Source organism: Stenotrophomonas maltophilia (assembly GCF_006974125.1).
Taxonomy (GTDB): Bacteria; Pseudomonadota; Gammaproteobacteria; order Xanthomonadales; family Xanthomonadaceae; genus Stenotrophomonas; species Stenotrophomonas maltophilia_O.
Window position 1 is genome coordinate 1,139,096 of the sequence record NZ_CP037858.1, and the last position, 57,671, is coordinate 1,196,766.

The window sequence follows — 57,671 nt, forward strand, 5'->3', positions numbered from 1 at the left end:
CAACGCAGGCTGGCTGAAGGCCAACCCGGTGCCGCAGACCGGTGCCACCACCGCGCTGGGCCAGCTGGTCGACCGCAGCCGCCAGCAGCAGCGTGAACTGCTCGACGCAGCGATGAAGGCGCCGCAGGGCAACGTGCAGAAACTGCTGGGCGACTTCTGGGCCAGCGGCCTGGACGAAGCTGCCGTGGAAGCCGACGGCTCCAATCCGATCGCCCCGCTGCTGACCCGCATCAACGCCATCAAGAAGGCCAAGGATGTGCCGGCCTCGATCGCCGCGCTGCACCAGGTTGGCATTCCCGTAGCCTTCAACTTCGGCCCCGACGTCGATCTGAAGGCGCTGGACCGCCACATCGGCTACTTCATGCAGGGCGGCATGGGCCTGCCGGACCCGGCGTTCTACACCCGCACCGACGCCGATACCGTGGCCCTGATGGGCCGCTACCGCAACTACGTCAAGCAGATCCTGGCACTGACCGGTACCCCGGCCGCCAAGCTGGATGCCGAGTCGCAATCGGTGATCGCGCTGGAAACCGAGCTGGCGCGCAATGCACAGTCGCTGGCCGGCATCAACAACCCGTTCAACAACTACGCGCCGATCTCCACCAAGGAGCTCAACAGCCGCTACCGCAACCTGCAGCTGGATGCTTTCCTGAAGGCACAGGGCGTGGACGACGACCTGGTCTCGCTGGCCGACCCGGGCCTGTTCAAGCAGCTCGACGGCATGGTCACCAAGCTCAAGCCGGACCAGTGGAAGGCCTACCTGCGCTGGCGCGTGGGCGACTCGATGGCGCCGTACCTGTCCAAGGCCTACCGCGACGCCGAGTTCGAATTCCGCGGCCGCGTGCTGCGTGGCGAAACCCTGCCGCCGCAGCGCTGGGAAGACGTGCTGGATGCGATCAACGTGGCCGCCGGCCCGATGGTCGGCCGCGAGTACGCCGCCCGCTACCTGTCGGCCGAGGACCGTCGCCAGGCGGCGTGGATCGTCGACAAGGTGCGCGAAGTGCAGATCGAAGCGGTCAAGAACAGCAGCTGGATGAGCGCCGAAGCCAAGACCGAAGCGCAGGCCAAGCTGGCCGCGCTGAAGATCGAGATCGGCACCCCGCTGCGTGACCTCGACTACAGCGTGCAGCCGATGGGCCGCGGTTCGTTCGGCGGCAACATGCTGATCGCTTCGACCTGGCGCCATCGCGAGGAAATGAAGCGCATCGGCAAGGGCAACGCCGACCGTCGCTGGGACGTGCTGCCGCAGCAGCCGTCGCTGGCCTACGACCTGGCGCAGAACCGGCTGATCGTCACCGCCGCGATCCTGCAGGGCCCGGTGTTCAACGCCAAGGCCGACGCCGCCGACAAGTTCGGCAGCTTCGGTGGCCTGGTCGGCCATGAGCTGACCCGCGCGATCGATGCCAAGGGTGCGCTGGTCGATGCCAAGGGCGAGCTGCGCAGCTGGTGGACCCCGGCCGACAAGACCGCCTGGACCCTGCTCGGCAACCGCGTGGCCGCGCAGTACAGCGCCTACGACTTCCCGGGCGTGAAGGGGGCCAAGGTCAACGGCACGCTCACCCAGGAAGAAAACCTGGCCGACATCGCCGGCCTGGAACTGGCCTGGGCCGCGTACACCGCGCAGGAGCCGAAGGCCAAGCAGGCTCAGCAGCAGGGCTTCTTCCGCGCCTGGTCGGCGCTGTGGGCGCAGCAGCTGGCACCGAACGAGGCCGTGCGCCGCCTGACTGCTGACATCCGCGCACCGGGCCTGTGGCGCAGCAACGGCACGCTGGCCAACCTGCCGGCGTTCGGCGCTACTTTCAGCTGCAAGGCCGGCCAGCCGATGCAGCGCAGCGAAGCCGAGCAGATCAAGGTCTGGCGCTGAGCCAGCTGCCACACGGGTAATGCAGAGGGCGCCTTCGGGCGCCCTTTTTTTTGCGGGTGCAGCACGATCCCGGGTTAACACCCGGCGTGCTATCGCTGCGGCTTCGTCCATCGCGGAGACCCGACATGGCACACAAGAACACGATCTGCATCTGGTATGACAACGGCGCACTCGAGGCCGCCACCTTCTATGCCAGCTTCCTGCCCGACAGCACGGTGACCGCCGTGCATCACGCACCTGGCGACTACCCCGACGGCAAGGAAGGCAATGTGCTGACCGTCGAATTCACCGTCTGCGGCATTCCCTGCGTCGGCCTCAACGGCGGCACCGCGTTCAAGCACAGCGAAGCCTTCTCCTTCCAGATCCAGACCGAAGACCAGGCCGAGACCGACCGCCTGTGGAACGCGATCGTCGGCAACGGTGGCCAGGAGAGCCAGTGCGGCTGGTGCAAGGACCGCTGGGGCATTTCCTGGCAGATCAGCCCGCGCATGCTGATCGAAGCGGTGACCAGCAAAGACAAGGCACTGGCCAAGCGCGCGTTCAACGCGATGATGCCGATGAAGAAGATCGACATCGCCACCATCCAGGCCGCAATCCAAAAAGGGGACGGAGGGGATTAAGTCGTTTCTCCCCATCGCCGCTGGCCCCGTGCCAATTGCGACTTAATCCCCTCCGTCCCCTTTTCCCGAGGTGTTGATGTCCTGGGATGTGATCATCATCGGTGGTGGCCACAACGGCCTGGTCTGCGCGGCTTATCTGGCGCGCGCTGGCAAGCAGGTACTGGTACTGGAACGTCGCGGCGTCCTTGGCGGCGCTGCAGTCACCGAGGAATTCCATCCCGGCTTCCGCAACTCGGTGGCGTCCTACACGGTGTCATTGCTGCAGCCGAAGGTGATCGACGACCTGCAGCTGCATGCGCATGGGCTGCGCATCGTCGCGCGTCCGGCCAACAACTTCCTGCCATTGCCCGACGACCGCTACCTGTTGTCGGCACCTGGCCGTACCCGGGCTGAAGTCGCGAAATTTTCCGAACGCGATGCGCAGGTGCTGCCAGCGTATGAAGCGCGTCTGGAGATCTTCGCCGACGTACTGCGTGCGTGGGCCCTGCGCGCGCCGCCAGACATCGGCATTGCAGGTGGCTGGCGTGCCCTGCCCGCGCTGTGGCAGATGGGCCGTCTCGGCCGCGAACTGTCAGCGCTGGATGCTTCGCTACGCCAGGAACTGCTGGACCTGTTCACGCTTTCGGCAGCGGAGTACCTGGACCGCTGGTTCGAGAGCGCCCCCATCAAGGCGCTGTTCGGCTTCGACGGCATCGTCGGCAACTACGCCAGTCCGTACACTCCGGGCAGCGCTTACGTGTTGCTGCACCACGTGTTCGGCCAGTGCAATGGCGTGAAGGGTGCATGGGGCCATGCAATTGGTGGCATGGGCGCGATAAGCCAGGCCATCGCCAGCGCGGCGCGCGAGGCCGGTGCCGAACTGCGGGTGGACGCCGGCGTGCAGCGCGTACTGACCGAACAGGGCCGCGCAGCAGGAGTGGAACTGGCCAGCGGCGAAACCCTGCGCGCCCGCGCGGTGGTCGCCAACGTCAATCCGAAGCTGCTGTACGAGCAGCTGCTGGAACCGGCGCAGGTGCCCGCCCCCACACGCGAACGCATGGCGCAGTGGCGCTGCGGCTCGGGTACCTTCCGGATGAACGTGGCACTGTCGCGGCTGCCGGAGTTCAGCGCCCTGCCCGGCCCCGGCGATCACCTCAGTGCCGGCATCATCATGGCGCCCAGCCTGGACTACATGGATCGCGCCTGGCTGGATGCCCGCCGCGATGGCTGGTCACGCGAACCGATCGTGGAAATGCTGATTCCCAGCACGCTGGACGATTCGCTGGCGCCGCCTGGCCAGCATGTGGCCAGCCTGTTCTGCCAGCACGTGGCGCCGGTGCTGCCTGATGGGCGTCACTGGGATGACCACCGCGAGACCGTGGCCGACCTGATGATCGCCACCGTTGAACGCTATGCGCCAGGTTTCGCTGACAGCGTACTGGGCCGCCAAGTGCTGTCGCCGCTGGATCTGGAGCGTACCTTCGGCCTGATCGGTGGCGACATCTTCCACGGTGCGCTCAGTGCCAACCAGTTGTTCTCGGCACGGCCGATGGTCGGCCAGGCCGGCTATCGCGGTGCCCTGCCCGGGTTGTACCTGTGTGGGTCGGGCACCCATCCCGGCGGCGGCGTCACCGGCGCACCGGGGCACAACGCTGCGCAGGTGGTGTTGCAGGATCTGTAGAGCCGCGCCATGCATGGAGGCGCGTGCACCCCGTCGCCTGCGTTACCTGCTGTTGGTAGGTGCCAACCTTGGTTGGCACAAGGCAGCAGAAGCGATTGCCCACAGGCCTTGGCATCAACCGGGTCATATGATCCGAGACGAAGCGTGCCAACCAAGGTTGGCACCTACCCGCGTGGGAGAAGGTGTGCCGACCAACGGTCGGCACCTACAGCGTCAAATGATCCTTCGGATCATTTGACGCTGCGCAGATGGTTCGGGCGCTTCGGCGGGCCCGGCGGGCGGCGCTTGTTGAACGGCGATTGCCCGCGCCAGTAGCGGATCAGCAGCCAGCCGAACAGCATGCCGCCCAGATGCGCGAAGTGGGCCACGCCCGGCTGCCAGCCGGTCATGCCCAGCACCAGCTCACCCACGCCGAACAGGATCACGAAGGTCCGCGCCTTCATCGGGATCGGCGGGAACAGCAGCATCACCCGCTGGTTCGGGAACAGCATGCCGTAGGCCAGCAGCAGGCCGAACACGCCGCCGGAGGCGCCCAGCACCGTCGCCGGGTTTTCCAGCAGCGTACCCACCAGCAGCTGGCAGACACCGGCACCGGCCACGCACACCAGGTAATACAGCAGGAAGCGCTTCTCGCCCCAGGTCTGCTCCAGTGGTGCGCCGAACATGAAGACCGCCAGCATGTTGAAGAACAGATGCCCGAAGCTGCCATGCAGGAAGCCATAGGTCAGCAGCTGCCACGGCTGGAAATTACCGCCCGGCGAGAACGCGTCGAAGCCCTGCTGCAGCGGTTGCAGCATGAACGGCTCGAAGGTCTGCATGCCGAGCAGGAACGGCTGCTGCAGCAGGAACAGGATCGCGTTGGCGATCAGCAGGGCCTTGGTGACGGTAGGCAGTCGCGGGAACATGGGAGCACCGGCATGGAACAGCCTCCATCATAGCCGCAGCACCGTGTCTTGTTGGCGACCCGCAGGCGTGGCCCGTTCAGTCGCCAGCGGCGCTCAGCCGGGTCCCCACACGGCCGCATCCAGCGCCGCGGCCGGATCGGTGGGCGGCATACGCACCCGGCCCTTCTCCACCACCACGCCCTCGGCGCGTAGCCGCTGTGACTGCTCTCGCCAACCGGCCGACCCTTCTTCCATGGCAATGCGCCCGTCCGAGCGCAGCACGCGATGCCAGGGCAGGTCGGGATCGTCGTTCTGGCCCAGGATGCGAGCGGTCAAGCGCGCACGCCCCGGCAGGCCGGCACGCATCGCCACCTGGCCATAGCCCATCACCTGCCCCGGCGGGATCGCGCGGATCACCGCCAGGATGCGCGCACGCGCCTGCTCCGGCGTCAGCGCCGCAGGCGGGTCACCAGCAATACGCCGATCAGCACCAGCACGGTGCCGGCGATCTGCGCCGGCCCCATCGGTTCGTCGAGCAGCCATAGGCTCATCACGATGGTGGAAACAGGGCCCAGCATACCGACCTGCGCGGCCAGCGACGAACCCACGCGCTGCACCGCCAGCATGATCGCCAGCACCGGCAGCACCGTGCACACGGTGGCATTGACCAGCGACAGCCACTGCACCGGTGGCGGCGCCTGCCACAGCAGCGGCAGCGGATGGGTCACCGCAAAGTGCAGCAGCACCAGCACGCTGGCCACGCAGCTGGCGTAGGCGGTCAGCCGTACCGCGCCGATGCGCGCCACCACCTGGCCGCTGCCGAACAGGTACAGCGCGTAGCTGAGCGCACTGCCCAGTACCAGCAGGCTGCCGACGATGATCTGCCCACCCTCGCGCTGCAGGTCATGGCCGAAGGCCAGCAGCACGCCCAGATAGCTCAGCACCAGCGCGCCGATCTGCCAGCGGCCGGGGCGCTGCCGCGCCAGCAACACGTTGATCAGCAGCACCAGGGTCGGATTCAAGTACAGGATCAACCGCTCCAGCGTGACGCTGATGTACTGCAGGCCCTGGAAGTCGAGCAGGCTCGACAGGTAGTAGCCGGTGAAACCCAGCCACAGCACGCGGGCGCGGTCGGCCCAGGACAGCGGCTCGGCCCGGCGCGCGGCCCACAACGCCATCAGCGCGAACAAGGGCAGCGCCATCAGCATGCGCAGCGCCAGCAGCGTGGTGGCATCGACGCCATGACGCAGGCCGAGCTTGACGATGATGGCCTTGCCGGAGGCGGCGATGGCGCCGATCGCGGCCAGGCCGCTGCCCCCCAGCGCGATGCGTGGGGAAGCGGTAGCGATACGGGAGGCGGGGCTGGACATCAGGACGACGGCGGGCCGCATAGGGCGGCCCGGAAACGCATGGGGGCACCCATTATCGCATGGGGGCGCCAGGTGACCTGTAGAGCCGAGCCTGCGCTCAGCTGCACCATGTCTGCACGGAACGCAGCCGAGCATAGGCTCGGCTCTACAACCGCCCAGCTCAGCGCATCAACACCACTTCTTCGGCAGACGTCGGATGGATCGCCACGGTATCGTCGAACTGGGCCTTGGTCGCGCCCATCTTCACCGCCACCGCGAAACCCTGCAGGATCTCGTCGGCCGCTTCACCCAGCAGATGGATGCCCACCACCCGCTCTTCCGGGCCCGCGCAGACCATCTTGAACAGGCTGCGCTGGGTGCCGTTGGCCAGCGCTTGCAGCATCGGGCGGAAACGGCTGTGGTACACGCTCACCTGATCGAAACGGGCGCGCGCCTCTTCTTCGCTCATGCCCACCGCGCCCAGCGGAGGATGCGAGAACACCACGCTGGCTACGTTTTCATAGTCCATCTTCGACTGCGGGCGGCCGCCGAAAAGGCGATCCATCAGGCGCCGCGATGCAGCCACCGCCACCGGCGTCAGGCCGACCTTGCCGGCGATGTCACCGACTGCATGCACGCTCGGCACGCTCGTGGTCTGCCATTCATCCACCTCCACCTGTTGATGCTCTCCGATCCCGATGCCCAGCGCTTCCAGGCCCAGGTCACGACTGTTGCCGCGACGACCGGTGGCGAAGAACACTGCGTCGAACACGCTGTCGATCGGGCCGTCATGGCCGAACGCACGCACGCGTTCGCCATCGCGCTGCAGTTCGCGCAGGCGGTAGTCGAAATGGATGCGCACGCCCTGCTGCTTCAGGTTCTCGGCCAGCTGGTCGGTCAGCTCGTAGTCGAAGCGTTCCAGCAAGCGCTTTCCGCGCACAAGCAGGCTCACCCTGCTGCCCAGCGCCTGCAGCAGGCCGGCCAGTTCCACTGCAATGTAGCCACCGCCGATGATCGCGACCTCGGCCGGTGCCGCGCGCAGATCGAAGAAGTCATCGGAAACCAGGCCCAGTTCGGCACCGGGAATATCCGGGCGCAGCGGGTGCGCGCCGGTGGCGATCAGGATGTGTTCGGCGCTGTAACGCACGCCATCGCTGCAGGCCACCGTATGCGCATCGAGCAGATGGCCACGCGCCGGAATGCGCACCACGCCGGTTTCATCCAGGCGCTTGTGGTAGCTGACGTGGATATTGCTGATGTAGGCCTGGCGATGGATCACCAGTTCCTTCCACGACAACGCCGGGCGTGCCTCGACATCGAAACCCATCGCACTGGCCAGGCCGATGCGCTCGTGCAGGTCGGCCGCCAGCCACATCGCCTTCTTCGGCACGCAGCCAACATTGACACAGGTACCGCCCAGTTCACCGGGCTCCAGCATCGCCACGCGCTTGCCATGCTGCGCCGCGCGGATCGCACCGGCCAGGCCGGCGGAGCCACCGCCAAGGACAATCAGGTCGTAATCATAGGGTGCAGTGCTCATCGGAATCGCTCGGGTCGGTAAGGGGCAGGATCGATCGCTGGGGTGCGGCCGCAGACGAGATCGGCGATCAGCTGGCCGGTGCCGGCGCTCATGCTGATGCCGAGCATGCCATGCCCCGCTGCAAGCCAGACGTGAGGATGCGCGGGTGCACGGCCGATCAATGGCACGTCGTCCACGCTCATGGGGCGCCACCCGCACCACTGCTCCTGCAGCTGCGCACCGCGTGGCGCGCGCAGGTAGTGGTCGGCGGCCTGCTGCAAAGCCTGCAGGCGGGCCGTGCGCAGCTGCGGATCGGCACCGGCGAATTCCATGGTGCCGCCCAGCCGCAGTGCGTCGCGCCAGGCGATCACGAACACGGAATGGTCTTTCAGCACCACCGGGCGCTGTGGCACCTGCGCCGGTCGCGACCAGGTCAGCGAGTAGCCCTTGCCGGGCTGGATCGGCACGCGCAGATCCAGTTGCCGTGCCCAGTCGCGCGACCACGGCCCGGTGGCCAGCACCAGCTCACGTGCCCGCAGGGTCTGCCCGCCAACCTGCACGCGTACCCCCTGTGCATCGTCGCTGAAGCCCTGCACGTCCTTCTGCTCGTCGATCATCACGCCCTGCGCGCGCAGTACACGCGCCAGCTCCGCGGTGTAGCGGTCCGGCCGCAGCTGCGCATCACCGGGAAAGTGGATCGCGCCGGCCAGACGGTCGTGGAAGGCCGGATTGGCGCGTGCATAGCCGGCCCCGTCGATGCAGGCCGTGGCGATACCCTGCCTGTTCAGTGCTTCGCACTCGGCCGCGTAGTGGTCGAAGTTGCGCGCATCGCCGAACACATAGTCCAGCCCGCGCGTATCGAATTCGCATTCCAGTGCATGCGCCTGCACCCAATCGGCCAAGCGCAACCGCGAGTCGTTCAGCAATGCACCCCGTGCCCGCGTGGATTGCAGCCAGTCACGCGCGTTGCAGCGCGCACCGAACTGAAGCAACCAGCGCCACAACGCCGGATCCAGCCGGGTGCGCACATACAGCGGCGCGCGCGGATCGAGCATCCAGCGCAATGCGCGCAGTGGCACGCCAGGCGCAGCCAGTGGAGGTGCATGGCTGGGGGTAACGGTGCCGCAGTTGCCGTGCGAGGTTGCCGCACCAATGCGGCCACGCTCGATCACACGCACCTGCCGGCCCTGCGCGCACAGTGCGAGCGCGGCGGCCAGACCGATGGCACCGGCGCCCACCACGATCACATCCTCGCGCGCGCCCAGCATCGATCAGCCCTGCCCGGCTCCGCGCCGCATCGGCGGCCACTGCCGGTAGGTCATCGCGCGCCACAGCCATTCCATCGGCCCAAAGCGGAAGTGGCGCAGCCAGACGTGCGAGATGCCCACCTGCACGGCGAACAGCAGCAGCGCGAACAGCAGCTGCACGCTGCGTGGCATCATTTCGAACGCGCCCAGGCCGTAGTGGTAGAACAACCAGGTGCACAGCAGGGACTGGCCGAGGTAATGGGTCAACGCCATGCGCCCGACCGGCGCCAGCCAGCCCAGCCGCGCGCGCCAGTGCACGATCCAGGCCAGGTAGCCCAGGCACATCGGCAGGCCGCCGATCGTCAGCAGCGCCATCGCCGCCGTCACCGGCAGATCGTAGGCACCCGGCGCCAGATACGGCTTCCAGGCAACACTCAGCAGCGTGATCAGCAGGCCGAGGGGCAGCGCCACCCAACGCAACACCGCATACAGCCGCGGGAAGCGCTCTGGCGCCGACAGTGCACCGCTACCGGCAAACCAGCTGCCGATCAGGAACATGCCCAGCACTTCCGGGCCGGTGATCAGCAGCGCCCCCATCGACGTGCCAAACTCATGCAGTCGCTGCACGGTGGCCTGCATCCAGCTGCCGTGCCCGTACACCTGGCGCTGCAGATCGATGCTCTGCTGCGCCTCGGTGAGCATTCCGCGCACCTCGTCCGCCGAGGCCATCGACACCATCGCGCCGACCAGCAGCATCATCGCCACGCCGCCGAGGTAGAGCGTCGCGCCCATCCACGGCAGCCAGCTGCGCGGCGCCTCGCGGCAGGCCAGCAGCGGCAACGAGACCAGTGCGTACAGCACCAGGATGTCGCCGGACCAGACCAGCAGCGCGTGGCACAGGCCGATCAGCAGCAGACCGGCACTGCGACGCAGGTAGAACGGGGTGAAATCACGCCCTGCCAGCTCGGCGCGTTGCGCCATCACCGCAAAGCCGGCGCCGAACAACAGCGAGAACAGGGTGAAGAACTTGCCCTGCACGAACACATAGACAAAGGCATCGGCCCAGTAGTCGATGCCATGCCAATGCACGTCGATGGCAGTGAACGCCAGGTCCAGCGGCCCGCTGAAGGCCTCGATGTTCATCAGCAGGATGCCCAGCAGCGCGGCACCGCGCAGCACGTCCAGCACGGCGATGCGTTCGCCGGAGGCCATCGGCTGCAGGGAAGGAGAAGCGGCGTTCACGGGGCATCCGTCGGTCAGGTCCACCATTATGCCGCCGGCCCGCGCGCCGTGGATGGGCGCGCCGTATTCCAGAAACGCAACGGCCCGCCGAAGCGGGCCGTTGCTGACATCACGATCGCGCTGCGATCAGTGGTGGTGACCACCGTCGCCGTGGACGTGGCCGTGATCGATCTCTTCCTGGCCGGCTTCGCGCACATCGACGATTTCCACGTCGAAGTGCAGATCCTTGCCAGCCATCGGGTGGTTCAGGTCCACGTCGACGACGCTCATGCCGACCTTCTGCACGGTCACCGCACGCGGGCCGAAGTTGGTCTGCAGCACGACCTGCTGGCCCGGGGCCAGCTTGGTGTTGCCGAAGTGCTTCTTCGGCACGCGCTGGGACAGGCCCTCACGGCGCTCGCCGTAGGCGTCGGCAGCATTGACATCGACGCTGAAGGTCGCGCCGGCTTCCTTGTCCATCATGGCGTTTTCCAGGCCCGGGATGATGTTGCCGTGGCCGATCAGGATCGCCAGCGGCTCGCCGCGGTCCTTGGACGATTCGATCGGCTCCTGGCCGACTTCGGAAACGGTGTAGTGGAAGCGGACAACGCGGTCTTTTTCGATCTTCATGCGCAACTCTGTCTGGATCTGCCGGAGGCAGGCGGGTTGGGGCGGGTTGTCGCCCGGCGGGGACGCCGCCATCATGACGGCCAATCCAAGGTGGCGCATTATCCGGAGATCATGCACATCACGCCAGTTTCGTCCGGCCTGCGCCGGCTTCTCGCCCCGGCCCTGCTGCTGGCCCTGCCCCTGCTGATGACCGCCTGCGGCGGTGGCAAGGCCACCCGCCCTGCACCGCCCCCGCCAACGGCGAACTGGCCGAAGACCGTGCCGGACAACCCGGAGGCGGCCAACTCGGTGCTGATGCGCGCCATCAGCCTGGTCGGCACCCCCTACCGCTATGGCGGCAACACCCCCGATTCGGGCTTCGACTGCAGCGGCCTGGTCGCCTATGTCTACCGCGAGATGCTGGACCTGAAGCTGCCACGTACTTCGCGTGACCTGGCGGCGGTACAGGGTCCGAAGATCGATCCGCAACGCCTGGCCACCGGCGACCTGGTGTTCTTCGGCAGCCGCGGCAGCGTCACCCACGTTGGTATTTATGTAGGTGAAGGGCGTTTCGTGCACGCGCCAAGCACCGGTGGCACCGTGCGGCTGGACTCGCTCAGCGGCCCCTACTGGAAAGACCACTACACCGGCGCGAAACGTGTCCTTCGCTAAAATGAACAGGCGATATGTTCAAAACTGTGACGCTGATCACCTTGAAACTAACGGATTACTAACGGAATTTTTAACTTATCCGCGCTTTTACAGGGCATGATGCCCCATCGTTTTTTTCCTGTGACCGACGCGTGACGACTGACGACCTGAAAAGCGAAGGCCAGACTTCCGTATCTTCACGCAGTGCCCGCCCGTTGTTGCTTGGCCTGGCACTGTGTCTGACCAGCCTCCCGGCCTGGTCGCAGACTGCTCCGAACCGTTCCGATGCAACCCCGGCCCCGGTGGCCGAGAGTACCGCCCGACCGGCCGCCAAGGCCGAGGCTGCCGCTCCGCAGCGCAGCCGCGTCGACGCCGCCGCCAGCGCTACCCTGGCCGCCCTGCTGCCGCACCTGGCCGCCAACGACACCATTCCGCTGATGGACCGCTCGGCCGTGGTGGCCGGTGACCTCAGCCGCCTCCTCGCCAACTACGACACCAGCAGCGCTGCCAATGGCAGTGTTGTCGGCACCGCGGCCGACAACGGCAAGGTGCAGTCGCTGCTGCGTCGCGCGATGACCCTGCTGGGCACCCCGTACCGTTGGGGCGGCAGCAACCCGGACAGCGGCTTCGACTGCAGTGGCCTGGTCGGCTACGTGTTCCGCTCGGCCCTGGGTATCGAGCTGCCGCGCGTCTCCCGCGAGATGGCGCACGACGACAACGCCGAACTGATCAACGACCGCACTGCGCTGGCGGCGGGTGACCTGGTCTTCTTCGGCCGCAAGGGCCGCGTCGACCATGTCGGCATCTATGTCGGCGATGGCCGCTTCCTGCACGCACCGAGCTCGGGCAAGGACGTCCGCGTGGACACCCTGCTCAGTGGCTACTGGGGCAACAAGTTCATGCAGGCCCGCCGGGTCGACCTCTGACCCGCTGGCGCTACGGCGCCGCCTGACACGAGAAAGCCGCTGCCCTGCAGCGGCTTTTTTGTTGAGCCCGCGCAATGGTGGGTAGCTGCCGACCTTGGTCGGCATCGCCCTCATCCACGCATGGCGTGGAGCTACTGTCCTCTGGTGGGTGCCGACCTTGGTCGGCACTGCTTCCACCCACACGCATGGCGTGGATCCACCAGGAGAAAACAAAAAGCCCGCCGGTCAGGGCGGGCCTTTCATCTCCACGCAACCTCAGGCGCGTGGCGGTGTCGGGTCCGGATCGTCCACGCCGACATTGCTGGACGGGTTGTCATACACCGCCTGGTCGAGCAGCCCGGTTTCCTTGGCCACGATCACCGGCACCAGCATCTGGCCCGTCACATTCGTCATCGTGCGCATCATGTCCAGGATGCGGTCGATGGCATACAGGTAGCCGATGGTTTCCAGCGGCAGATTGGCTGCGCTCAGCACCACCGTGGCCATGATCACCGCGGTGCCCGGCACGCCGGCGGTACCGAAGCTGCCCAGCACCGAGGCGATCAGCACCACCACGTACTGTTCCGGGGTCAGCGGCACCCCGCTGTACTGCGCGATGAACACCGCGCACAGCGCCGGGTAGATCGCACCGCAGCCGTCCATCTTGATGCTGGCACCCAGCGGCACCGCGAACGAGCCGTAGTCCTTGTTCACGCCCAGGTTGTGGGTGATCGAACGCAGCGCCACCGGCATCGCCGCGAAGCTGGACGAGCTGACGAAGGCCACCTGCATGCCCGGCGCCGCGCCGCGGAAGAACTTCAGCGGGTTCAGGCCGTGCGCCAGCAGCAGTGCGCTGTAGACCACCACGATGTGCAGGGCGCAGGCCACGTACAGGGCCAGCACGAAATGACCCAGCGGCAGCAGCTTCTCGAAGCCATAGCTGCCGACCAGGCCGGCGATCAGGCCGAAGGTGCCGATCGGGGTGACTTCCAGCACGAAGCGGGTCACCTGGATCATGATGTCGCTCATCTGGCCGACCAGCTTGCGCGCCTCGGTCACCTTCTCGCCCAGCTTGACGATGGCAAAACCCACCAGGCCGGCGAAGAAGATCACCGGCAGGATCGAACCACGCCCGGCGGCCAGCACGGTTTCACCCGCGGCATTGACCTTGGTGCCGATGCCGGACAGCGCATAGAAGACATTGGCCGGCACCACGTCCAGCAATACCTGCACCACGCTGGGCACTTCGCGCGGCACATAGTTGCTGGCCATCGACAACTGCAGGCCACCCGCGCCGGGCTGCAGCACCGTGCCTACGGCCAGGCCAACGCATACCGCCAGCGCGGCGGTGATCACGAACCACAGGAAGGTGCGGCCACTGAGCGCGGCGACCGACTTCTGGCCGTGCAGCGACGAGATCGCGTTGATGACCGCGAAGAACACCAGCGGCACCGCGATCATCTTGATCAGGGTGACGTACAGCTCGCCGAGCGGGCCGAACCACGTTTCCGCGGCCGGGCCGAGCGCCCAGCCGGCCAGCGCGCCGAGCACGAAGCCACCGACCACGCGCTGCCAGAATGGAATCCGCAGCCAGGCAGAGACCAGCTTCATAGGCAATCCAGAGGGGAAGGAAGGGATGCTGGCACGATAGCCCAAGGCGGCCCGCAGAACGACCGCCCGGCCGGCAAATCAGTGTGTCATCGGCGTGCCTTGCGGCACCGGGCATAATGAACGTCCCGTTACAGTTTGTGAGATCCCAGCGTCCATGCGCCGTTCCGTCTCCCTGTTGGCCGCCTGCGCCACCACCCTGCTGCTGGGCGCCTGTGCCAGCACCACCCCCGCCGCTGCCCCGACCGGCCTGAAGGTCGCCGTCGACCCCGTCGCCCATCCGGCCGGTGAGACGCCGCAGTGGTGGTACCGCAGTGGCGCCGCCCAGGCCGCCGCCAACGGTGCGATGTCCGGCAAGGCCAAGAACGTCATCCTGTTCCTCGGTGACGGCATGAGCCTGACCACGGTAGCCGCCTCGCGCATCTACGAAGGCCAGCAGAAGGGCGGCTCCGGTGAAGAGAACCTGCTGTCCTGGGAGCGCTTCCCGGCCACGGCGTTCAGCAAGACCTACAACACCGATTCGCAGACCCCGGATTCGGCCGGCACCATGACCGCCATCACCACCGGCGTGAAGACCCATATGGGTGCGATCGGCGTCAGTGCCGGCAGCCGCACCGACTGCGCCGACAGCCTGTCCAAGGGCCTGCTGACCTGGCTGCAGCTGGCCGACAGCGCCGGCCTGGCCACCGGTGTGGTGTCCACCGCGCGCCTGACCCATGCCACCCCGGCGGCGACCTATGCGCACTCGCCCGAGCGCAACTGGGAAAACGACACCGACCTGACCGACGCGGCCAAGGCCGCAGGCTGCAAGGACATCGCCCAGCAGCTGCTGTCGACCTCGCGCTATGGCCGTGGCCCGCTGGTTGCCCTCGGCGGCGGCCGCGGTGAATTCACCACTGTGGAAGAGCGCGATCCGGAGTACGACGACAAGGTCGGCCAGCGCCTGGACGGCCGCAGCCTGGTGCAGGAATGGCAGCAGGCACACCCGCAGGGTGCCTACGTCTGGAACAGCAAGCAGCTGGCCGCCGCCGCGAACGCGCCGGCCATCCTCGGCCTGTTCGAGCCGGACCACATGCGCTACGAGTACGAGCGCCCGCAGGATCCGGGCGGTGAGCCGAGCCTGGCCGAACTGACCGCCGCAGCGATCAGGAATCTGGCCAAGCACCAGGAAGGCTACGTGCTGATGATCGAAGGCGCGCGCATCGACCACGCCAACCACAGCGGCAACGCCTACCGTGCGCTGACCGAGACCGTGGCCCTGTCCGACGCGGTGCGCGTGGCCAACGAACTGACCTCGGCCGACGACACCCTGATCATCGTCACCGCCGACCACTCGCACACGCTGAACTTCGTCGGCTACCCGGCGCGCGGCAACCCGATCCTGGGCAAGGTGAAGGACAAGGGCGGCGAAGATGGCGCCGGCAAGCTGGATTACGCGCTGGACGGCACCGGCCAGCCGTACACCACGCTGAGCTATGCCAACGGCCCGGGCCATACCGGCAGCAGCAACCAGCAGCCGGCCGGCCCGAAGCGCTACCCGCACAACCCGAGCAGCTTCGAACCGGCCAACGGCCGCCCGAACCTGCGCGAGGTCGACACCGAGCATCCGGATTACATGCAGGAAGCGCTGGTGCCGATGAAGTCCGAGTCGCACGGCGGCGAAGACGTCGGTATCTGGGCACGCGGCCCCGGCAGCAAGGCGATCCGCGGCACGCTGGAACAGAACGCGATCTACCACATGATCGTGCAGGCCACGCCGGCCCTGCGCGAGCGCCTGTGCCAGGCCGGCACCTGCGATGACAAGGGCGTGCCGGTTCAGCTGCCGGCACCGACGGCCTTCGAGCGCAAGGCCGAGGCCAAGTGATCGCACGGCAGGCCCGCCCTGCCCCTGCCAGCGGCCGCTTCGCGCGGTCGCTGGCCCTGCTCGGCGTGCTGGCCAGTTCCAGCGCGCTGGCGCAGGCACCGGCGTGCAAGCTGCTGACCGACGAACACGGGTTATGGCCGCTGCCCAACTGCGAAGTGGTCGACCACCGGCCGAAGATCCAGCCGGACACGCTGAAAGACCTGAACTTTGATGACCACGGCCTGGCCGTGGTGTATGCCGACCAGGGTTTCCATTACGTCGACCGCAAGGGCCGCAGCCTGCCGGTGCTGACCTGGGACAACGGCCCGGAGACACCGGAGGAAGGCCTGCTGCGCGGGCGCGTCGGCAATCGCGTGGGCTACTTCGATCTGACATTCCGCCAGGTGGTGCCGGGCACCTTCGATTTCGCCTGGCCGTTCCGAGATGGCGTGGCCGAGGTCTGCAACGGCTGTCGTCGCGGCACGCCGGATGGCGATGGCCACACGCCGATGGAAGGCGGAGAGCGGTTCCGCATTGACCGTTCGGGTCGTCGGGTGAAGTAGGTTTTCGGCAGGGCTGCGCCCTGCACCTGCAGACGCAACGGCAACGGCCGAAGCAACAGCAACAGCATGCACTCCGTGGGATGGCGGGGCACTGTGGGTTTGCGGGGACGCCGTAAACCCGTCCCTGGGGGCTTGGTCGCCGCATCCATGCAGCTCACACCCCGCAAACCCACAGTGCCCGCCTTCGACAGATTCCGGCGGCTGTTGGTAGGTGTCGACCTTGGTCGCCACATCTGTCAGATATCGAATGAGTCATCCACGCATGGCGTAGATCTACTGTGTCGACCAAGGTCGACACCTACCAAGGCAATACGTCGTTCCAACAGATCGCGGCCAACTGTCGAAGGCGGGGTGGGTCCGGTTGCGGGAGTGTCCGCGGCATGGATGCCGCGGCCAAGCCCCCATGGATGGGTTTACGGCGTCTCCCGCAACCGGACCCACCCCGCCATCCTTCAGGAAACCAGCTTCTGCTGTTGCTGTTGCTCTGGCTCGTAGCGAGTGCAGGGCGCAGCCCTGCCGAGCAACCCTATACTTGCCGCCGTGACTGCCTTCCCTGCCATCGTTCCGCTGGATGCGCCGCTGCTGGTGGGCTACAGCGGTGGTGTCGACTCCACCGTGCTGCTGCACTGGCTGTGGCGCTGCGCGCAGGCCTCCGGCACTTCGCTGCGCGCGGTGCACGTGCACCACGGCCTGCAGCCCGATGCGGATGACTGGGTGCTGCACTGCCAGCAGCAATGCGACGCCTGGGGCATCGAACTGGCCGTGCATCGCGTGCAGGTCGAGAACGGCACAGGCCTGGGCACCGAGGGTGCCGCTCGATTGGCACGACGCGCCGCGTTCGCCGCCGAACTGCGCGACGGCGAAACACTGGCACTGGCGCAGCACCAGGACGATCAGGCCGAGACCTTCCTGCTGCGGGCCCTGCGCGCTTCCGGCGTCGATGGCCTGGCGGCGATGTCCATGCACAGCCGCCTTGGCGAACATCCCTTGTGGCGCCCGCTGCTGGCGGTGCCACGCAGTGCACTGCTCGACTACGCGCGCCAGCACGCGCTGCGCTGGATCGAAGACCCCAGCAATGGCGACGACCACGCCGATCGCAACTTCCTGCGCCTGCAGGTGCTGCCGTTGCTGCGCCGGCGCTGGCCGCATGCCGCTGCAGCATTGGCGGGCAGCGCGACGCACTGCGGGCAGACCCGCGAACTGCTCGACGAGGAGGACGCCGAGCTGATCGCGCATCTGGAGGTGGCACCGCGCGTGCTGTCGCTGCAGCTGCTGCGCCAGGTCTCACCAGGGCGCGCCGCACGCGTGCTGCGTGCCTGGGCGGCCGGCCACGGTGCGGCACCGCTGCCGGCCACCGTGCTGCAGCAGGCGCTGGACGAGCTGCTGCCGGCCAATAACGATCGTCAGGCCCGTGTGAGCTGGCACGATCACGCGATCCAGCAATGGCGCGACCACGCCTACCTGCTGCCGGCCCGGCTGCCTGCGCTTCCCCTCGCGTGGCAGGCCGAATGGGATGGACGCGCACCGCTGCCATTGCCCGATGGTGGACAACTGCGCCTGCAGGGCACCCCGGCCTTCGAACGCCCGCTGCAGGTCCGTGCACGCGTGGGCGGTGAGCGCATTCTGCTGCCTGGCCGCCAGCATTCGCACGCATTGAAGAACTGCCTGCAGCGTGAGCACCTTGCCCCGTGGCGGCGCGCGCAGCTGCCGTTGATCTTTGATGGCCCGCAGTTGCTGGCCGCCGCCGACGTGGTCATCGGCGCGCCCTTGCAGGCCTGGTTGCAGGCGAACGACGCACAGCTGCAGTGGCGTCCCGGCGGCTGGTGAATTGACCCCCGCGCGCAGCCCGTCCACACTTGCCGCATGGCCAAGAAGTCCCCCGAAAACGCCTCCCCGGTCGCCCAGTTCGAGCAGTCGCTCGAATCGCTGGAACAGCTGGTGGAGCAGATGGAAACCGGCGAGCTGAGCCTGGAAGCTTCGCTCAGCGCTTACGAGCGTGGTGTCGGTCTGTACCGCCAGTGCCAGCAGGCGCTGGAGCAGGCGGAACTGCGCGTGCGCCTGCTCAGCGATCCGGCGCAGCCGGAAGCCTCCGAGCCCTTCGACCCGCCCAGCCATGACGGCTGAGGTTCTGTTCGCGCGCTGGCGCGACCGTATCGAAAGCCAGCTCGACGCCGCCCTGCCCTCGCCTGCCGAAGCACCGCAGCGCCTGCACCAGGCCATGCGCTATTCGGTGCTGGGTGGCGGCAAGCGCATGCGGCCGCTGCTGGTGTACGCCAGTGGTCACCTGTTCGGCGCGCAACCGGAAAGCCTGGACGCGGCCGCGATGGCCGTCGAGCTGATCCATGCCTATTCGCTGGTGCACGACGACCTTCCGGCAATGGATGACGACGCCCTGCGTCGCGGCAAGCCGACCACCCACATCGCCTTCGACGAAGCCACCGCGATCCTTGCCGGTGATGCGCTGCAGACCCGTGCCTTCGGCCTGCTGGCCGATGCACCGCTGCCAGCCACCTTGCGCGTGGCCTGCCTGCAGACCCTGGCCCATGCCTCGGGTGCTTCAGGCATGTGCGGCGGCCAGGCGCTGGACATCGATGCCACCGGCCAGCAGCAGACGCTGGCAGCATTGACCCGCATGCATGCCCTGAAGACCGGCGCCCTGATCCGGGCGGCAGTACGCATGGGCGCGCTGTGCGGCCAGGCCCACGAACCGCAGCTGGCCCAGCTGGACAGCTTCGCCGACGCGCTCGGCCTGGCCTTCCAGGTGCGCGATGACATCCTCGATGTCGAAGCCAGTTCCGAACAGCTGGGCAAGACCGCCGGCAAGGACCAGGCACAGGACAAGAGCACCTTCCCCGCCCTGCTCGGCATGGACGGTGCGAAGGCGCAGCTGCACGAGCTCGCTGCACGCATGCAGTCGATCCTGGCCGGGCATGGCGACGAAGCCGATGCACTGCGCGCGTTGGCGACGCTGGCGGTGGAACGCGATCACTGATCGCTATACACGGCCGGGCATTTCCCGCACACGAAAACGCCCGGCAGTGCCGGGCGTTTTCAGTTCCGCGTGCGGACGATCTTACTTGATCAGGCGCAGCGCGAACGGGTAGCGGTAGGCTTCGCCGTTGTTGGCCTTGACCGCAGCGATGATGCTGAACACCAGGCTGATGATGCCGACGATCGGTGCCAGGATACCGCCGATGATCACGATCATCAGGATCATGCTGATGACCATGGCGATGGTCACGGTGATCTGGAAGTTAAGGGCTTCCTTGGCCTGGTCGGTCACGAAGGCCTTGCCCGCGTCATCCTTGTTGATCAGCCAGATGATCAGCGCGCCGATGAAGCCGGTGAAGATGCCCAGCAGGTGCGCGGCCAGGGCCATGGTGCGCTGGTCGGCCGGGACGTCGGTGATGGCCGGCGGCGGCGGCGGGACGTTATCGAATTCGCTCACGACAAAACTCCTTTTCATTGGGTGGTCTTGACCAACCAGCACCCAGCTGATTGCGTCAGGCGGGCATAGCTTACGCCATCGACGGCATCAATCATTACCGGCGATGGTCATCCGCCCCAACAGGATCGAACCGGTCCGGATGTGCGAGCGGGGATCAACGTCGCTGCCGACCGCCTCGATGCTGCTGAACATCTCGCGCAGGTTGCCGGCGATGGTGATGCCGTCCACCGGGTACTGGATCTCGCCGTTCTCGATCCGGAAGCCACCCGCGCCACGCGAATAGTCGCCGGTCACGCCGTTCACGCCCTGCCCCATCAGCTCGGTCACCAGCAGGCCGTCGCCCATCTGCCGCGCGATGTCCTGCAGGGAGCCGGCATTGGCCGTCAGCTGCAGGTTATGCACGCCACCGGCGTTGGCAGTAGTCTGCAGGCCCAGCTTGCGTGCCGAGTAGCTGCCCAGCACATAGCGTTGCAGCACGCCGTCGCGGACCAGGGCCGAGGCGCGGGTGGCGACGCCGTCGCCGTCGAAGGCCGCCGAGCGCAGGCCACGGCGCAGGTGCGGCAGCTCCTCGATCTGCATCCATTCCGGGAACAGGCGCTGGCCAACGCTGTCCAGCAGGAAACTGGCCTGGCGATACAGGGCACCGCCGGACACCGCCGACAGCAGGTGCCCGACCAGGCTGCGCGCAACTTCCGGGGCGAACAGCACCGGCATGCTGCCGGTGGCCAGCGATCGCGGCTGCAAGCGGGCGACAGTGCGCTCGGCGGCACGACAACCGACCAGGCCGACATCCTCCAGGTCCTCGCGAGCCAGCGCACTGGTGTACCAGCCATCTCGCTGCATGCCATCGCCCTGCCCGGCGATCAGCGCACAACCGACCGAATGGTGGGTGCCGCGCTCACGGCCGATGAAGCCATGCGAATTGGCATAGACCGACAGGCTCTGCATGCTCGACACCGAGGCGCCGTCGGAATTGCGGATCTGCGCATCGGCCTCACGGCCTGCGGCTTCGCAGGCCAGGGCCAGGTCCACCGCCTCGTCGGCCTGCAGCGGCCACGGGTGCCAGCCGTCCAGGTCCGGGAAGTGGGTGGCCATCAGGTCCGCCTCGGCCAGGCCGGCGGCCGGGTCGTCTTCGGTATGCCGGGCGATCGCACAGGCCTGTTCGACCGTGGCGGCAAGGCTGGCCTCGTTCAGGTCGCCGGTGCTGGCACTGCCCTTGCGTTGGCCGAAATAGACGGTGACGGCGATACCGCGGTCACGGGTGGACTGCACGGTCTCAACCTCGCCAAGGCGGACATTGACCTCCAGGCCACGGTCTTCGCTGCAGCTGACCTCGGCCTGGCTGGCGCCCAGCGCACGGGCGCGGTCGAGCAGCTGCTGGGAAAGGTCGGCCAGCCGTTCCAGCCGGGCCGGGCTGTCGTCGCCGACAGCGACTTCAGGGGCGATCACGTTCAATGCTTTATCCTGTACGGGTTGGGCCCGGCATCACGCCGGGCGACTTTTTTTGAGATCAGGTAGGAACGATGCGCGGACGCGACGAAGAAACCGGTGAATTCCACGACAAGAGCCGCAGCCAGAACCGGCGCGACGCGCTCGACGTCCTGGCCCTGGGCGAGAAGCTGGTGTCGTTGACCCCGGCCCAGCTGGCACGCCTGCCGATCCCGGAAGACCTGCTGCCGCATATCGCCGAGTGCAAGCGCATCACCGCCCACATCGCCCACAAGCGCCAGCTGGCGTTCCTGGCCAAGCACATGCGCCGCGAAGAAGACGCCACGCTGGATGCGATCCGCGATGCGCTGGACGCCAACAGCGAAACCGGTCGCCGTGAAGTGGCGATGATGCACCGCGCGGAAGACTGGCGCGACCGCCTGCTGGCCGAGGGTGACAAGGCGCTGGCTGCACTGCTGGACGACTACCCGCAGGCCGACCGCCAGCAGCTGCGCACGCTGGTGCGCAATGCGCAGGCCGAGAAGGCCAAGAACAAGCCGCCGCGCGCCTACCGCGAAATCTTCCAGGTGCTGCGCGCCCTGATGCTGCCGGCCGCGCTGGGCCTGAAGGCCAGCGCCGAAGACGCCGACCCCGTCGAGACCGACGAAGCCGACGAGGACTGAGTCCCCGCCGAGCGGGGCGGTGGCGCTGGCCATCGCCCGGCTCAGGCCTGGGTACCGCCGACGGTGATGCCCTCGATCAACAGCGACGGCTGGCCAACCCCCACCGGCACGCTCTGCCCGTCCTTGCCACAGATACCCACGCCCTCGTCCAGGGCCAGGTCGTTGCCGACCATGCGCACCTTCTGCATGGTTTCCGGACCATTGCCGATCAGCGTCGCCCCCTTCACCGGCGCGGTGATGCGGCCATCCTCGATCAGGTAGGCCTCGGTGGCCGAGAACACGTACTTGCCGCTGGTGATGTCGACCTGGCCGCCACCGAAGTTCACCGCGTACAGGCCCTTCTTCACCGAGCGGATCATTTCCTGCGGGTCGTGCTGGCCGGCACGCATGTAGGTATTGGTCATGCGCGGCATGGTCAGGTGCGCGAACGATTCGCGGCGGCCGTTGCCGGTCGGCGCCATGCCCATCAGGCGTGCATTGAGGCTGTCCTGCATGTAGCCGACCAGGATGCCGTCCTCGATCAGCGTGGTGCACTGGCTCGGGTGGCCTTCATCGTCGATGTTCAACGAACCACGGCGACCGTCGAGGGTGCCATCGTCGACAATGGTCACGCCCGGTGCCGCCACGCGCTCACCGATGCGACCAGCGTAGACACTGGTGCCCTTGCGGTTGAAGTCGCCTTCCAGGCCATGGCCGACCGCTTCATGCAGCAGCACGCCAGGCCAGCCAGGGCCCAGTACCACCGGCATCACGCCGGCCGGCGCCGGCACGGCTTCCAGGTTCACCAGCGCCTGGCGCAGGGCCTCGCGCGCAAACGCTTCCGGGCGACCGTCGGCGAACAGCGCCTCGTAGCCATAGCGGCCACCACCGCCGGCATAGCCGGACTCGCGGCGGCCGTTGTGTTCGACGATCACCTGCACGTTCAGGCGCACCAGCGGGCGCACGTCAGCGCCCAGTACACCGTCGCTGCGGGCGATCAGCACCGTATCGACGCCGCCGGACAGGCTCACCATCACCTGCTTCACGCGCGGGTCGGCGGCGCGCAGGTAGCCATCCAGGCGCTTGAGCACCTCGACCTTGGCCTCGTTGCCGATGCCATCGATCGGGTCCAGCGCCGGGTACAGCGCGCGCGCGTTGCCGCGCAGCAGCGATCGCCCGGACTGGGCGCCACCTTCGCGCGAAATCGCACGCGCCGACTGCGCCGCGGCCAGCAGCGCATCGGCATGGATGTCATCGGAGTAGGCGAAACCGGTCTTCTCGCCGGAAATCGCCCGCACGCCCACGCCCTGCTCGATGGAATGGGCACCGTCCTTGACGATGCCGTCCTCCACGCTCCAGCTCTCGCGGCGGGCGTGCTGGAAATAGAGGTCGCCGAAGTCCACACCGGGGCCGAGCAGCTGGCCGAAGGTGCGCTCCAGGCCAGCGGTATCCAGGCCGCCGGGGCGCAGCAGGCGGTCTTGGGCAAGCGTCAGGGCGATATCAGTCATGGTCTCGATCTGGGGGTGCGGGGGCGCTCAGGCAAGCCCCGTGAACAGGAGGTCCACGCTCAGCGTGAGCGTGGCAGGTCGGTAACGGTCGGCGGTACGGCCGGGGCCGGGGCCGGGCGCGGTACGGGCGCTGGCGGGGTCTTGTCGCGGCTGCGTTCGATCACTTCCACCTTCGGCTCCTTCCATGGGCCGGTCACCTTGTAGGTGCGGGCGCCGATCTCGCCGAGCGGTTTGGACAATACCGCATTGGTGGCCGCGCCGAGTGCCGCGCCGACCGGGCCACCTGCCACCGCGCCGACCACGGTCAGCAGATTGCCGGCCCGCGGGTTGACATCGATGGTCTGGTCGAACTGCTGGTTGCGCAGGTCGGCCTGGCCGCGGATGGTGATGTTCGCCGCCGGGCCTTCGATCAGCACCTTGTCGGTGCGGGCCATGCCCTGTCCGAACTGCACGCTGCCGTCGACCTGGTTGAACGCGAAGCCCTTGGAGAAGAAGTCGCGGAAGTCGAACATCAGGCGCCGCGGCAGCTGGGTCACGCTGAGCAGGCCCAGCACACGACCGGCGCCCGGCTCCAGCTCCAGCAGCTGGCCATTGCGCGCGTGCAGGTCAAGGCGGCCCTGCAGGTTGGCCAGCTGGAAGTCCGACGGCCCCCCGCTCCACGACGCCTGCAGCTGCGCCTGGCCGGAGCCGCCGCGCAGCTGGCCGCCGTAATCGAGGTTCTGCATCAGGCCGCCCAGGTCCTCACTACGCACCTGCGCGGTCAGCTCGGTGCGGGCACCACCGGTGCGGCCCAGCCAGCGACCACTGATGTCGATTTCCTGGTCGGGCGCACGGAAGCGCAGCTCGTCCACGTTCAGGCCATTGGCCAGCGGCCGCGTACGCAGCACCGCCTGGCCCAGCACCACCTTGCCGAACTGCAGGTCGGCAATGTCCAGCGCGAACGGCGGCAGCTTGGCCGGGTCCATGTCGTTGGCGCCGGCCTGCACCCGCGCTGGCGCGGCCGCGCCCGGTGCCGGCGGCAACGACTGCCAGTGCACGCGGTCGAGTTGGCCACTGATGGTGCCTCCTTCGGCGTTGGGTACGGTCAGGCGACCGGCCAGCGAAGGTCCATCCAGGCGCACATCCAGCGCCTGCGGTCCCGGCTGCAGCTGCAACCGGGTCTGCTCGAAGACGCCGCCGATCAGCATCAGCTTGCCGACCTGCACGTCTACGGCACGCAGCGGCATGCCGTCATCGTCGTTGCCACCGCGGGCAAGGCCGATCCACTCCAGCGCATCCAGGGTCGGGCTGCGGCCATTGACGGACAATCCGCTCGGCGGCGGCTCGCGATCGGCATGGTCGCTGCCCAGAGTGACCTGCACGCCGGTGCGGTTGTTGTGGCTGCGCGCGGCCAGCGCCAGCCGCTGGCCAAAGGCCACGTCGATGCGGCCGGCACCCATCGGCAGCTGCGCGGCCACCGTGGTCGCCAGCGGCTCGGTGGCCGGCTTGTCCAGGGGCGCCGGCAGGTCCAGGCGGGTTCCCACCAGATCCGAACTCAGGCGCAGCTCGCTGGGCGGTGAGGGCGCTCCCGGTGCGACTTTGGGCAGGTTGACCGCGATGGTCCATGGCGAGGTACCGGCGATATAGGGCTTGAGCCACGCCATTTCCGGGGCACGGTCAATCAGCACGCCCGCGTCGAGGTTGGCCGCCAGCTGCGACTCGAACGCCAGCCTGCTGTCGTGCACGTAGCCGCCGGCGCGCAGGCTCAAGCGGCCGTCCTGACCAAGGTGGCGCACCGCCAGTTCCTCGGCACCGAAGCCACCATTGCTGTAGCGCGCCTGCCCATGCATGTTGTCGAAGGCCAGCTGGAAGCGCTTGTCCACCAGCTTCACACCGTTGAGGTCGACCGTGCCCTGCAGGTGACCGCCGCCTTCATCGTGGTGCAGCGGCTGCAGCAGGTCGAAGGTCACGTGCGCTGGGCCGCTGGCGACCAGGTTGTCCAGGGTATCGCCATAGTCCTTCTGCAGCGGGCTCTGCCGCAGCATCGCCAGCAGCTTGCCCGCATCGCTGGGCGCATCCGCGCGCACATACAGCGGCTGCTGGCCGAAGTCCGGAATGCCCGCTTCGAATGCCTGTACCGCCACGCCGGCCAGATCGCCGCGCCCGCGCATGTCGAAGCCGGGGCCGATGAAGGCGATGTCGGCATCGACCTGGCGCATCAGCGGCCAATCGTGCTGGAAGCGGATCTCGCCATTGGTGATGTGCCCGGTGGCCTCGAAGCGGCCATCATGGTTGTCGAACGGCCAGTCATCCAGGTCACCGCTGACCAGCCCGACACCGTTGCGCACCTGCCCACCGGCCAGTGCCATGTCCAGCCAGTCGGTGGCGCCCTTGCTCATCTTGGAATGGATCCAGAACCGCTTGGCCGCGGTCATCGGCACATCGTCCAGCTTGGCCGCCAACTGCAGCCACGGCCGCGTGCCGTCCCCCTGGAACCAGACGCCGCCACGCACGTCGGCTGCGTAATCGGTACCTTCCACCCGCATCGCCGCGGTGCCGATGCGCCAGCCACCGGCCTCGTCGCGCCAGCCCACCACCTGCCCGGCCAGATGCAGGTCGTGGCGCACCCCGAAGCCGGTCGGCCAATCGAACTGCAGCTGACGTTGCGGCTGCAGCTGCAGGCTGAAGCCATCGGCATCGCCCTCGAAGCGCCCCCCCCAGGCCGCGCAGGCCCGGCGAGTGACCCACGCTGGCGAAGCCCAGCGACTGCAGCTCACCCTGCACCCACAACGGGCCATCACGTTCACCGGCCAGCTGCAGCTCACGCACATCCAGCTGCGGTTTGGACAGGAACAACCAATGGCGCAGGCCGGGGTCGAGGCGATCACTCAGCGCCAGGGCCCGCAGCGCGGTACCGGCCTGTACCTCGCCGGAACCAACCCGCAACTGCTTGCCGACCTGCAGGTGCAGGCCATCGAGCTGTTGTTCACCGTCCGCCGACTTCAGGCGCAGGCGCGGCACCTGCAACGCCCAGCCATCGGCCTGGCGCTGCCAGCGCAGGCGGGCCTGCACGCGCTGCAGCTGCAGCTGCGGAGCAGCCACGTCGGGCATCGGTGCGCCGTCGATGCGGACGTCACGCAGGTCCGAATCAGTGGTCAGGGCCACCGGCGCGAAATCGCGCAGGGTCAGCCACAGGTTCAGTTCGCCCTTGCCCTCGCGCAGGCGGATGCCCCCGGCCGCCAGCAGCGGCGACCAGGCGTGGAAATCAACGGGGTCTGCGCCAAGCCAGGCCTGGCCGTTGCCGCCTGCGCGGTCCACGTCCAGTACCGCGGTCAAAGGCAGCGCATCGGCCTGTGCCCATGCCCGTACGCCCACCCGCAGGCGCTGGCCGTTGACGCGCAGGCGGAGGTCGATGCGCGGCAGCGTGGTGTCGATGCCCAGGCCCGGCGCATGCACGCCCAGGCGGCCACCGATCACCTGCAGTTCGCCCAGCCGGCGCAACGCGTCCAGCGGGTCGCCGCCGGTGTTGGACTGCGGCAGGCCACGCACCGACCAGCGGCCGTCCTCGCCCTGCTGCAGGTCCAGTGCCAGGCCACGCAGGCGCAGTTCGGTCAACGAGCGGCCGGGCAGCAGCCCGCTGTACATCGACACCAGCACCTCGGCCTCGCCGATGGCCAGGCCCTGGCCGGCGCCGATGCGCAGGCCCTTCAGCTGCAGCAGCGGACCACGCCGGGTCCAGGCCGTCTGCAGCTGGTCGAAATGCACCGGCTGGCCGGCGCGTTCACTCAACCAGGCGGCAATCCTGTCGGGATGGCGCTCGGCCAGCGGCAGCAGCTGGCTGAGGGTGCCCACCAGCAGTGCCAGCCCGACCAGGCCCACCGCGCAGGCGGCAATGAAATGACGGCGGATCCTTCGCAGTCGCAGGCGCGGCGGCGCGCTCATCGGCCACCGCCGGCCTGCGGCCGGCGAGGATCAGAGCAGAACAACATCGAATTGCTCCTGCAGGTACTGCTCGTCCGCCTGGAAGCGGATGCTCTTGCCGAGGAATTCCTCCAGCTCGGCCACCGCCGAGGACTCCTCGTCGGTGATGCGCGCGACCACCTTGGTCGAGGCGATCACCAGCAGGCGCGCGGCATCGAACTGGCGCACGGCACGGGTGATCTCGCGGAAGATCTCGTAGGTCACCGTTTCGGTGGTCTTGATGCTGCCACGACCGCTGCACTGCGGGCAGGTTTCCGACAGCTGGCGCTCCAGGCTCTCGACCGTGCGCTTGCGGGTCATTTCGACCAGGCCCAGCGGCGAGAAGTCGTACACCGTGGTCTTGGCATGGTCGCGGGCCAGCGCCTTTTCCAGCGTACGCAGTACCTGGCGGCGGTGCTCGGCATCATCCATGTCGATGAAGTCGATGATGATGATGCCGCCGAGGTTGCGCAGCCGCAGCTGCCTGGCCACCGCCTGCGCGGCCTCCAGGTTGGTGCGGAACACGGTCTCTTCCAGGTTGCGCTGGCCAAGGAACGAGCCGGTGTTCACGTCGATGGTGGTCATCGCCTCGGTCTGGTCGATGACCAGGTAGCCGCCGGACTTCAGCGGCACCTGCTTGTCCAGCGCGCGGCCGATCTCGTCCTCCACCCCGAACATGTCGAAGATCGGCCGGTCGCCCGAATACAGCTCCAGCTTCTCGGCCAGCACCGGCATGTACTTGGCCACGAAGGCCTGCAGCTGGGCGAAGGTTTCCTTCGAATCGACCTTCACCTTGTCCACGTCCTTGCGGATCAGGTCGCGCACCGATCGCAGCGGCAGGCTCAGGTCTTCATAGATGTTGCTGCACGAGGCAGCTTCGCGGCCACGACGCTCGACCACGTTCCAGACCCGCGACAGGTAGGCGATGTCCTCGGCGATGGCTTCGGCCGGCTGGCCCTCGGCGTTGGTACGCACGATGTAGCCGTAGCCACCATGCTGGGCCGACAGCTCGGTCACCAATGCCTTCAGCCGCGCGCGCTCGGTTTCATCCTCGATGCGCGCGGACACGCCCACGACCTTGGATTGCGGCAGCAGCACCATGTAGCGCGAAGGAATGCTGATCTGCGTGGTCAGGTGCGCGCCCTTGGTGCCGATCGGGTCCTTCACCACCTGCACCACGATGTCCTGGCCATCACGCAGCAGCTCGACGATGGGCACGCTGGCCGGCGGCGGCAGGGTCGTGTTCTCGGTGTCGGCACTGGCCACCGGGGCCGGGCGCACCACGTCGTTGGCGTGCAGGAACGCGGCGCGCTCCAGCCCCACTTCGACGAAGGCCGCCTGCATGCCAGGCATGACCCGCTGCACCTTGCCCTTGTAGATGTTGCCGACCACGCCACGGCGCCAGCCGCGCTCGATGTGCAGTTCCTGCAGCATGCCGTTTTCGATCACCGCGACCCGGGTTTCGCGCGGGGTCACATTGACCAGGATTTCCTCAGACATCGGCAGCCTCCCTGGCGGCATCAGCAGTTGGGGCCGGCACGCCGCAGCGCGCCAGCAGACGATCAGTGTGCAGCAGCGGCAGTCCCATCACGCCGGAGTAGCTGCCGGAAAGATGTTCGATCCAGCGTTCGGCCCCGCCCTGGATGGCGTAGGCGCCGGCCTTGTCCAGTGGCTCACCGGTGGCCACGTAGGCGGCGATGTCGGCAGCGTCGATCGGCGCGAAGGTCACTTCGGAAATGACCAGTTCGCTGTCCAGCCCATCCGCACCGACCACCACCACGGCGGTCATTACCTGGTGGGTGCGCCCGGCCAGTCGCGCCAGCATCGCACGCGCGTCGGCTGCGTCGGCCGGCTTGCCGAACACTTCACCGTCCAGCACCACCTCGGTGTCCGAGCCCAGCACCCGCGCCTGCGGGTCTTCGGCCAGCACCCGCGCCAGCCCGGCACGCGCCTTGTCGGCGGCGACCCGGCACACATACTGTTCGGCACTCTCGGTCGCGGCGCGCTGCTCGACGACCTCCAGGTCCAGGGCCTGGAAGGGGCGTCCGAGTCGGGCCAGCAACTGGTTGCGTCGGGGGGAGCGGGAAGCAAGATAGAGCATCGGCACAGCATAACCTGAGCCCGTCACCTGAATCGTCGGCAACCCGTCGAGGAACGCACACAACCCCGAACGGGCTCACAGCGCGTTCATCGCTACGACACCACCCTCACCGCACAACAAGGAGATCCCATGCGCCTGACCGCCACCCCGCTGCTGCTCGCCCTGTCCCTCGCCCTTGGAACCTCGATGACCGCCCATGCTGCCCCGTCGTCGCCATCGATCGCCGCCGCGGCCGAAGGCACCCTGCTGAACATCTCGTCCAACGCCGAAGCCACCCGTGTGCCGGACGTCGCCACGCTGTCGGCCGGCGTGGTGACCCAGGCCGCCGATGGCAACAGCGCGATGCGCCAGAACGCCCAGCAGATGGACAAGGTGCTGGCAGCGGTCAAGGCCGCCGGCATCGCCGAGCGCGACGTGCAGACCAGCGGGGTCAGCCTCAACCCGCAGTACCGCTACGCCGACAACGAAGCGCCGAAGATCACCGGCTACCAGGCCAGCAACACGGTCAGCCTGAAGGTCCGCGACATCGCCAAGCTCGGCAAGGTGCTGGACGCGCTGGCCGCACAGGGCGCCAACCAGATCAACGGCCCCAGCTTCGAGATCGATCAGCCCGAACCGGTCTATGACGAAGCCCGCCTCGCCGCGCTGAAGAAGGCCCAGGCCCGTGCCCAGACCTACGCCAAGTCGCTGGGCCTGCAGGTGCGCCGCATCGTCAGCATTTCCGAGAACGCCGGCGGCGGCTACCGCCCGATGCCGATGATGCGGGCCATGTCGGCCGGCGCAGCGATGGACAAGGCCACCCCGGTCGCACCGGGTGAATCCACTGTTTCGGTCAATCTGGACGTGGTGTTCGAACTGGGTCGCTGATCCCATCCCTTCCGGTAGACAGAGGCGGGTCCCGCAGGGGGCCCGCCTTTTTCATGTGGGCCGGGGCGGCTGGCTGAAGGCCAGCCCAACGATCCTGTCCCTGCCTCTAGGCAGTGGCCGGGGCCTGGCGTTAATGATTGGCTGCCAGCCGCGTGCGGCAACCCCGCCACGGGCCCTGGTGCGTTGAGGACTTCGTCACTGGCATGGAGGTGGACCATGGTTCGTACGTATCCCGTTGCATCCCCGCACTTCGACCCCGCCCGCGTTGCCGCCTGGAGCGCGGCCATCGCCCTGCATCTGCTCGCGTTCCTGTTGCTGTTGATCCCGGCGACCTACCAGGCCGTGCAGGTCCCGCGTGACAAGACCACGGTCAGGCTGATCGAGAAGATTCCGCCAACGCCGCCCCCTCCGGTACTGCAGGAACCGGAGGAAGTCGCCCGGGTCGTGCCGAAACCGCGCACCCAGCCGGTGGTTCCGCCACTGCCCGCTCCCACGGCGACCGTGGAAGAGACCCAGGGCATCGCGCTGCCGGCCGCCGAACAGGCCGCGCCGCAACTCGCGCCGAGCATCGACGCCCATGCACCGCTGGCCGGCGCCCAGCTGCAGTACCGCAGTGCCCCACCGCCGGCCTATCCGGTCGCCGCGCTGCGCAACCATGAGCAGGGCACGGTGCTGCTGCGGGTGGAGGTCGACAGCAGCGGTCAGCCGGTCGCGGTCAGCATCGAGCGCAGCAGTGGCTCGCGCCACCTGGACCAGGCCGCACGCCAGCAGGTGCTCAAGCGCTGGCGCTTTGAACCGGCCCAGCGTGATGGCGTAGCGGTACCGGCCATCGGCCTGGTGCCGGTGCAGTTCTCGTTGCCGGACTGACGATTCGGGGCCGGTCCGACCGCCTGTCGGACCGGCCTTCGGGATCGAAATGCCAAACTCGGCAAAGTTCGAGCTCAAACGTTACGGATTAAGCAAAATTTCACGACTTCGTCACCCGTCGGAAACCTAGATTGGCCCGTCCCGGACACTCCGGAGACAGCCCTCAACGCTACGGTTTTCCAGTTAGGAGAGAAGCTGTGAAACACCTGATCCAACGGCCCGCCAGCCGCCGCCGCTGCACCCTGGCATCGTCCATCACCCACATCCTTACCGGCGGCACCCTGCTGCTGGTTGGCGCCGTGGCTTCCACCTCCGCGTTCGCGCAGGAAAAGGCCACCAACCTGGACCGCATCACGGTTACCGGTTCGAACATTCCGCGCACCAACACCGAAACACCGTCCCCGGTGCAGGTGGTGACCCGCCAGGAAATCGACCGCACCGGCAAGACCACGGTTGCCGAATACCTGCAGACCCTGACTGCTGATGGTTCCGGCTCCATTCCAAAGACCTTCGGCAACGGCTTCGCCGGCGGTGGCGCCGGTATTTCGCTGCGTGGCCTGGGCGCGGGTTCGACCCTGGTCCTGTTGAACGGCCGCCGCATGGCCACCTACGGCCTGGCTGACGACGGCCAGAAGGTCTTCACCGACCTGAGCACCATTCCGCTCGACGCGGTTGAACGCGTGGAAGTGCTGAAGGATGGCGCCTCGGCGATCTATGGCTCCGATGCCATCGCCGGCGTGGTCAACATCATCCTGCGCAGTGACTTCCAGGGCGCGATCCTGCGCGGTTCCTACGGTGTCTCCGGCGACGGCGATGGCGACGCGAAGAAGGCGACCCTGACCGCGGGTACTGGCGACCTCGCAACCGACGGCTGGAATGCCTTCTTCAGCCTGGATGTCGCCAAGACCGATGCGATCAAGATCAGTGATCGCAAGAACCGCAAATGGATCGGTACCGGTGATACCCGCCCGTGGGGCTACGGCAACAACGCCCAGTTCCTGGGCGGCGCCTTCCTCAGCGGCAAGACCCGCGGTGGTGTTGGTCCGAATGGTTCGGTATATGACGATCGCAATGTAACCGAAGAGAATCCTGCCTTCCTGGTCGCTTTGCCCGGTTGTGCTGGTCTTACCACGATTCCGGGCCAGACAGAGGCGTCCGCACAGGCGCAGGGCTGCTTGTGGGATCCGAACCAGCTGTATCGCGATCTCACCCCGGAAGAGAAGTACGTCAATGTGTTTGGACGTGCCAGCTTCGCCTTTGGTGAAGGTGGAGAGATCTACACCGAAATCGGCTACTCAAAGAAGGAAACCACCTTCAGCAACACCCCGTCTGGCGTTTCAGGCGGCTGGGGCTATCCGGGCGGCCCGGTCAACGCCAACAGTGGCGATGGCGCTACGGTGCTGGGACCGAACCATCCAGATAATCCGATTCCGGGCCAGGCCTCGCGCCTGCGCTATTCGGCTTGGGATGTCGGTCCGCGTGTAACCAACAACACCAACGAGTTCACCCGCTTCCTGGTCGGCGTCAAGGGCAACTGGGGCGACTGGAGCTACGACACCGCCTACCTGCATTCCGGCACCGACCTGGTCAACAAGCGCACCGGCTTCCTCAACTACGACAATGTACGTTGTGCACTGGCCAACCCGAACTGTGCCGGTGGTGTGTGGCGCATCGGCGACAACGCCAATCTCAATTCGCAGGCGCTGTACGACTTCATTTCGCCGGATATCAGCGCACGTGCGAAGTCGAGCCTGGACATGTTCGACTTCACCGTGTCGCGCAGCCTGATGGACCTGAAGGGTGGCCCGCTGGGCCTGGCGCTGGGTACTGAATGGCGCAAGACCAGCAACAGCCTGACCCCGCAGACCTACACCGACCAGGGCCAGATCATCGGCCTGGGCTACTCGGCCTACGACGGCACCCAGAACGTGTACGCCGGTTACGTCGAGCTGTCCGCACCCGTGCTGGAAACCCTGGAACTGTCCGGTGCGGTGCGCTACGACAAGTACGAGAGCGGTGAAGGCAAGGCCACGCCGAAGATCGGCATCAAGTGGACGCCGGCCGATTGGATCGCACTGCGCGGCAGTTATGCGGAAGGCTTCCGTGCACCGAACCCAGCCGAGAACGGCGATGGTGGTCTGGCAGCATTCTCCAATGCGTCCGACCCGGTGCGTTGCCCGGGCGGCAACCCGGCACCAGGTGCAAACGACGACGACTGTGGCGCTCTGCCGGTCGCCATCATCACCCGCCCGAACAAGGACCTGAAACCGGAAGAGTCCAAGAGCTATTCGGTGGGTATCGTCCTGCAGCCCACGTCCACGACTTCGCTGACCATCGATGCCTGGCAGATCAAGCGCACCAACGAAATCGCCCAGGGCAGCACCTCCGAAGCCATTGCCGCCGGCAACGTGTTGCGTGACAACAACCTGCTAAATGGCGTCCCCGGTACCGGCAGCATCCTGGCGGTCAACACGCAGTACATCAATGCCGCATCGACCCGGGTCCGGGGTATCGATACCGATATCCGCCAGACCTTCGATATCGGCCCGGGCCAGCTGGAAATGGACCTGCAGTGGAGCCATGTGCTCAAGTTCGAGCGCACCGATGCCGACGTGACTGTCGACTACGCCGGTACCCACGGCAACTGCGACGTGACCAACTGCATCGGCACGCCGAAGGACCGCATCAACTTCGGCACCACCTGGAGGCAGGGCCCGTGGAGCGTCAGCGGCGTCGCCAACTACATCTCGAAGATGGACAACAAGGACTTCCGCGGTCCGGATGGCTCCTACCTGTTCGCATATGCGGACGGTACGGACGTCAAGAAGATCTCCTCGTTCACCACCTTCGACCTGTCGGGCCGCTGGAACATCACTGACGCCTTCGAGCTGAACGCATCTGTGCAGAACGTGTTCGACCGCATCGCGCCGCTGGATCCGTCCACCTACGGTGGCGTGAACTACAACCCGCTGCACTTCAGCGGTGCCATCGGCCGTTACTTCACCGTCGGCGCCAAGTACACCTTCAAGTAATACCGTTCAACGCACCACCTTCGAAGGCCCGGGCATCTGCCCGGGCCTTCGTCGTTGCGGCCCCCTTGCGCGCATGTTCACGGGCACGCCGCTACCGTGGGGTAGCGGCATCACCGCCGCAGGGGACATCATGGCCACGACCTCACAACGCCTCGGGCTGCCCGCGTTGACCGCACTGGTGGTCGGCTCGATGGTCGGCGCCGGCATCTTTTCATTGCCGCAGAACGTGGCGCGCAGCGCCGGGCCGGCAGCGGCGCTGCTCGGCTGGGCGGTCAGCGGCGCCGGCATGCTGATGCTCGCCTTCGTGTTCCAGGCCCTGGCCAACCGCCGGCCGGATCTCGATACCGGCATCTATGCGTATGCGCGCGAGGGCTTCGGCAACTACATCGGTTTCTCCGCGGCATGGGGCTACTGGGTCGCCTCGGTACTCGGCAACGCCAGCTTCTTCGTGCTGATCTTCAGTGGCCTCGGCCACTTCATGCCGGTCTTCGGTGAAGGCAACACCCCGGCCGCCGTGGCCGCTTCGTCGCTGCTCCTCTGGACCGTGCACCTGCTGGTGCTGCGCGGCCTGCGCACCGCCGCCATCGTCAACGGCCTGGTGACGGTGGCCAAGCTGCTGCCCATCACGCTGTTCCTGATCCTGGCCGCCGGTGCGTTCCGCATGGATGTGTTCCGTGCCGGTTTCCTGGGCACGCCCGCGCTCGGCGACCTCGGCCAGCAGCTGCGCGGCATGATGCTGGTGACCGTGTGGGTATTCATCGGCATCGAAGGCGCCAGCATCTACTCGCGCCGCGCGGCCCGCCGTGCTGATGTCGGCCGCGCTACGGTGATCGGCTTCCTCGGCGTCTGGCTGCTGCTGGTGCTGGTCAGCCTGCTGTCGATGGGCATACTGTCGCAGGCCGAACTGGCCGGATTGCCCAATCCGTCGATGGCCTACGTGCTGCGCGCCATCGTTGGCGAGTGGGGCGCGACGGTGATCATCATCGGCTCGATCATTTCGGTACTCGGCGCGCTGCTGGCCTGGGTGCTGCTGTGTGCCGAAGTGCTGTACGCCGCTGCGGGCGACGGCACCATGCCGGCCTTCCTGGGCCGCGAGAACGCGCGCGGCGTGCCGGCCAACGCACTCTGGCTGAGCAATGGGTTGATCCAGCTGTTCCTGCTGCTGGTGCTGGTCAACTCCGGCAGCTACACCGGCCTGGTGCTGCTGGCCGCGTCGATGAGCCTGGTGCCCTACTTCCTGTCGACCGCGTTCGGCGTGCAACTGGCGTGGCGCGGGCACGCCTATGCGGGTGAACCGGGCGTGCGCGGGCGCGATTTCGCGGTGGCGCTGCTGGCCAGTGCCTACGCGTTGTGGCTGGTGTATGCAGGAGGTCTCGACAACCTGCTGCTGTCGGTGCTGCTGTATGTGCCCGGCGTGGTGGTGTTCGCACTGACCCGGCTCCAACGCGGTGAGCAGGTATTTACGCGATGGGAATGGGTGCTGTTCGGTGCCATTCTGGTGGTGGCCATCGCTACGCTGGTCGCGTTCTCCAGAGGTGAGCTGGCACTGTAGAGCCGAGCCCGCGCCCGGCTTGGCACAGGCAGTCGCGCATGGCCCGGCTCTACAGCTGGCGTTCCGGCAGCATGCCGATATCCTGCATCCAGCGTTCGGCCAGCCGCGGCCACGCCGTGACCGGTGCATCCTTCATGCGCAGACCGAACGCATGGCCGCCGCGGGCGAACAGATGCATCTCGACGGGCACGCCTGCGTCAATCAGGGCCTGGTAGTAGGCGAGTGATTCGCGCACGTCATCGGTGCGATCATCGGTGGCCTGCGCAATGAACGTCGGCGGCACCGCGTCATCCACGACGATGTCCCTGACCAGCGAGAGCCCCTTGCCATGCCCGGCCCACAGATGGCCGGAGTACATCACCATCGCGAAATCCGGGCGGCTGGACTTTGAGTCGGCCGCGTCGACCGCCGTGTAGCTGCGACGTGCATGCGTGCTCAATCCCGCCACCACGTGCCCACCCGCCGAAAAACCGATCACCCCCACCCGCTTCGGATCGATGTTCCAGCGCTCTGCCTGCGCGCGCAGCAGGCCCATTGCACGTTGCGCGTCCTGCAAGGCCATCGGCACCGTCGGGTTGTCGCGACAGTTGCAGTCGGGATCCCAGTTCGGGCCGGACGCCGGCACGCGGTACTTCAGCAGCGCGCAGGTGATGCCCTGCGCGTTCAACCAATCGCAGATTTCGCTGCCTTCCAGGTCCATCGCCAGCACCCGATAACCACCACCGGGCACCACCATCACCGCGGTGCCATTGGCCGGTCCCTTCGGCGGAAACACAGTGAGTGTCGGCACGGCCACGTTCTGCAGCATCGTCCAGCGTTCTCCGCTGGCCTTGGAAACTGCTTCGCCAACCTGCTCGGGGCCTTTCAGTTTTGGCGGCGCTTTCACCATGCCCTGCGGCCACAACGGCAGCTCGGTGGTGCCCTGCGGCGGATGCCAGGTCGGTGGTGCCGCATTCGCTGCGGCGAACGTCGGTTGTGCAAGCAGCAGAAAGACGACGGACAGGAGTGCGCGCACGATCAACATCCGTGGTTGGATACAGCAGATTGTAGAGCCGAGCCCGCGCTCGGCTGCATTCTCGAAGCCGAGCGCGGGCTCGGCTCTACACCAACGCAAAAAAAAGACCTGCATCTTGCGATGCAGGTCTCTTCAATGTGGCGCCCGAAGTTGGACTCGAACCAACGACCCCCTGATTAACAGTCAAGTGCTCTAACCGGCTGAGCTATTCGGGCAGACGACTAGTATAACCACTCTTCACGCGCGATGGTAGGGGTGATTCGCAATCATTGCGGCGGCCCGGTACAACTGCTCGGCCACCACCAGGCGCACCAGCATGTGGGGCAGCGTCAACGGTCCGATCGACCATTTCTCATCGGCCAGCGCGGAGACTTCCGGCGAATGCCCTTCCGGGCCGCCGATCAGGAAGGCAAGGTCCCTGCCCTGCCCGCGCCAATGCTCCAGGCGCTGTGCCAGCTGCTCGGAACTGAGCTGGCGACCGGGCACATCCAGCGCGACCACGTAGGCATTCTTCGGCAGCGCGGCGATCACGCGCTTGCCTTCGTCTTCGGTGGCGCGGCGCGCATCACGGCCCTTGCCACGCAGGCCAGGCTCGATTTCCACCAGTTCGAACGGCAACCAGTGCGACAGCCGCTTCTGGTACTCGGCGAAACCCTGCGCCACCCAGCTGGGTGCGCGTTCACCGGTAGCAATCAGGCGGGCTTTCATCAACGGTCCTCCAAAACGTCGACGGCGCCATCGGCGCCGTCGAAGGGATGCATCAACGTGCGGCTCAGGCCACTTCGTCGTCGCTGGACGGCGGCTGGTCGCCAACGGTCCACAGGCGTTCAAGTGCGTAGAACTCACGCACGCGCGGCAGCATCACATGCACGATCACGTCACCCAGGTCGACCAGCACCCACTCGGCTTCGCGCTCGCCTTCAACACCCAGCGGCATCACGTCGAGATTCTTGGCGAAGCGCACGACTTCATCGGCAATCGACTTGACGTGGCGGGTCGAGGTGCCCGAAACGACGATCATGTAGTCGGCAACGCTGGACCGGCCGCGCACATCGATCTCGACCAGGTCCTTGGCCTTCAGGTCTTCGGTGGCTTGGCGGACGCTGGCCAGCAGTTCCGGCACGGACGGCGGCGGGCTGGGCAGATCGACCTTGATGGTCTGGGGCTGGGTCTGGTTGCTCAAAGTGGATCGACTCGATAAACGTGGGGGCGATTATACGGGCAAGCCGGGGCGGCGGCATTCACGGCGTAGGGGAGCGGTACAGGCCATGCGCGGCCACATAGTCGGCCACGGCCGGTGGCAGCAACGCCCGCCAGGGGCCGCCGCCGGCAATCTGTGCACGCACGGCACTGGCCGATTCCTCGCGCAGCGGATGATGCAGGCGCAGGATGCGCCCGGCCGGACTGGCAAACAGGGTCTGCTCGTTGTCGGCCCAGCGCCCTTCCAGGGCGCGGCCCAGTTCGCCATCCAGCGAGGCCTGCAGGGGACTGCCCGGGCGCTCGGCCACCACGAAATGGGCCAGGCCGAACAGCGCCTCCCATTCATGCCAGCGGGTCAGGCCCAGCAGGCTGTCGGCCCCGACCAGCCAGGCCAATGGCCGGCTGGGGCCCAGCTCGCCGCGCAGTTCGCGCAGGGTGTCGACGGTGTAGGACGGGCGGCCGGGAAAGCGGATGGCGCGGTCCAGTTCACGATGGTCCAGCAGCAGGCCAGGCTCATCGCCGATGGCCAGCGAGAGCATGGCGAAGCGCTGGTCAGCGGTTGCGCCCGGCACCGAGCGATGCGGCGGATCAGCCGCCGGCAGCATGCGTACAGCGACCTGCAGTTCGTCACGGGCAGCACGTGCGATAGCGAGGTGTCCGAGGTGCACCGGATCGAAGGTGCCCCCGTAATAGATCCGCAGGCTCATCACTCAGGCCCGCGCCAGCAGGCGCACGGCACGCGGTTCGGCCACGGCTACCAGCAGGCGTTCCAGCGCCAGCCAAGCGTCACCGTCGGCGCGCCCCTTGGCGATACGGTCGACCAGTCCGGCCTCGGCCACGAAACGCTCCCAGCGCTTGCCCTCGGGATGCCGCTGCAGCGCACGCTTGTAGGGCGCCTGCCGCGATTCCCAGATGCCGCGCGATTTCATTTCGGCGGCCAGATTGCCGCCGCGCGCCTGTACCCGGGCCAGGCCGGCACCGGCCAACAGCTCGCGGATCACCATTGGCATCAGTGCGGCCACGGCCTCGCCCTCGCCACGCAGGCCCGCCAGCATGCGCAGCACCGCCGGCGGCTGGCCGGAGAACGTGGCTTCCAGCAGCCGGAAGACGTCATAGCGCGCGGCGTCGGCCACCAGTGATTCCATCCGTTCCACGTCCAGCGGCTGGCCGTCGGCCAGCAGCGCCAGCTTGTCGATTTCCTGCGCAGCGGCCAGCAGGTTGCCTTCCACCCGCTCGGCCAGCCGCTGCACGGCGGCAGGGTCGGCACGCAGGCCCTTGCCACGCAGGCGGCGCTCGATCCAGTCCGGCAGTTCGTGCGGCTTGATCGCCCAGGCCACCGACAGCACACCGATGCGATTGACCGCCTCGGCCCACTTGCCCTGGTGGGCCTTGCTCCATTCGTTGGCGGTAATCATCAGCACCACGTCCGGTGCCGGGTTGGCGCAGAACTGACTGATCACCTCGGCCCCGTCCTTGCCGGGCTTGCCACTGGGCAGGCGCACCTCGACCAGGCGGCGGGCACTGAACAGGCTGGGCGCGTTGAAGCTGGCGTCGAGCTGGTTCCAGTCGAAATCACGGCCATCGGCGTCGAACACTTCCCGCTCGCCGATGCCCGCGGCGCGCGCGCGCGCACGGATGGCGTCGGCCGCCTCAAGCACGCGCAGGGTTTCCGGGCCGGCAATCAGGTAGACCGGCGCCAGCGGGGTGTCAGCGCCCTGGCTGGCCAGCTGCTCCGGACGCAGTTCCATCGCCGCGACTCAGTGCTTGGCTGCGGGGACCGGCTCGGCCGGCACCGCGCCTTCAAGCGGTTTGGCCTTCGGCGCCGACAGGCTGCCGCCCTTCTCGATCTCGGCACGCACCACGCTGTCGATGCGGCGGATGATCGATGCGGACATTTCCCGTCGCAGCTCATCGGCCAGGATTTCGCGTTCGGTGGTGGTACCGGTGGCGTCGGTCGGCGGCGAGACGTAGTCGCGCGACAGTTCGATCACCTGCTGCGGCACCAGCTCGCTGCCGTCCTCGCGACGGAAGATGAAGATCACCGCATAGCGCAGGCTGTATTCCTGCGCACGGCCCTGCGAGTCGATGGCGATCGGCAGGTCACCCCAGCGTTCGGACAGCACCTGGAGCTGGGTACTGGGCCCCTTGCTGTCCTCGTCTGCCAGCTTGGCACCGGATGCCAGCAGGCTGCGATTGAGCAGCTTGACCAGTTCGCTGTAAGGCGCGGTGGAGACCACCTTCACCGGCGCCGTGTCGGTCGGCAGCATCAGCTTGTTGCGCAGATGGAAACCGCAGCCGGCAAGGCCGAGGACAAGAACGAGGGCAAGCAGGATTCGGGTCATGGAGACAGTCTGGCGGAGCCGGGCGATCACGGCAACACACAGCCTGCCCGAAGCCGCGTGAATGCAGGGCCATCAACTGCGTGGCCCCGCACCGGAAGGGCACCCGCCACCCTGCAGGCGGCGGATGCGGGGTACATCAGGCGGCGACGATGTTCACGATCTTGCCCGGCACGATGATGATCTTGCGCACCGTCAGGCCTTCCATGAACTTGGCCGCATTCGGCTCGGCCAGGGCCAGTGATTCGACCTGCTCGCGTGCAGCATCGGCGGCCACCTCGATGGTGCCACGCAGCTTGCCGTTGACCTGCACGGCCAGGGTCAGCGCGTCGCGCACCAGCGCACCGGTGTCTGCCTGCGGGAATGGCTGGTCTTCCAGCAGCGTCTCGCCATGGCCCAGCACCTGCCACAGGGCGTGGCTGGCATGCGGGGTGATCGGGTTCAGCAGCAGCACGATGGCCTGCAGCGCTTCCTGGCGCACCGCACGGCCCTGCTCGCTGCTGTCCTCGAACCTGGCCAGCGCGTTCATCAGTTCCATCACCGCCGCGATGGCGGTGTTGAAGCTGTGGCGGCGGCCATAGTCGTCACCGACCTTGCCGATGGTCTCGTGGGTCTTGCGGCGCAGCGCCTTCCGGTTGGCATCCAGCGCGGCCACATCCAGCGCCGGTGCGGCACCGTCGGCGGCGTGCTTCTGCACCTGGGCCCACAGGCGGCGCAGGAAGCGCGCCATGCCGTCCACACCGGCCTCGTTCCACTCCAGAGACTGTTCCGGCGGGGCAGCGAACATCGAGAACAGGCGCACGGTGTCGGCACCGTACTTGTCGACCATCGCCTGCGGGTCCACGCCGTTGTTCTTCGACTTGGACATCTTCTCGGTGCCACCGACCACCACCGGCTCGCCGTCGGCGATCAGGGTGGCGCCGGTGATGCGGCCACGCTCGTCGCGCTGCACTTCCACATCGGCCGGGTTGATCCAGTCCTTCGAGCCGTCCGGATTCGGGCGGTAGTAGGTCTCGGCGATCACCATGCCCTGGCACAGCAGGTTGCGTGCCGGTTCGTTGCTGTCCACCATCCGCGCGTCGCGCAGCAGCTTGTGGTAGAAGCGGAAATACATCAGGTGCAGGATCGCGTGTTCGATGCCACCGATGTACTGGTCTACCGGCAGCCAGTAGTTGCCACGCTTGTCGACCGCATCACGAGCGCCCGGCGAGGTGTAGCGGGCGTAGTACCAGCTCGACTCCATGAAGGTGTCGAAGGTGTCGGTCTCGCGCTCGGCAGCGCCGCCGCATTCCGGGCAGGTGGTCTTGCGCCATTCCGGATCGGTCTTGATCGGCGAACCGGTCCCGGAGAACGCCACGTCCTCCGGCAGCACCACCGGCAGCTGCTCTTCCGGCACCGGTACCGCACCGCACTTGTCGCAGTAGATCACCGGAATCGGGCAGCCCCAGTAGCGCTGGCGGCTCACGCCCCAGTCGCGCAGGCGATAGTTGACGCGGCGCTGGCCCTGGGCCTTGCGCTCGAAGCGTTCGGCCAGGGCTTCGAAGGCGCCCTGGAAATCCAGCCCATCAAATTCGGCAGAGTTGACCAGTTCGGTCTGGCGGCTCTTGTCGCTGTACCAGTCCTGCCAGCGGGCACCATCCCAGGTGCGCTCGTCGTCGTTGCGCGGGTCCTTCAGGGCGATGACCTGAACGATCGGCAGGCCGTACTTGTTGGCCACTTCGTTGTCGCGCTGGTCATGGCCAGGAACCGCCATCACCGCACCGGTGCCGTAGCCCATCAGCACGAAATTGGCGACCCACACCGGCACCTTCTCGCCGGTGACTGGATGGATGGCACGCAGGCCGGTGTCCATGCCGCGCTTTTCCTGGGTCTCCAGCTCGGCCTCGGACACGCCGCCCTGCTTCATTTCCGACAGCAGCGCAGCCAGTTCCGGATTGTTCTTCGCCGCGTGCAGCGCCAGCGGATGTTCGGCGGCGATCGACACGAAGGTCACGCCCATCACGGTATCCGGACGGGTGGTGAACACGCGCAGCGGATCCAGCACGCCACCGTCGATGTCACGCACGTCGAACTGGATTTCCAGGCCCTCGGAGCGGCCGATCCAGTTGCGCTGCATGGTCTTGACCGAATCCGGCCAGCCGTCCAGTTCATCCAGGCCGTCCAGCAGTTCCTGGGCGTAATCGGTGATGCGCAGGAACCACTGCGGGATCTCGCGCTTCTCGACCAGCGCGCCGGAACGCCAACCACGGCCGTCGATGACCTGCTCGTTGGCCAGCACGGTCTGGTCGACCGGATCCCAGTTCACCACCGCATTGCGGCGGTAGGCCAGGCCCTTGCGCATCAGGCGGGTGAACATGCGCTGCTCGTGGACATAGTAGTCCGGGCGGCAGGTGGCGAACTCGCGCGACCAGTCCACCGCATAGCCCATGGCCTTGAACTGGCCACGCATGTGCTCGATGTTCTTGTAGGTCCAGGCCGCCGGTGCAGTCTTGTTCTTGATCGCCGCGTTCTCCGCCGGCAGGCCGAACGCGTCCCAGCCCATCGGCTGCAGCACGTTGTGGCCGGTCATGCGCTTGTAGCGGCTGATCACGTCGCCGATCGTGTAATTGCGCACGTGGCCCATGTGCAGCGCACCGGACGGGTACGGAAGCATCGACAGGCAGTAGTACTTCGGCTTGTCCGAAGTCTCGTCCACTTCGAAGGCACGGGTGGCGTCCCAGTACTGCTGGGCGGCGGATTCAACCTGCTGCGGGTCGTAGGCGTTGGTTTCAGCGCTGGTCATGGAACACGCGGATGCGGCGGCAAAGCGGTACAGCGTACCGCAGTGCGGCATAGGGCTCCAATCCCGGCTGGCCACGACTGTCGCCGCCGGCGCCCACGATCCGTCTCAGCGCGGTCGCGACAGCGGCAGCGCAACCACCAGCCACAGCGCCCAGCAGGCGAACGCCACGCGCTGTGCCAGTGGTGCGGGCACCAGGCCCTGCAGGGCGAAGGCCGCCAGTGCCGCAAGCACCCCGCAGGCCACCGACAGTCCACCCTGAACACGGCCGTGCACCTGGCGCATGTTGAAAATGCCCAGCAGCAGGGTGCCGGTGACGAAGCCCAGCACCCAGATCATCCAGGCGCTGGCATGCAGCTGGCTGGCCGGCCCGTGCAGGTCGTCCACATCCAGCGGCAGCAGGCCCATTGCAGCGAATGCGAGGCCGGCCAGCAGCAGCATCTGGCTGCCGACCCGCGGTGCCCAGCCGGCCGTGGCAGGCAGCCGCCGGCGCAGGCACTCGGCCACCACCCCCGCCAGCAGGCCCGGCAACACGAAGCCCAGCAGATTGAAGGCCAGCGCGTGCGGCACGCCGTGTGCGCCCAGCAGGGCCACCGGGTGACGGGCCTGTGCATAGCCGTCCAGGCCGGCGCCGAAGCCCAGCACCGCCAGCACGAACAGCAGTGCGGCGGCGAGGCCGGACAGGCGCAACAAGGAAGACGGGGAGGTCATGCAGGCTCCGGGAGCAACGGCGGCGGGAACGACGCATTGTCGGGCATTTGCCGCAGTCCGGGTTGAGACTGGCATCGATCGTCACCATAGAATCGATCTCCAGATGCCAATCGATGCCTCCCCCATGACCGAGACGACCTACGTATTCGACGCCACCACTGCGACCTTCGAGGCCGAAGTCCTGCAGAAGTCGCTGCAGACGCCGGTGCTGGTGGACTTCTGGGCCACGTGGTGCGGCCCCTGCAAGACCCTGGGCCCGATGCTGGAAAAACTGGCCGCCGAATACAACGGCGCCTTCGAGCTGGCCAAGGTCGATGTCGACAAGGAACAGCAGATCGCCGCCGCCTTCCAGATCCGCTCGGTGCCCACCGTGTTCCTGGTCAAGGGCGGCCAGCTGGTGGACGGCTTCCCCGGCGCCATCCCGGAAGGCCAGCTGCGTGAGTTCCTGGCCCAGCACGGCATCGTGCCGGCCGACGTCGGCGACACTGCCGCCGAGGACGAAGCGCCGTTGGATCCGCAGGCACAGGTGGACGTACTGCGTGCGCAGATCGCCGCCGAGCCGGACAAGGACGAGCTGAAGCTCGACCTGGCCCTGGCCCTGCTGCAGATTGGCGGCGTGGACGAAGCCGGCACGCTGATCGACGGCCTGCCCGCCAACCTGGCCACCGACGACCGCGCCGTGCGCGCCCGCGCCCGCCTGTCCTTTGCCGCCGCGCTGAAGGACGCCCCGGCCGCCGAAGTGCTGGACGCGCGTATCGCCGCCGACGGCAAGGACCTCAAGGCCCGCCACCTGCGCGGCGTGCAGCTGCTGCTTGGCGGCCATGACGAAGCCGCGCTGGCGCAGTTCCTGGAAATGCTGCGGATCGACCGGAGTTTCGAGGAAGGCCTGCCGCGCAGGGCGCTGATCGACGCCTTCAATGTGATCTCCGACGAGGACCTGGTCGGCCAGTACCGCCGCAGGATGGCTTCCCTGCTGTTCTGAACGGAAGCCGGGTTCGTTCAGAATCCCTGCACTGGACGCGGGCAATAATGCGCGCGATGGCGGCCGTACGGCCGCCACGATCCGTTCGGGGGGATGAGGTCGGGGCCATGGGGTCTTGCAGCTGCACCCCCGCATTGCCGGGATTGCAAAACTGTGACCTTCGTCCGCTCGCTGTTGTTTGCCATGCGCTTCCAGGGCGCCCTGTTCTGTGCCCTCCTCCTGCTGCCGGCCATCGCCGCCGCGCAGGACTGGAACTACCGGGTCCGTCCCGGCGACACCCTGTGGGATCTGGGTGGCGTGTATCTGAAACCCTCGGTGCGCTGGCAACAGCTCCAGCAGCACAACCGCATCGACAACCCTTACCGGCTGCCGCCCGGCCAGCTGCTGCGCTTTCCGATCAGCTGGCTGCGCACCGAACCGGCACCGGCGCGGGTGCTCTCGGTCCGCGGCAAGGTCGAACTGTCCGGCGGAGACGGCAGCGCCAGCCGCGCCATCCAGGCCGGCGAGCAGCTGCACATCGGTGACACCGTGCAGACCGAGGGCGAATCCAGCGTCACGCTGGAATTTGCCGATGCGTCGCGCCTCCAGCTGCGTGAGTACTCGCGCCTGCGCCTGGACCAGCTCAGCCGCTATGGCCACACCGGCATGGTCGACACCCGCCTGCGCCTGCAGCAGGGCCGGGCCAGCAATCGGGTGACGCCCGCGCGCGGCCCGGCATCGCGTTACATCATCGATGCGCCCACCGCCACCAGCAGCGTGCGCGGCACCGTCTTCCGGGTCAGTGCCGGCGACGGTCGTGATGTCGCGGCCACCGAGGTCCTGCAGGGCAAGGTGCAGGTCGGCAACACCCATGGCCAGCGCATGGTCCAGCCGGGACAGGCCACCCGCAGCGCCAGCGCAGACGCCGCACCGGACGCAGTCTCCGCACTGCTGCCGGCACCGCAGCTGCGCAACGATGAACTGCGCCTGGCCCCGTTGCCGACGCTGCTGGCATGGACTCCGGTCACCGGCGCCGCGCAGTACCGCATTGAAGTAGTACAGGCAGCCACGCCGGAGATCCTGCTGTTCGCTGCCACCACCACCGATACCCGCCTGGCCATCGGCGATCTGCCGCCAGGCCAGCTGCGCATCCTGCTGCGCGCAGTCGATGCGCAGGGTGTGGAAGGCATCGACGCCAGTGCCGACTTCGAACTCAGCGACCAGCCTCCACCGCCGCTGACCCTGGCCCCGCTGCACGGACAGACAATCAACAGCGACCGCCCGCGTTTCCGCTGGAGCCAGGCCCCCGGTGCGCACAGCAGCGTGCTGCAGATCGCGGCTGATTCCAGCTTCGTACAGCCACTGCAGGAACAGACCAGCACCGGCACCGATCTGCGCCTGGCGCAGCCATTGCCGCCGGGTCACTACTTCTGGCGGGTCGCCTCCCGCGATGCCAGTGGGCACCAGGGGCGCTATGGCCAGGCCCTGCCACTGCAGCTGAGCAACGAGCCGGTCGATCCTGCGCTGCAACCGCCCGAGGCCGCGCACGGTGAACTGACCCTGCGCTGGCAGGCCGGCAGCGAAGGCCAGCGCTATCGCGTGCAGGTCGACCGCCGCGGCGACTTCAAGGCCCCCCCTGGTCGACGAAACCGTGGCCGAACCGCAGGTCAGCTTCAAGCGTCCGTGGCGCGGCACCCTGCATGTGCGCGTGCAGTACATCGACGATGACGGCCATGCCGGCGAGTTCTCGCCTGCCCAGCAGATCGCCCTGCCCTGTCGCCTCTGCTATGGCACCGGCGGTGGTGCCCTGCTGCTGTGGCTGCTGTTGTGAGGCGCTCGCCGCTGCCATGGTCGAAGCGGATCCTGCTGGCCATGCTGGCCGGGATACTGACCATCGTCGCCAGCCAGGGCCAATGGCTGTGGCGGCAGGACGAGGCCACCTACGACGCGATGGTCGGCAACTGGGACTATCGACCCGACCCGAGCGTGCTGATCGTGGCCATCGACGAAGGCAGCCTGCAACGCATCGGCCAATGGCCGTGGCCGCGCTCGGTCCACGCCCGGTTGCTGGATCGCCTGACCGATGCCGGTGCCGAACGGGTCGCGCTGGACCTGATGCTGTCCGAGCCGGACCGCCGCGACAGCCGCCAGGACGAGGCGCTGGCCGCTGCCATCCGTCGCAATGGCCGGGTGGTGCTGCCGGTGCTGGCCGCACCGGCAGCCGGTGATCGCATGGCAGAGGAAATGCTGCCTGTTCCGCAGATCGCAGCCAGTGCCGCCGCCATCGGCCACACCGACGTTGAGGTGGACAGTGACGGTGTCGCCCGCGGCATCTACCTGCATGCGGGCATCGGCAAGGCGCATTGGCCGGCGCTCGGGCTGGCCCTGACCGGCCTGCCCGCGGGCGCGGTGCGCGGGCTGCCCGACCCTGATCCCGAGGTGGGCTCGCCCTATCAATGGCGGCGCAACGACTACGTGCGGGTGCGCTATGCCGGACCTCCCGAGCAGTTGCCGCAGGTTTCCTACGCAGACGTGCTCGATGGCCACGTGGACATGGCGATGCTGCATGGCCGCCGCATCATCGTCGGCATGACCGCCAGCGGCATCGCACCGCGCCTGCTGACCCCGACCACCCGCGAGTTCTGGATGAGCGGCAGCGAGTACCAGGCCAACATCGCCTCGATGCTGCTGCAGCACAAGCAGATCGAGGTGCTGCCCCGCTTCTGGCAGCACACCATCAGCGCTGTGCTGGTGGCGCTGTGCGTGATCCTGCTCGGCCTGCGCCTGCCGTGGCTGGCGGCGCTGTGTTCGCTGCCGCTTGCCCCTCTGCTGAGCTGGTTGCTGTTGCGCACCAGCAACCTCTGGTGGGCGCCAGCCACCGCCCTGCTGGGCGTCCTGCTGGTACTGCTGGCCTGGGCGATCTGGCGGATTTCGGCCTGGCACCGGCAGGCCAACCGCGACGCACTGACCGGCCTTGGCAATCGCCTGCGCTTCGAACAGGCGTTGCAGCAGGAATGCGACGCCGCACGACGCAACGGCAAGCCACTGAGCCTGGCGCTGATCGATGTCGACCACTTCAAGCGCCACAACGACCGCCATGGCCACCAGGTCGGCGACCGCGTGCTGCGGGACGTCGCCCGGTTGATCGGCGCGCATGCGCGGCGTCCGCGCGACATGGCCGCGCGTTACGGTGGCGATGAATTCGCGCTGGTATTGCCCGATACCCCGGCCGAGGGCGCGCGGCTTGTGATCCAGGACCTGATCGACTGCGTACGTGCGTTGCCGGCACATGGTGATGGCAGCGACGATCGGGTGACGCTCACCATCGGCGTGTTTACCCGGGTACCGGAAGGCGAGCTGCAACCGCATCATTTCGTCGAAGGGGCCGACACCGCGCTGTACCAGGCCAAAGCGAATGGACGCGACGGGTATGTGATCGACGGCGGCGCGTGACCGGTGCCACCGGGGTGCAACATACGCATGCGAATGGTTAGACTGGACACCTCGCCCAGCGCCCCCGGATCCGCATGAACGCCCGCCTGTTCCGCTTCGGCATCAACCTCTGGCCGCCCTTCCTGTTCACCGGCATCCACGTCACCCGCATCACCCCCGACTACCGGCAGATCGATGTCGAGCTGCGCCTGCGGCCATGGAACCGCAACTACGTTGGTACCCACTTCGGTGGCAGCCTGTTCGCGATGACCGATCCGTTCTGGATGCTCGGCCTGCTGCACATCCTCGGCCGCGACTACTACGTGTGGGACCGCGCAGGCGCCATCGACTTCCTCAAGCCCGGCCGCGGCACCGTACGCACATCATTCCGCATCGACGACGCGTTGCTGGACGAACTGCGCGCGGAAGCCGCCAGCGGCGACAAGGTGCTGCGCTGGTTCAGCAACGACGTGGTCGATGAAAGCGGCGAGGTGGTCGCACAGGTCCGCAAGCAGGTGTACCTGCGCCTGAAGCCGCACGCGCGCTGATCCACCGTACAGGCGCTATCCTCTGGCCCCCTGCCATGGAGGCTCCGATGCGCACCCACACCCTTGCAGCACTGCTGGGCACCCTGCCGTGCGCGGCCCATGCACTCGACCTGCCGCCGGTGCAGTACCCGACGCTGCCGGCCCAGGCTGCCAGTACCGCCGGCTTCGTGCCCGAGGGCTGGACGCTGGAGTCCAGCATCGAAGGCGATCTCGACCAGGATGGCCGCGCGGACCTGGTGCTGGTGCTGCGCCAGCAGGACCCGCGCAATGTCATCGAACACGATGGCTTCGGCCCATCGCCATACGACAGCAACCCGCGCATTCTCGCCGTGGCGTGGTCACGCCCGGCCGGCTATGTGCTGGCGGTGCAGGACCATCAGCTGATTCCGCGCCCGGACAACCCGGTGATGAGCGACCCGCTTGAAGATGGCGGTGTCAGCATCCAGCGCGGCACGTTGAGGGTGGCGCTGTTTTCCTTCTCCAGCGCGGGAAGCTGGTCGATGGGTACCACCACCTTCACCTTCCGCTGGCAGGACGCTGCCTTCGCGCTGATCGGCTACGACCAGAACTCGGTGATGCGCAATTCAGGACAGGCCACTTCGGTGAGCGTGAATTTTTCCACGCGCAAGGTGAGGCATACCGAGGGCAGCATCGAGGACGACAAGGAAAGCGTGCGCTGGCAGCCACTGCGCAGCAACCGCCGCTGGACGCTGCAGACCGTTGGAGATGGCTGGGCGTTCGATCCGCAGGTCAGCGACGACTGATCCGCTTCTCAGTCGCGGGCAGCGGAGGTTGGGGCGGCGCCGGCCACCAACGGCACCGACAGCCACGGGCTTTCGTCGTTGCTGCGGGACGGCGAGCGGCGTGGCACCTGCAGATGGCGGCCATCCGCCGACACCTGCGGCGCCCGCACCGGCGAGGCGAACTGCGCCGGCAACCGCTGCAGGGCATCTACCGGATCCCCCGGCTGCTGCCGCAGCCAGCGCTGTGCGCCCAGCAGGCGCAGCATCGCCGCCGCGTCCTGGGTGCGCGATGAATAGGCCGGATAGACCGGACCTGCAATGTCGGTCAACAGGCAGCCCATGACGTTCGACAGGCAACCAAAGTCACGCTGCAGCGGCGCCGGTACCGGCAACGGACGGTCCGCCTCCAGCGCAGCGGTCGCCGTCGCGCCACAGGCCCAACCGAGATTGCCGGCCGCACGGGCCAGGGTGCTGCTGCGGTCCAGTACCAGCACGCCGCCGAATTCCCGCGCCGAGGTCTCGATCGCCACCCGGTTCATCGCATACTCGCCCTGCATCGCACGGCACAGGCTCTGCTCGTCGGCCCGCATCGGCTGCATGGCCTGTTCGCATTCGGCCGGCAGCGGGTGATCGGCAGGCAGTTCAACCAGCATGTCGGCCAGCAGCTGCGCATTGGCCTGCACCAGGCTTGCGCCGATGATGCTGTCGAACAGATAGCTGCCACCGGGCACCAGCCGCCGGCCCAGCTGCACTCCCCGGCAGCTGCCGCGCAGGGCACCGTCGATGTCACCCTGTACGAACGCCAGCGCGCGTGCGCTGGTGGCATCGACCACCAGCCCGTAGGTCGGCATCGGCACCAGGATGCCCTCCCGCTTCGGCTGGAACGGCGACACGAAGTGGTCCGCGTCGGCCAGCGCATCCAGCCGCGCATGCAACTGGTGATGACCCGCATGGGCGTCGACGAAGCGCTGCGGGTCGGCGCGTACCTGGGCCAGGCAGTCGCGGGCCGCCGGCCCGCAACTGGCGGCCGCCCGCGAGCGCAATCCTTGGTGGCCGGCGGCCTGATGAGGGCGGGTAACACTGTTACCGTCCGGGTCGGCGTCCCAGCGCCGCACATCCTCGGCCAACGCCTGCTCGCGCTGGCCGCCATCCAGGTCGTCAAAAGCCAGTGTCCACAACAGCGGATAACCATTGCGCCCGCTCGCCGGCAGCCGCGCTTCCAGCCGCTGCTGGGCCTGCAACCGCGATTCCGGCACCGGCCACATGCGTGAGGCGCACCACACCACGATGGCCAGCACCAGCAGGCCCGCCAGGGTCCATCCCAGTCCGCGCAGAATCTTCAACACAGCTTCCCTTCCATGGCTCGTTGCCGCAGTCGATCCGCCAGCGTAATCGAGCGGCAGTGACCGCTACAATGCGCACATGTCGCTCGAAGCCCCCGCCCTGGTCCCCCGCCCCTCCCTGCAGCGCCTGTTCCTGACCGGCCTGCTGACCCTGCTGCCGATCTGGCTGACCTGGGTAGTGGTCAAGTTCGTGTTCGTACTGCTGTCGGGCATCTCCAGCCCGCTGGTGGTGCCGCTGTCCGAACAGATCGCAACCAGCTTCCCGCACTATCTGGGCTGGGTCCGCGCCGAGTGGATCCAGGACACCATCGCCCTGCTGGCCACCCTGCTGGTGATCCTGGCGGTGGGCGTGGCCAGCCGCCGCGTGCTGGGCCAGCGACTGCTGCGCTGGGTCGGCGCGGTGATCAAGCGCATCCCGCTGGCCAGCATCATCTATGACAGTGCCAAGAAGCTGCTGGACATGCTGCAGACCGAACCGGGCAGCACCCAGCGCGTGGTGCTGATCGACTTCCCGCACCGCGACATGAAGTCGGTCGGCTTGGTCACCCGCGTGATCAAGGAACACGGCACCGACCGTGAGCTGGCCGCGGTGTATGTGCCGACCACGCCGAACCCGACCTCGGGCTACCTGGAAATCGTGCCGGTGGAGCTGCTGACGCCCACCGACTGGACCGTCGACCAGGCGATGAGCTTCATCATTTCCGGCGGCGCCGTCGCACCGTCCAGCGTGCCGTTCACCCGCGCCGGCGAACGCGCCGAATGACCGCAGCGCCGATCGAGCGCCCGCTGCAGGACCGCGCGGTGCTGCTGTTCATCGTGCTGGCCGCGTTTTTCTGCGGCAATGCGGTGCTGGCCGAGCTGATCGGGGTGAAGATCTTCGCGCTGGAAGATACCCTCGGCATCGATCCGCTGAACTGGAACCTGTTCGGCCAGACCGGCTCGCTCAGCTTCACCGCCGGCACTCTGCTGTGGCCGGTGGTGTTCATCATGACCGACACCATCAACGAGTTCTTCGGCAAGCGCGGCGTGCGCTTCATCTCGTGGCTGGCGGTGGTGCTGATCGGCTACGGTTTCCTGTTCGCTTTCGCCGCCATTTCGCTGGCGCCGGCCAGCTGGTGGGTCACCTCGATGGAGGGCCACGGCGTGCCCGATTACCAGGCCGCGTTCGCAGCCGTGTTCGGCCAGGGCATGTGGACCATTGCCGGTTCGCTGGTGGCATTCCTGCTGGGCCAGCTGATCGACGTGGCGGTGTTCCATCGCATCCGTCAGGCCACCGGGGAACGCCATGTCTGGCTGCGCGCGACCGGTTCCACCGCGGTCTCGCAGGTGGTGGACAGCCTCGTGGTGATCTGGATCGCGTTCGTGCTGGGCCCGCAGCACTGGCCGACCTCGCTGTTCCTTGCGGTCGCCAGCGTCAACTATGTGTACAAGATGGGCTTTGCGATCGCCCTGATTCCGTTGCTGTACCTGATGCGGCGGGCCATCACCCGCTATCTGGGCGCCGATCGCGCGGCGGCATTGCGTGCCGCCGCCGCGGCTGACTGAAGCCCCAGCGCCACCCAGCTGACTGCGTCTTCACGCTGGCCGTACGCGCGCGGATCGTGCAAGCTCCACGGTCTGTGTTCCACGGAAGCTTCTTGATGCCGTATTCCCCCCGCGTCCTGGCCGCTGCCATTGCCGCGTTGTTCCTGTTCAGTGCCGTGCCGTCGGCCGAAGCAGCGAAGAAGAAGGCCAGCCGCCCTGCCGCTGCGCAGACCCGCCAGGCCGCCAAGCCCAAGGCCAGGCCCGCCCGTGCCACCGCACCGGCCCGTGGCAGTTCGGCGCGCCGCGCTGCGCCGCGTCCGGTCGCACCGGCCCGTGCCGTGCCCAAGCAGGTACAGCTGGAGCGCCTGTACGACGAATACTGGGATGCCTCGATGCGGTTGAACCCGCTGCAGGCCACGTTCCAGGGCGAACCGCGCTACAACGACCAGCTGCCCAACATCCTGTCCGCCGCCTGGCGCCAGCAGTCACACGACTTCACCACGCAGTGGCTGGGCAAAGTCGAAAAACTTGGCAGCGACGGCCTGCAGGGCCAGGACCTGCTCAGCTACGAGATCTTCGTACGTGACGCGCGCGCCTCGCTGGCTGCCGAGCGTTACCCAAGCTGGATGATGCCGATCAGCCAGTACTACAACATCGGCAGCATCATGGCGATCCTCGGCTCCGGCGCCGGCGCGCAGCCGTTCAACACCGTGCAGGACTACGACACCTGGTCGCGCCGCTCGCTCGGCATTCCCGAACTGTTCGACCAGGCCATCGACAACATGCGCCAGGGCATGAAGGCCGGCGTGGTGCAGCCGCGCGACCTGATGGAAAAGGTGCTGCCGCAGCTGGATGCGGTGATCAAGCCGACCGCTGAAGAGAGCATCTTCTGGTCGCCGATCCGCACCATGCCGAACACGATTGCGGCCGAGGACAAGGCGCGCATCAGCGCAGAATACAAGCGCATGATCGAGCTGCGGATCATGCCCGCCTACCGCGCCCTGCGCGGCTTCATCGCCACCGAGTACCTGCCGGCCACGCGCGCCAGCAGCGGCATGGGCGCGCTGCCCGACGGCCAGGCCTGGTACGCCAACCTGATCGTGCAGACCACCGCCAGCGACCAGACCGCCGCGCAGCTGCACGCGCTGGGCGAGCAGCGCGTGGAGGAACTGCAGGCACAGATCGCCACGGTGATGAAGGACGCCAAGCTGCGTGGCACGCCGACCAAGCTGCTGCGCAGCATGCGCAACGATCGCCAGTTCCAGTACAGCGATGCCAATGCACTGATCAGCCGCTACCGCCAGGTGCAGCAGCAGGTCAACGCGCGCCTGCCGCAGGTACTCGATACGTTGCCGAAGTCCGCACTGGAAGTGCGCGCGGTGGAACCGGAACGTGCGCTCACCGCCGCCGCTGCCGCCTACCAGCCGTCGCCGGCCGGGCAGCCTGGCGTGCTGTACATCAACACCCGCGACCTGCCCAGCCGCAAGCGCTGGAGCGTGCCGGTGCAGTACCTGCATGAAGCGATTCCCGGCCATCACGTGCAACTGGGCCTGCAGCAGGAACTGGCCAAGCTGCCGCGCTTCCGTCGCCTCGGTGGCGATCTGGCGTTCGTCGAAGGCTGGGGCCTGTACGCGGAAACGCTGGGTGAAGACCTTGGCGTCTACACCGATGCCTACGACCGTATCGGCTACCTGTACTCACGCCTGCTGCGCGCCGCACGCGTCGTCGCCGACACCGGCGTCAATGCACAGGGCTGGAGCAAGCAGCAGGCCGTGGCCTACCTGCAGAAGACGGTGGACATGAGCAGCGATGATGCCAACGCCGAAGTCGAACGGATCATGGCCCAGCCCGGCCAGGCACTGTCGAACGTCGCCGGCCTGACCACCATCGTTGCCCTGCGCGACAAGGCCAAGGCACGCCAGGGGGCAGCCTTCGATCTGCGCCGGTTCCATGCAGAACTGCTGAAGGACGGCTCGATGCCGCTGGATGTGCTGGACCGCAAGATGGAGCGCTGGATGGCGCAGCCGGCCAGCGCTGCGCCCACGCCTTCACCCTGACGCTTCCGGAGCCGCCATGCGCCCTGCCGTCGCCCTGTTCACCGCCGTGCTGGGCCTGCTGCCACTGGCGAGTTCCGCCGCACCAGAGCTGACCCCACCGGATGCCGGCATCGACGGCCTGATGCAGGCCTACGATGGGCAGGTTCCTGGCGCCGCGGTGCTGGTACTGCACGACGGGCAACCGGTGTTCCGTCGCGGCTATGGCCTGGCGGTGGTGGAAGACGGTACTGCCGTGACCCCCGCCAGCAACTTCCGGCTGGCCTCGGTCAGCAAGCAGTTCACCGCTGCGGCGGTGCTGCTGCTGGTGGAGGACGGCCGGCTTGGGCTGGACCAGCCGGCGCGGCGCTGGCTTCCGGAACTGCCGCAGGCCGCAGCGGCCATTACCCTCCGCCAACTGCTGTCGCACACCAGCGGCCTGCTCGACTACGAAGACCTGATGGCCCCGGCGGACACACGGCAGGTGCACGATGCCGATGTACTGGCCCTGCTGTCGCGCCAAGACCGGCTGAACTTCGCACCGGGCACGCAGTACCGCTACAGCAACAGCAGCTACGCGCTGCTGGCACTGATCGTCGGCCGCGCGTCCGGAAAGGATTACGCGACCTTCCTGCAGGAGCGCATCTTCCGCCCGCTGGGCATGGCGCATACCGTGGCCCACCAGGACGGCGTGGACACGGTCGCCACACGCGCCTATGGCTACAGCCGGATCGATGGCCGCTGGCAGCGCACCGACCAGAGCACCACAAGCGCCGTGCTAGGCGACGGCGGCATCTATTCCTCGCTGGACGACCTCGCCCGCTGGGACGCCGCGCTGTATGACGATCGCCTGCTGTCGAAGGCTTCGCGCCGCGCGATGTTCAGCCCGGCCACGGCCACATCGGAACCGGACGTGCCGCATTACGGTTTCGGCTGGCGCCTGAACGGCCCGGTGCAATGGCACAGCGGCGAGAGCATCGGCTTCCGCAACGTGATCGTGCGCCACCCGGAAAAGCACCTGACCGTGATCGTGCTGACCAACCGCAACGACCCAGAACCCTATCCGCTGGCACTGAAGATCGCCCAGCGTTGGCTGGACACCCTGCAATGACCGCCGATTCCGATGCCCTGCTGGGCATCCACCACGCCGCACTGATCTGCAGCGACTACGCACGCTCGAAGGACTTCTACGTGCGCATCCTCGGCCTGCGCGTGCTGGCGGAGAACCATCGCACCGCACGCGATTCCTGGAAGCTCGATCTGGCCCTGCCCGACGGCGGCCAGCTGGAACTGTTCTCCTTCCCCTCGCCGCCGCCCCGTCCCAGCCGCCCGGAAGCCCAGGGCCTACGCCACCTCGCGTTCCGGGTGACTGCACTGGAACCCTTCATCCAGCGCCTGGCCGCGCATGGCGTGACCTGCGAACCGATCCGCGTGGACGAGTACACCGGCCGACGCTTCACCTTCTTCGCCGATCCTGACGACCTGCCGCTGGAGTTGTACGAAGTCGGTTGAGCGTTTTTCAATCGAGATTCATCCATGCATGGCATGGATCGTACGTGTCGACCAAGGTCGACACCCACCAAGAGCAGGCCGAGCCATTCCGACAGATCTCCGGAAACTGTCGAAGGCGGGGTGGGTCCGGTTGCGGGGGTGTCCGCGGCATGGATGCCGCGGCCAAGCCCCCAGGGATGGGTTTACGGCGTCCCCCGCAACCGGACCCACCCCGCCATCCCACGGAATAGCCGCATTTGCTTTTGCCGTTGCCGTTGAGGTTGCCGGCCAGCGGCCGGCACTACCGCAGGTGCAGGGCGCAGCCCTGCAAAGCCCCCACTTCCCCATACCCCGCCGAATGGGTATACAGTCGACCCGTACCGGCATCGTGCCGGAATGAACCCTGGGAGGGGACCATGCGCAAGACCTTCAAGACCCTGCTGCTGGCATTGCCGCTGTGCCTGGCCGCGCTCTCGGCGCAGGCCGCCGATGGTGCCGCCGGCCGCTGGAAGACCATCGACGACAAGACCGGCAAGGTGAAGTCGATCGTCGAGATCACCGAGGCCGCCAACGGCACGCTGACCGGCAAGGTGGTCGACATCCTGCACTCGGACAAGGGCCCGAACCCGGTCTGTGACGGATGTGAAGGCGCCAACAGGAACAAGCCGGTGAAGGGCATGACCATCCTCTGGAACCTGAAGGCCGACGGCGCCAACAAGTGGTCCGGTGGCACCATCCTCGACCCGGCCAACGGCAAGACCTACAAGTCGAAGATGGAGCTGCAGCCGGGCGGCACCAAGCTGGACGTGTCCGGCTGCATCGCCTTCATCTGCCGCGCGCAGACCTGGCAGCGCGAGTAAGCGCCCGGCCCCGCTTCACCCCCGTGACCCGGCCCCGGCCGGGTCACCTCGTTGCGGGCATGCGATACTCTGCGGTTCCCCTCGGATCCACCCCGCGACCATGACCCGTACCGCGCTCGTCACCACCGCCCTGCCCTACGCCAACGGCCCGCTGCACCTGGGCCACCTGGTCGGCTACATCCAGGCCGACATCTGGGTGCGTGCGCGGCGAATGAGCGGCGGCAAGGCCTGGTTCGTCTGCGCCGACGACACCCACGGCACGCCGATCATGCTGGCCGCGGAAAAGGCAGGGGTCACCCCGGAAACCTTCATCGCCAACATCCAGGCCAGCCACGAACGTGACTTCGCCGCGTTCGGCGTCGCCTTCGACCATTACGACTCGACCAATTCGGCGGCCAACAAGGCGCTGACCGAGCAGTTCTACCTGAAGCTGGAAGCGGCCGGCCACATCAGCCGTCGTTCGGTGGCGCAGTTCTACGACCCGGCCAAGGGCATGTTCCTGCCCGACCGCTACGTCAAGGGCATCTGCCCGAACTGCGGCAGCCCCGACCAGTACGGCGACAACTGCGAAGTGTGCGGCGCCACCTATGCGCCGACCGACCTGAAGGAGCCGCGTTCGGTGATCTCCGGTGCGACGCCGGAAATGCGCGATTCGGAGCACTTCTTCTTCGAGGTGGGCCACTTCGACGCGTTCCTGCGCGAATGGCTGGCCGGCGACGTCGCCCTGCCGGGCGTGAAGGCCAAG

The 57,671-nt window shown here is 67.4% G+C and carries 50 protein-coding genes, 1 tRNA gene and 1 pseudogene (2 of these 52 running past the window's edge); 28 read left to right on the forward strand and 24 right to left on the reverse strand.

Annotated features, from left to right (window positions below; all coding sequences use genetic code 11):
• The 3 genes from EZ304_RS05265 to EZ304_RS05275 form a co-directional block, all read left to right on the forward strand.
• A protein-coding gene (locus tag EZ304_RS05265; RefSeq protein ID WP_099554982.1) for a M13 family metallopeptidase crosses the window boundary here: on the forward strand, positions 1–1,864 show its 3' portion. Its footprint begins 146 nt before the window's first position; the window shows 1,864 of its 2,010 coding nt (coding positions 147–2,010); its start codon lies off the left edge, out of view; it ends in the stop codon at positions 1,862–1,864.
• A gap of 125 nt (positions 1,865–1,989) precedes the next feature.
• The gene (locus tag EZ304_RS05270; RefSeq protein WP_142806482.1) at positions 1,990–2,484 is read left to right on the forward strand and encodes a VOC family protein; all 495 of its coding nucleotides are present in this window, start codon (positions 1,990–1,992) and stop codon (positions 2,482–2,484) included.
• A 76-nt stretch (positions 2,485–2,560) separates the two neighbouring features.
• The gene (locus tag EZ304_RS05275) at positions 2,561–4,144 is read left to right on the forward strand and encodes a phytoene desaturase family protein (RefSeq protein WP_142806483.1); all 1,584 of its coding nucleotides are present in this window, start codon (positions 2,561–2,563) and stop codon (positions 4,142–4,144) included.
• 230 nt (positions 4,145–4,374) lie between these two features.
• On the opposite strand, the gene EZ304_RS05280 is transcribed toward EZ304_RS05275, so the two are convergent.
• From EZ304_RS05280 to EZ304_RS05310, 7 genes are all read right to left on the reverse strand, one after another.
• Positions 4,375–5,049, reverse strand: a complete 675-nt coding sequence (locus tag EZ304_RS05280) for a rhomboid family intramembrane serine protease (RefSeq protein WP_032128229.1) — start codon at positions 5,047–5,049, stop codon at positions 4,375–4,377.
• A 93-nt stretch (positions 5,050–5,142) separates the two neighbouring features.
• Positions 5,143–5,571, reverse strand: a complete 429-nt coding sequence (locus EZ304_RS05285) for an MGMT family protein (RefSeq protein ID WP_428999715.1) — start codon at positions 5,569–5,571, stop codon at positions 5,143–5,145.
• Complete coding sequence (locus EZ304_RS05290; RefSeq protein ID WP_142806484.1) at positions 5,478–6,398, reverse strand: DMT family transporter; 921 nt, start codon at positions 6,396–6,398, stop codon at positions 5,478–5,480. The genes EZ304_RS05285 and EZ304_RS05290 overlap by 94 nt, the downstream gene beginning before the upstream one ends.
• A 160-nt stretch (positions 6,399–6,558) precedes the next feature.
• Positions 6,559–7,917: a glutathione-disulfide reductase gene (gene gorA, locus EZ304_RS05295; protein WP_099554990.1), complete on the reverse strand. Its 1,359-nt coding sequence runs from the start codon at positions 7,915–7,917 to the stop codon at positions 6,559–6,561.
• Positions 7,914–9,164 (reverse strand): FAD-dependent oxidoreductase, encoded by a 1,251-nt coding sequence (locus tag EZ304_RS05300; protein ID WP_142806485.1) that lies wholly within the window; start codon positions 9,162–9,164, stop codon positions 7,914–7,916. The genes gorA and EZ304_RS05300 overlap by 4 nt, the downstream gene beginning before the upstream one ends.
• 3 nt (positions 9,165–9,167) lie before the next feature.
• Entirely contained in the window at positions 9,168–10,412 is a 1,245-nt protein-coding gene (locus tag EZ304_RS05305; RefSeq protein ID WP_142806486.1) for a DUF418 domain-containing protein, read from the reverse strand.
• Between the two features lie 99 nt (positions 10,413–10,511).
• Complete coding sequence (locus EZ304_RS05310; protein ID WP_099554997.1) at positions 10,512–10,994, reverse strand: FKBP-type peptidyl-prolyl cis-trans isomerase; 483 nt, start codon at positions 10,992–10,994, stop codon at positions 10,512–10,514.
• Between the two features lie 111 nt (positions 10,995–11,105).
• Here EZ304_RS05310 and EZ304_RS05315 point away from each other — a divergent pair, with 111 nt between their 5' ends.
• Together EZ304_RS05315 and EZ304_RS05320 are read left to right on the forward strand one after the other, a co-directional pair.
• Positions 11,106–11,645 carry a C40 family peptidase gene (locus EZ304_RS05315; protein WP_049430125.1) on the forward strand — a complete coding sequence of 180 codons (540 nt, stop codon included), beginning with the start codon at positions 11,106–11,108 and terminating at the stop codon, positions 11,643–11,645.
• A 131-nt stretch (positions 11,646–11,776) separates the two neighbouring features.
• Complete coding sequence (locus EZ304_RS05320; RefSeq protein WP_053091939.1) at positions 11,777–12,550, forward strand: C40 family peptidase; 774 nt, start codon at positions 11,777–11,779, stop codon at positions 12,548–12,550.
• A 255-nt stretch (positions 12,551–12,805) separates the two neighbouring features.
• Here EZ304_RS05320 and EZ304_RS05325 read toward each other — a convergent pair whose 3' ends face one another.
• Entirely contained in the window at positions 12,806–14,140 is a 1,335-nt protein-coding gene (locus EZ304_RS05325; protein ID WP_142806487.1) for a dicarboxylate/amino acid:cation symporter, read from the reverse strand.
• Positions 14,141–14,294: 154 nt separating this feature from the next.
• On the opposite strand from EZ304_RS05325, the gene EZ304_RS05330 reads away from it, so the two are divergent.
• The 5 genes from EZ304_RS05330 (at position 14,295) to EZ304_RS05350 (ending at position 19,535) form a co-directional block, all read left to right on the forward strand.
• Positions 14,295–16,001 carry an alkaline phosphatase gene (locus tag EZ304_RS05330; protein ID WP_099555003.1) on the forward strand — a complete coding sequence of 569 codons (1,707 nt, stop codon included), beginning with the start codon at positions 14,295–14,297 and terminating at the stop codon, positions 15,999–16,001.
• Positions 15,998–16,543: a WG repeat-containing protein gene (locus EZ304_RS05335; protein ID WP_142806488.1), complete on the forward strand. Its 546-nt coding sequence runs from the start codon at positions 15,998–16,000 to the stop codon at positions 16,541–16,543. Before EZ304_RS05330 ends, EZ304_RS05335 begins: the two co-directional genes overlap by 4 nt.
• Positions 16,544–17,083: 540 nt before the next feature.
• Positions 17,084–18,370 (forward strand): tRNA lysidine(34) synthetase TilS, encoded by a 1,287-nt coding sequence (gene tilS, locus EZ304_RS05340; protein ID WP_185959218.1) that lies wholly within the window; start codon positions 17,084–17,086, stop codon positions 18,368–18,370.
• Between the two features lie 36 nt (positions 18,371–18,406).
• Complete coding sequence (locus EZ304_RS05345; protein ID WP_005410522.1) at positions 18,407–18,667, forward strand: exodeoxyribonuclease VII small subunit; 261 nt, start codon at positions 18,407–18,409, stop codon at positions 18,665–18,667.
• A complete protein-coding gene (locus EZ304_RS05350) occupies positions 18,657–19,535 on the forward strand; it encodes a polyprenyl synthetase family protein (RefSeq protein ID WP_099555009.1) in 879 nt (292 codons plus the stop codon). Before EZ304_RS05345 ends, EZ304_RS05350 begins: the two co-directional genes overlap by 11 nt.
• 81 nt (positions 19,536–19,616) lie before the next feature.
• On the opposite strand, the gene EZ304_RS05355 is transcribed toward EZ304_RS05350, so the two are convergent.
• Both EZ304_RS05355 and pmbA read right to left on the reverse strand, forming a co-directional pair.
• Positions 19,617–19,991, reverse strand: coding sequence for a DUF4870 domain-containing protein (locus EZ304_RS05355; protein WP_142806490.1), 375 nt, complete (start codon positions 19,989–19,991; stop codon positions 19,617–19,619).
• A gap of 87 nt (positions 19,992–20,078) precedes the next feature.
• Complete coding sequence (gene pmbA, locus EZ304_RS05360) at positions 20,079–21,446, reverse strand: metalloprotease PmbA (protein WP_142806491.1); 1,368 nt, start codon at positions 21,444–21,446, stop codon at positions 20,079–20,081.
• Positions 21,447–21,514: 68 nt separating this feature from the next.
• Here pmbA and yjgA point away from each other — a divergent pair, with 68 nt between their 5' ends.
• Positions 21,515–22,102 carry a ribosome biogenesis factor YjgA gene (gene yjgA, locus EZ304_RS05365; protein WP_099555015.1) on the forward strand — a complete coding sequence of 196 codons (588 nt, stop codon included), beginning with the start codon at positions 21,515–21,517 and terminating at the stop codon, positions 22,100–22,102.
• Positions 22,103–22,143: 41 nt separating this feature from the next.
• Here yjgA and tldD read toward each other — a convergent pair whose 3' ends face one another.
• From tldD to EZ304_RS05385, 4 genes and pseudogenes are all read right to left on the reverse strand, one after another.
• Positions 22,144–23,589 carry a metalloprotease TldD gene (gene tldD, locus EZ304_RS05370; protein ID WP_142806492.1) on the reverse strand — a complete coding sequence of 482 codons (1,446 nt, stop codon included), beginning with the start codon at positions 23,587–23,589 and terminating at the stop codon, positions 22,144–22,146.
• A 59-nt stretch (positions 23,590–23,648) separates the two neighbouring features.
• Positions 23,649–27,510 (reverse strand): annotated as a pseudogene (locus EZ304_RS05375) (YhdP family protein).
• A gap of 30 nt (positions 27,511–27,540) precedes the next feature.
• Positions 27,541–29,028, reverse strand: coding sequence for a ribonuclease G (gene rng / locus EZ304_RS05380; RefSeq protein WP_142806493.1), 1,488 nt, complete (start codon positions 29,026–29,028; stop codon positions 27,541–27,543).
• On the reverse strand, positions 29,021–29,629 hold the full coding sequence (locus tag EZ304_RS05385; RefSeq protein WP_142806494.1) for a Maf family nucleotide pyrophosphatase: 609 nt from the start codon (positions 29,627–29,629) through the stop codon (positions 29,021–29,023). The genes rng and EZ304_RS05385 overlap by 8 nt, the downstream gene beginning before the upstream one ends.
• Before the next feature lie 129 nt (positions 29,630–29,758).
• Here EZ304_RS05385 and EZ304_RS05390 point away from each other — a divergent pair, with 129 nt between their 5' ends.
• The 4 genes from EZ304_RS05390 (at position 29,759) to EZ304_RS05405 (ending at position 35,947) form a co-directional block, all read left to right on the forward strand.
• On the forward strand, positions 29,759–30,496 hold the full coding sequence (locus EZ304_RS05390) for an SIMPL domain-containing protein (protein WP_099555025.1): 738 nt from the start codon (positions 29,759–29,761) through the stop codon (positions 30,494–30,496).
• A gap of 216 nt (positions 30,497–30,712) precedes the next feature.
• Positions 30,713–31,363, forward strand: coding sequence for an energy transducer TonB (locus EZ304_RS05395; RefSeq protein ID WP_099555028.1), 651 nt, complete (start codon positions 30,713–30,715; stop codon positions 31,361–31,363).
• 197 nt (positions 31,364–31,560) lie between these two features.
• A complete protein-coding gene (locus EZ304_RS05400) occupies positions 31,561–34,395 on the forward strand; it encodes a TonB-dependent receptor (RefSeq protein ID WP_142806495.1) in 2,835 nt (944 codons plus the stop codon).
• 130 nt (positions 34,396–34,525) lie between these two features.
• Positions 34,526–35,947 (forward strand): basic amino acid/polyamine antiporter, encoded by a 1,422-nt coding sequence (locus EZ304_RS05405; RefSeq protein WP_142806496.1) that lies wholly within the window; start codon positions 34,526–34,528, stop codon positions 35,945–35,947.
• Positions 35,948–35,996: 49 nt separating this feature from the next.
• On the opposite strand, the gene EZ304_RS05410 is transcribed toward EZ304_RS05405, so the two are convergent.
• From EZ304_RS05410 to EZ304_RS05450, 9 genes are all read right to left on the reverse strand, one after another.
• Positions 35,997–36,950 carry an alpha/beta hydrolase gene (locus EZ304_RS05410; RefSeq protein WP_428999723.1) on the reverse strand — a complete coding sequence of 318 codons (954 nt, stop codon included), beginning with the start codon at positions 36,948–36,950 and terminating at the stop codon, positions 35,997–35,999.
• Positions 36,951–37,100: 150 nt separating this feature from the next.
• Positions 37,101–37,177 (reverse strand) — tRNA-Asn (locus EZ304_RS05415).
• A 22-nt stretch (positions 37,178–37,199) separates the two neighbouring features.
• Complete coding sequence (gene rlmH, locus EZ304_RS05420; RefSeq protein WP_079222687.1) at positions 37,200–37,670, reverse strand: 23S rRNA (pseudouridine(1915)-N(3))-methyltransferase RlmH; 471 nt, start codon at positions 37,668–37,670, stop codon at positions 37,200–37,202.
• 64 nt (positions 37,671–37,734) lie between these two features.
• The gene (rsfS, locus tag EZ304_RS05425; RefSeq protein WP_005410536.1) at positions 37,735–38,145 is read right to left on the reverse strand and encodes a ribosome silencing factor; all 411 of its coding nucleotides are present in this window, start codon (positions 38,143–38,145) and stop codon (positions 37,735–37,737) included.
• Positions 38,146–38,203: 58 nt separating this feature from the next.
• On the reverse strand, positions 38,204–38,872 hold the full coding sequence (gene nadD / locus EZ304_RS05430; RefSeq protein WP_185959219.1) for a nicotinate-nucleotide adenylyltransferase: 669 nt from the start codon (positions 38,870–38,872) through the stop codon (positions 38,204–38,206).
• Positions 38,873–39,910: a DNA polymerase III subunit delta gene (gene holA, locus EZ304_RS05435; RefSeq protein ID WP_111112142.1), complete on the reverse strand. Its 1,038-nt coding sequence runs from the start codon at positions 39,908–39,910 to the stop codon at positions 38,873–38,875. It abuts the gene before it with no gap.
• A gap of 9 nt (positions 39,911–39,919) precedes the next feature.
• Positions 39,920–40,504, reverse strand: a complete 585-nt coding sequence (gene lptE / locus EZ304_RS05440) for an LPS assembly lipoprotein LptE (RefSeq protein WP_099555040.1) — start codon at positions 40,502–40,504, stop codon at positions 39,920–39,922.
• Positions 40,505–40,640: 136 nt separating this feature from the next.
• Entirely contained in the window at positions 40,641–43,283 is a 2,643-nt protein-coding gene (leuS, locus tag EZ304_RS05445) for a leucine--tRNA ligase (RefSeq protein ID WP_142806497.1), read from the reverse strand.
• 105 nt (positions 43,284–43,388) lie between these two features.
• Entirely contained in the window at positions 43,389–43,991 is a 603-nt protein-coding gene (locus EZ304_RS05450) for a DUF998 domain-containing protein (protein WP_099555042.1), read from the reverse strand.
• Positions 43,992–44,115: 124 nt separating this feature from the next.
• Here EZ304_RS05450 and trxA point away from each other — a divergent pair, with 124 nt between their 5' ends.
• The 6 genes from trxA to EZ304_RS05475 all read left to right on the forward strand — a co-directional run bounded on the left by trxA (position 44,116) and on the right by EZ304_RS05475 (position 49,696).
• Positions 44,116–44,973, forward strand: coding sequence for a thioredoxin (gene trxA, locus EZ304_RS05455; protein ID WP_142806498.1), 858 nt, complete (start codon positions 44,116–44,118; stop codon positions 44,971–44,973).
• Between the two features lie 153 nt (positions 44,974–45,126).
• Positions 45,127–46,680, forward strand: coding sequence for a FecR family protein (locus EZ304_RS05460; RefSeq protein WP_260678279.1), 1,554 nt, complete (start codon positions 45,127–45,129; stop codon positions 46,678–46,680).
• On the forward strand, positions 46,661–46,783 hold the full coding sequence (locus tag EZ304_RS21085) for a hypothetical protein (protein WP_260678280.1): 123 nt from the start codon (positions 46,661–46,663) through the stop codon (positions 46,781–46,783). Before EZ304_RS05460 ends, EZ304_RS21085 begins: the two co-directional genes overlap by 20 nt.
• On the forward strand, positions 46,780–48,405 hold the full coding sequence (locus tag EZ304_RS05465; RefSeq protein ID WP_142808073.1) for a CHASE2 domain-containing protein: 1,626 nt from the start codon (positions 46,780–46,782) through the stop codon (positions 48,403–48,405). The genes EZ304_RS21085 and EZ304_RS05465 overlap by 4 nt, the downstream gene beginning before the upstream one ends.
• 74 nt (positions 48,406–48,479) lie before the next feature.
• Positions 48,480–48,932 (forward strand): DUF4442 domain-containing protein, encoded by a 453-nt coding sequence (locus EZ304_RS05470; RefSeq protein ID WP_049427725.1) that lies wholly within the window; start codon positions 48,480–48,482, stop codon positions 48,930–48,932.
• Positions 48,933–48,979: 47 nt separating this feature from the next.
• Entirely contained in the window at positions 48,980–49,696 is a 717-nt protein-coding gene (locus tag EZ304_RS05475; protein ID WP_142806499.1) for a hypothetical protein, read from the forward strand.
• Between the two features lie 8 nt (positions 49,697–49,704).
• Here EZ304_RS05475 and EZ304_RS05480 read toward each other — a convergent pair whose 3' ends face one another.
• A complete protein-coding gene (locus EZ304_RS05480; RefSeq protein ID WP_142806500.1) occupies positions 49,705–51,021 on the reverse strand; it encodes a hypothetical protein in 1,317 nt (438 codons plus the stop codon).
• A gap of 76 nt (positions 51,022–51,097) precedes the next feature.
• Here EZ304_RS05480 and EZ304_RS05485 point away from each other — a divergent pair, with 76 nt between their 5' ends.
• The 7 genes from EZ304_RS05485 to metG form a co-directional block, all read left to right on the forward strand.
• A complete protein-coding gene (locus EZ304_RS05485; RefSeq protein ID WP_049427719.1) occupies positions 51,098–51,781 on the forward strand; it encodes a DUF502 domain-containing protein in 684 nt (227 codons plus the stop codon).
• Entirely contained in the window at positions 51,778–52,563 is a 786-nt protein-coding gene (locus EZ304_RS05490; protein ID WP_142806501.1) for a queuosine precursor transporter, read from the forward strand. The genes EZ304_RS05485 and EZ304_RS05490 overlap by 4 nt, the downstream gene beginning before the upstream one ends.
• Before the next feature lie 95 nt (positions 52,564–52,658).
• A complete protein-coding gene (locus EZ304_RS05495; RefSeq protein ID WP_142806502.1) occupies positions 52,659–54,599 on the forward strand; it encodes a DUF885 domain-containing protein in 1,941 nt (646 codons plus the stop codon).
• 16 nt (positions 54,600–54,615) lie between these two features.
• Positions 54,616–55,686: a serine hydrolase domain-containing protein gene (locus tag EZ304_RS05500; protein WP_142806503.1), complete on the forward strand. Its 1,071-nt coding sequence runs from the start codon at positions 54,616–54,618 to the stop codon at positions 55,684–55,686.
• Positions 55,683–56,087, forward strand: a complete 405-nt coding sequence (gloA2, locus tag EZ304_RS05505) for an SMU1112c/YaeR family gloxylase I-like metalloprotein (protein WP_099552087.1) — start codon at positions 55,683–55,685, stop codon at positions 56,085–56,087. The genes EZ304_RS05500 and gloA2 overlap by 4 nt, the downstream gene beginning before the upstream one ends.
• Positions 56,088–56,482: 395 nt before the next feature.
• A complete protein-coding gene (locus EZ304_RS05510; RefSeq protein ID WP_099552088.1) occupies positions 56,483–56,926 on the forward strand; it encodes a DUF2147 domain-containing protein in 444 nt (147 codons plus the stop codon).
• Positions 56,927–57,026: 100 nt separating this feature from the next.
• Positions 57,027–57,671, forward strand: partial view of a methionine--tRNA ligase gene (gene metG, locus EZ304_RS05515; protein ID WP_142806504.1) — the start only. The gene runs 1,434 nt beyond the window's last position; the window shows 645 of its 2,079 coding nt (coding positions 1–645); its start codon is at positions 57,027–57,029; its stop codon lies beyond the right edge, outside the window.

Bases quoted from the DNA above. Each gene is read 5' to 3' on its own strand.
- EZ304_RS05385 (WP_142806494.1), bottom strand. From the start codon at position 29,629: ATGCTCTATCTTGCTTCCCGCTCCCCCCGACGCAACCAGTTGCTGGCC.
- trxA (WP_142806498.1), top strand. From the start codon at position 44,116: ATGACCGAGACGACCTACGTATTCGACGCCACCACTGCGACCTTCGAG.
- EZ304_RS05390 (WP_099555025.1), top strand. From the start codon at position 29,759: ATGCGCCTGACCGCCACCCCGCTGCTGCTCGCCCTGTCCCTCGCCCTT.
- EZ304_RS05330 (WP_099555003.1), top strand. From the start codon at position 14,295: ATGCGCCGTTCCGTCTCCCTGTTGGCCGCCTGCGCCACCACCCTGCTG.
- EZ304_RS05495 (WP_142806502.1), top strand. From the start codon at position 52,659: ATGCCGTATTCCCCCCGCGTCCTGGCCGCTGCCATTGCCGCGTTGTTC.
- EZ304_RS05490 (WP_142806501.1), top strand. From the start codon at position 51,778: ATGACCGCAGCGCCGATCGAGCGCCCGCTGCAGGACCGCGCGGTGCTG.
- EZ304_RS05325 (WP_142806487.1), bottom strand. From the start codon at position 14,140: ATGAAGCTGGTCTCTGCCTGGCTGCGGATTCCATTCTGGCAGCGCGTG.
- yjgA (WP_099555015.1), top strand. From the start codon at position 21,515: ATGCGCGGACGCGACGAAGAAACCGGTGAATTCCACGACAAGAGCCGC.
- rlmH (WP_079222687.1), bottom strand. From the start codon at position 37,670: ATGAAAGCCCGCCTGATTGCTACCGGTGAACGCGCACCCAGCTGGGTG.
- EZ304_RS05470 (WP_049427725.1), top strand. From the start codon at position 48,480: ATGAACGCCCGCCTGTTCCGCTTCGGCATCAACCTCTGGCCGCCCTTC.
- EZ304_RS05310 (WP_099554997.1), bottom strand. From the start codon at position 10,994: ATGAAGATCGAAAAAGACCGCGTTGTCCGCTTCCACTACACCGTTTCC.
- EZ304_RS05290 (WP_142806484.1), bottom strand. From the start codon at position 6,398: ATGTCCAGCCCCGCCTCCCGTATCGCTACCGCTTCCCCACGCATCGCG.
- EZ304_RS05450 (WP_099555042.1), bottom strand. From the start codon at position 43,991: ATGACCTCCCCGTCTTCCTTGTTGCGCCTGTCCGGCCTCGCCGCCGCA.
- EZ304_RS05510 (WP_099552088.1), top strand. From the start codon at position 56,483: ATGCGCAAGACCTTCAAGACCCTGCTGCTGGCATTGCCGCTGTGCCTG.
- EZ304_RS05475 (WP_142806499.1), top strand. From the start codon at position 48,980: ATGCGCACCCACACCCTTGCAGCACTGCTGGGCACCCTGCCGTGCGCG.
- EZ304_RS05305 (WP_142806486.1), bottom strand. From the start codon at position 10,412: ATGGTGGACCTGACCGACGGATGCCCCGTGAACGCCGCTTCTCCTTCC.
- holA (WP_111112142.1), bottom strand. From the start codon at position 39,910: ATGGAACTGCGTCCGGAGCAGCTGGCCAGCCAGGGCGCTGACACCCCG.
- gorA (WP_099554990.1), bottom strand. From the start codon at position 7,917: ATGAGCACTGCACCCTATGATTACGACCTGATTGTCCTTGGCGGTGGC.
- tldD (WP_142806492.1), bottom strand. From the start codon at position 23,589: ATGACTGATATCGCCCTGACGCTTGCCCAAGACCGCCTGCTGCGCCCC.
- EZ304_RS05350 (WP_099555009.1), top strand. From the start codon at position 18,657: ATGACGGCTGAGGTTCTGTTCGCGCGCTGGCGCGACCGTATCGAAAGC.
- leuS (WP_142806497.1), bottom strand. From the start codon at position 43,283: ATGACCAGCGCTGAAACCAACGCCTACGACCCGCAGCAGGTTGAATCC.
- EZ304_RS05405 (WP_142806496.1), top strand. From the start codon at position 34,526: ATGGCCACGACCTCACAACGCCTCGGGCTGCCCGCGTTGACCGCACTG.
- EZ304_RS05275 (WP_142806483.1), top strand. From the start codon at position 2,561: ATGTCCTGGGATGTGATCATCATCGGTGGTGGCCACAACGGCCTGGTC.
- EZ304_RS05270 (WP_142806482.1), top strand. From the start codon at position 1,990: ATGGCACACAAGAACACGATCTGCATCTGGTATGACAACGGCGCACTC.
- EZ304_RS05500 (WP_142806503.1), top strand. From the start codon at position 54,616: ATGCGCCCTGCCGTCGCCCTGTTCACCGCCGTGCTGGGCCTGCTGCCA.
- EZ304_RS05280 (WP_032128229.1), bottom strand. From the start codon at position 5,049: ATGTTCCCGCGACTGCCTACCGTCACCAAGGCCCTGCTGATCGCCAAC.
- EZ304_RS05285 (WP_428999715.1), bottom strand. From the start codon at position 5,571: ATGGCTGCTCGACGAACCGATGGGGCCGGCGCAGATCGCCGGCACCGT.
- EZ304_RS05300 (WP_142806485.1), bottom strand. From the start codon at position 9,164: ATGCTGGGCGCGCGCGAGGATGTGATCGTGGTGGGCGCCGGTGCCATC.
- EZ304_RS05315 (WP_049430125.1), top strand. From the start codon at position 11,106: ATGCACATCACGCCAGTTTCGTCCGGCCTGCGCCGGCTTCTCGCCCCG.
- EZ304_RS05485 (WP_049427719.1), top strand. From the start codon at position 51,098: ATGTCGCTCGAAGCCCCCGCCCTGGTCCCCCGCCCCTCCCTGCAGCGC.
- gloA2 (WP_099552087.1), top strand. From the start codon at position 55,683: ATGACCGCCGATTCCGATGCCCTGCTGGGCATCCACCACGCCGCACTG.
- rng (WP_142806493.1), bottom strand. From the start codon at position 29,028: ATGTCTGAGGAAATCCTGGTCAATGTGACCCCGCGCGAAACCCGGGTC.
- lptE (WP_099555040.1), bottom strand. From the start codon at position 40,504: ATGACCCGAATCCTGCTTGCCCTCGTTCTTGTCCTCGGCCTTGCCGGC.
- EZ304_RS05395 (WP_099555028.1), top strand. From the start codon at position 30,713: ATGGTTCGTACGTATCCCGTTGCATCCCCGCACTTCGACCCCGCCCGC.
- EZ304_RS05345 (WP_005410522.1), top strand. From the start codon at position 18,407: ATGGCCAAGAAGTCCCCCGAAAACGCCTCCCCGGTCGCCCAGTTCGAG.